The organism is Microbulbifer sp. ABM4_008, assembly GCF_056311705.1.
Genome location: NZ_CM149970.1, coordinates 4,342,672 through 4,395,000, shown reverse-complemented (window position 1 = coordinate 4,395,000; position 52,329 = coordinate 4,342,672). Strand labels below are relative to the sequence as shown.

At 52.2% G+C, this 52,329-nt stretch carries 58 protein-coding genes, 5 tRNA genes and 2 rRNA genes (2 of these 65 cut by a window edge); 57 read left to right on the top strand and 8 right to left on the bottom strand.

Annotated elements, in window-relative coordinates; all coding sequences use genetic code 11:
- Nucleotides 1-1,702 (top strand): 23S ribosomal RNA (locus tag ACYX4J_RS19155) (it extends 1,180 nt beyond the left edge of the window).
- A gap of 203 nt (nucleotides 1,703-1,905) precedes the next feature.
- Nucleotides 1,906-2,021 (top strand): 5S ribosomal RNA (gene rrf, locus ACYX4J_RS19150).
- 775 nt (nucleotides 2,022-2,796) lie between these two features.
- Here rrf and ACYX4J_RS19145 read toward each other — a convergent pair.
- Nucleotides 2,797-3,756: a hypothetical protein gene (locus ACYX4J_RS19145; RefSeq protein WP_476177319.1), complete on the bottom strand. Its 960-nt coding sequence runs from the start codon at nucleotides 3,754-3,756 to the stop codon at nucleotides 2,797-2,799.
- 154 nt (nucleotides 3,757-3,910) lie between these two features.
- On the opposite strand from ACYX4J_RS19145, the gene ACYX4J_RS19140 reads away from it, so the two are divergent.
- From ACYX4J_RS19140 to tuf (ACYX4J_RS19020), 25 genes are all read left to right on the top strand, one after another.
- Nucleotides 3,911-5,359, top strand: a complete 1,449-nt coding sequence (locus ACYX4J_RS19140) for an alpha/beta fold hydrolase (RefSeq protein WP_476177318.1) — start codon at nucleotides 3,911-3,913, stop codon at nucleotides 5,357-5,359.
- Nucleotides 5,356-6,093, top strand: coding sequence for an ABC transporter ATP-binding protein (locus tag ACYX4J_RS19135; protein WP_476177317.1), 738 nt, complete (start codon nucleotides 5,356-5,358; stop codon nucleotides 6,091-6,093). The genes ACYX4J_RS19140 and ACYX4J_RS19135 overlap by 4 nt, the downstream gene beginning before the upstream one ends.
- Nucleotides 6,090-7,280: an ABC transporter permease gene (locus ACYX4J_RS19130; RefSeq protein ID WP_282934410.1), complete on the top strand. Its 1,191-nt coding sequence runs from the start codon at nucleotides 6,090-6,092 to the stop codon at nucleotides 7,278-7,280. The genes ACYX4J_RS19135 and ACYX4J_RS19130 overlap by 4 nt, the downstream gene beginning before the upstream one ends.
- A 27-nt stretch (nucleotides 7,281-7,307) precedes the next feature.
- Nucleotides 7,308-8,420, top strand: coding sequence for an alanine racemase (gene alr, locus ACYX4J_RS19125; protein ID WP_444914835.1), 1,113 nt, complete (start codon nucleotides 7,308-7,310; stop codon nucleotides 8,418-8,420).
- A 5-nt stretch (nucleotides 8,421-8,425) separates the two neighbouring features.
- Complete coding sequence (gene birA, locus ACYX4J_RS19120) at nucleotides 8,426-9,427, top strand: bifunctional biotin--[acetyl-CoA-carboxylase] ligase/biotin operon repressor BirA (RefSeq protein WP_476177316.1); 1,002 nt, start codon at nucleotides 8,426-8,428, stop codon at nucleotides 9,425-9,427.
- Nucleotides 9,424-10,161 (top strand): type III pantothenate kinase, encoded by a 738-nt coding sequence (locus ACYX4J_RS19115; RefSeq protein WP_476177315.1) that lies wholly within the window; start codon nucleotides 9,424-9,426, stop codon nucleotides 10,159-10,161. Before birA ends, ACYX4J_RS19115 begins: the two co-directional genes overlap by 4 nt.
- Nucleotides 10,162-10,175: 14 nt before the next feature.
- Complete coding sequence (locus ACYX4J_RS19110; RefSeq protein WP_444895284.1) at nucleotides 10,176-10,865, top strand: SPOR domain-containing protein; 690 nt, start codon at nucleotides 10,176-10,178, stop codon at nucleotides 10,863-10,865.
- A 192-nt stretch (nucleotides 10,866-11,057) separates the two neighbouring features.
- A tRNA-Thr gene (locus tag ACYX4J_RS19105) sits at nucleotides 11,058-11,133 on the top strand.
- Nucleotides 11,134-11,241: 108 nt separating this feature from the next.
- A tRNA-Tyr gene (locus ACYX4J_RS19100) sits at nucleotides 11,242-11,325 on the top strand.
- Between the two features lie 56 nt (nucleotides 11,326-11,381).
- Nucleotides 11,382-11,455 (top strand) — tRNA-Gly (locus tag ACYX4J_RS19095).
- Between the two features lie 69 nt (nucleotides 11,456-11,524).
- Nucleotides 11,525-11,599, top strand: a tRNA-Thr gene (locus tag ACYX4J_RS19090).
- A 129-nt stretch (nucleotides 11,600-11,728) separates the two neighbouring features.
- Nucleotides 11,729-12,922 (top strand): elongation factor Tu, encoded by a 1,194-nt coding sequence (tuf, locus tag ACYX4J_RS19085; protein ID WP_108731642.1) that lies wholly within the window; start codon nucleotides 11,729-11,731, stop codon nucleotides 12,920-12,922.
- A gap of 97 nt (nucleotides 12,923-13,019) precedes the next feature.
- A tRNA-Trp gene (locus ACYX4J_RS19080) sits at nucleotides 13,020-13,095 on the top strand.
- Nucleotides 13,096-13,211: 116 nt separating this feature from the next.
- Nucleotides 13,212-13,580 carry a preprotein translocase subunit SecE gene (gene secE / locus ACYX4J_RS19075; RefSeq protein ID WP_108731643.1) on the top strand — a complete coding sequence of 123 codons (369 nt, stop codon included), beginning with the start codon at nucleotides 13,212-13,214 and terminating at the stop codon, nucleotides 13,578-13,580.
- A 10-nt stretch (nucleotides 13,581-13,590) separates the two neighbouring features.
- Entirely contained in the window at nucleotides 13,591-14,124 is a 534-nt protein-coding gene (nusG, locus tag ACYX4J_RS19070; RefSeq protein ID WP_108731644.1) for a transcription termination/antitermination protein NusG, read from the top strand.
- A gap of 154 nt (nucleotides 14,125-14,278) precedes the next feature.
- Complete coding sequence (gene rplK / locus ACYX4J_RS19065) at nucleotides 14,279-14,710, top strand: 50S ribosomal protein L11 (protein ID WP_108731645.1); 432 nt, start codon at nucleotides 14,279-14,281, stop codon at nucleotides 14,708-14,710.
- Entirely contained in the window at nucleotides 14,711-15,406 is a 696-nt protein-coding gene (gene rplA / locus ACYX4J_RS19060) for a 50S ribosomal protein L1 (RefSeq protein WP_108731646.1), read from the top strand.
- Between the two features lie 277 nt (nucleotides 15,407-15,683).
- Entirely contained in the window at nucleotides 15,684-16,178 is a 495-nt protein-coding gene (gene rplJ / locus ACYX4J_RS19055) for a 50S ribosomal protein L10 (RefSeq protein ID WP_282934404.1), read from the top strand.
- A 77-nt stretch (nucleotides 16,179-16,255) separates the two neighbouring features.
- Entirely contained in the window at nucleotides 16,256-16,624 is a 369-nt protein-coding gene (rplL, locus tag ACYX4J_RS19050) for a 50S ribosomal protein L7/L12 (protein ID WP_282934403.1), read from the top strand.
- A 298-nt stretch (nucleotides 16,625-16,922) separates the two neighbouring features.
- Complete coding sequence (gene rpoB / locus ACYX4J_RS19045; RefSeq protein WP_444892716.1) at nucleotides 16,923-20,996, top strand: DNA-directed RNA polymerase subunit beta; 4,074 nt, start codon at nucleotides 16,923-16,925, stop codon at nucleotides 20,994-20,996.
- Between the two features lie 135 nt (nucleotides 20,997-21,131).
- Nucleotides 21,132-25,361 carry a DNA-directed RNA polymerase subunit beta' gene (gene rpoC / locus ACYX4J_RS19040; RefSeq protein ID WP_476177314.1) on the top strand — a complete coding sequence of 1,410 codons (4,230 nt, stop codon included), beginning with the start codon at nucleotides 21,132-21,134 and terminating at the stop codon, nucleotides 25,359-25,361.
- Nucleotides 25,362-25,611: 250 nt separating this feature from the next.
- Complete coding sequence (gene rpsL / locus ACYX4J_RS19035) at nucleotides 25,612-25,986, top strand: 30S ribosomal protein S12 (protein WP_108731651.1); 375 nt, start codon at nucleotides 25,612-25,614, stop codon at nucleotides 25,984-25,986.
- A 110-nt stretch (nucleotides 25,987-26,096) separates the two neighbouring features.
- Nucleotides 26,097-26,567, top strand: coding sequence for a 30S ribosomal protein S7 (gene rpsG, locus ACYX4J_RS19030; RefSeq protein WP_152451131.1), 471 nt, complete (start codon nucleotides 26,097-26,099; stop codon nucleotides 26,565-26,567).
- 90 nt (nucleotides 26,568-26,657) lie between these two features.
- Nucleotides 26,658-28,763 (top strand): elongation factor G, encoded by a 2,106-nt coding sequence (gene fusA / locus ACYX4J_RS19025; protein ID WP_444892717.1) that lies wholly within the window; start codon nucleotides 26,658-26,660, stop codon nucleotides 28,761-28,763.
- A 76-nt stretch (nucleotides 28,764-28,839) separates the two neighbouring features.
- Nucleotides 28,840-30,033: an elongation factor Tu gene (gene tuf / locus ACYX4J_RS19020; protein ID WP_108731642.1), complete on the top strand. Its 1,194-nt coding sequence runs from the start codon at nucleotides 28,840-28,842 to the stop codon at nucleotides 30,031-30,033.
- Nucleotides 30,034-30,223: 190 nt separating this feature from the next.
- Here the strand turns inward: tuf (ACYX4J_RS19020) and ACYX4J_RS19015 are convergent, their stop codons facing one another.
- On the bottom strand, nucleotides 30,224-30,700 hold the full coding sequence (locus ACYX4J_RS19015; protein ID WP_282934399.1) for an aminoacyl-tRNA deacylase: 477 nt from the start codon (nucleotides 30,698-30,700) through the stop codon (nucleotides 30,224-30,226).
- Nucleotides 30,701-30,874: 174 nt separating this feature from the next.
- On the opposite strand from ACYX4J_RS19015, the gene rpsJ reads away from it, so the two are divergent.
- From rpsJ to ACYX4J_RS18865, 30 genes are all read left to right on the top strand, one after another.
- A complete protein-coding gene (gene rpsJ / locus ACYX4J_RS19010; protein ID WP_010133849.1) occupies nucleotides 30,875-31,186 on the top strand; it encodes a 30S ribosomal protein S10 in 312 nt (103 codons plus the stop codon).
- A 110-nt stretch (nucleotides 31,187-31,296) separates the two neighbouring features.
- Entirely contained in the window at nucleotides 31,297-31,932 is a 636-nt protein-coding gene (gene rplC / locus ACYX4J_RS19005) for a 50S ribosomal protein L3 (protein WP_108731654.1), read from the top strand.
- Between the two features lie 18 nt (nucleotides 31,933-31,950).
- On the top strand, nucleotides 31,951-32,565 hold the full coding sequence (gene rplD / locus ACYX4J_RS19000; protein ID WP_020411385.1) for a 50S ribosomal protein L4: 615 nt from the start codon (nucleotides 31,951-31,953) through the stop codon (nucleotides 32,563-32,565).
- Nucleotides 32,562-32,858: a 50S ribosomal protein L23 gene (gene rplW / locus ACYX4J_RS18995; protein WP_282934398.1), complete on the top strand. Its 297-nt coding sequence runs from the start codon at nucleotides 32,562-32,564 to the stop codon at nucleotides 32,856-32,858. Before rplD ends, rplW begins: the two co-directional genes overlap by 4 nt.
- Nucleotides 32,859-32,872: 14 nt before the next feature.
- Nucleotides 32,873-33,697 carry a 50S ribosomal protein L2 gene (gene rplB / locus ACYX4J_RS18990; RefSeq protein ID WP_108731657.1) on the top strand — a complete coding sequence of 275 codons (825 nt, stop codon included), beginning with the start codon at nucleotides 32,873-32,875 and terminating at the stop codon, nucleotides 33,695-33,697.
- Between the two features lie 37 nt (nucleotides 33,698-33,734).
- Nucleotides 33,735-34,013, top strand: a complete 279-nt coding sequence (rpsS, locus tag ACYX4J_RS18985) for a 30S ribosomal protein S19 (RefSeq protein ID WP_069946924.1) — start codon at nucleotides 33,735-33,737, stop codon at nucleotides 34,011-34,013.
- Nucleotides 34,014-34,028: 15 nt separating this feature from the next.
- Nucleotides 34,029-34,361, top strand: a complete 333-nt coding sequence (rplV, locus tag ACYX4J_RS18980) for a 50S ribosomal protein L22 (protein ID WP_282934397.1) — start codon at nucleotides 34,029-34,031, stop codon at nucleotides 34,359-34,361.
- Nucleotides 34,362-34,380: 19 nt separating this feature from the next.
- Nucleotides 34,381-35,061 carry a 30S ribosomal protein S3 gene (rpsC, locus tag ACYX4J_RS18975; protein WP_282934396.1) on the top strand — a complete coding sequence of 227 codons (681 nt, stop codon included), beginning with the start codon at nucleotides 34,381-34,383 and terminating at the stop codon, nucleotides 35,059-35,061.
- An 11-nt stretch (nucleotides 35,062-35,072) separates the two neighbouring features.
- Nucleotides 35,073-35,486 carry a 50S ribosomal protein L16 gene (rplP, locus tag ACYX4J_RS18970; RefSeq protein WP_282934395.1) on the top strand — a complete coding sequence of 138 codons (414 nt, stop codon included), beginning with the start codon at nucleotides 35,073-35,075 and terminating at the stop codon, nucleotides 35,484-35,486.
- Nucleotides 35,486-35,677: a 50S ribosomal protein L29 gene (gene rpmC / locus ACYX4J_RS18965; RefSeq protein WP_020411392.1), complete on the top strand. Its 192-nt coding sequence runs from the start codon at nucleotides 35,486-35,488 to the stop codon at nucleotides 35,675-35,677. Before rplP ends, rpmC begins: the two co-directional genes overlap by 1 nt.
- Before the next feature lie 2 nt (nucleotides 35,678-35,679).
- Complete coding sequence (gene rpsQ, locus ACYX4J_RS18960; protein WP_108731660.1) at nucleotides 35,680-35,943, top strand: 30S ribosomal protein S17; 264 nt, start codon at nucleotides 35,680-35,682, stop codon at nucleotides 35,941-35,943.
- A 46-nt stretch (nucleotides 35,944-35,989) separates the two neighbouring features.
- Nucleotides 35,990-36,358, top strand: a complete 369-nt coding sequence (gene rplN, locus ACYX4J_RS18955) for a 50S ribosomal protein L14 (protein ID WP_067151032.1) — start codon at nucleotides 35,990-35,992, stop codon at nucleotides 36,356-36,358.
- Nucleotides 36,359-36,378: 20 nt separating this feature from the next.
- A complete protein-coding gene (rplX, locus tag ACYX4J_RS18950) occupies nucleotides 36,379-36,690 on the top strand; it encodes a 50S ribosomal protein L24 (RefSeq protein ID WP_108731661.1) in 312 nt (103 codons plus the stop codon).
- A gap of 31 nt (nucleotides 36,691-36,721) precedes the next feature.
- Nucleotides 36,722-37,261: a 50S ribosomal protein L5 gene (rplE, locus tag ACYX4J_RS18945; RefSeq protein WP_020411396.1), complete on the top strand. Its 540-nt coding sequence runs from the start codon at nucleotides 36,722-36,724 to the stop codon at nucleotides 37,259-37,261.
- 9 nt (nucleotides 37,262-37,270) lie between these two features.
- Nucleotides 37,271-37,576, top strand: coding sequence for a 30S ribosomal protein S14 (gene rpsN, locus ACYX4J_RS18940; protein WP_020411397.1), 306 nt, complete (start codon nucleotides 37,271-37,273; stop codon nucleotides 37,574-37,576).
- Between the two features lie 40 nt (nucleotides 37,577-37,616).
- A complete protein-coding gene (gene rpsH / locus ACYX4J_RS18935; RefSeq protein ID WP_282934394.1) occupies nucleotides 37,617-38,009 on the top strand; it encodes a 30S ribosomal protein S8 in 393 nt (130 codons plus the stop codon).
- 12 nt (nucleotides 38,010-38,021) lie between these two features.
- Nucleotides 38,022-38,555, top strand: coding sequence for a 50S ribosomal protein L6 (gene rplF / locus ACYX4J_RS18930; protein ID WP_282934393.1), 534 nt, complete (start codon nucleotides 38,022-38,024; stop codon nucleotides 38,553-38,555).
- A 13-nt stretch (nucleotides 38,556-38,568) separates the two neighbouring features.
- Nucleotides 38,569-38,919, top strand: coding sequence for a 50S ribosomal protein L18 (rplR, locus tag ACYX4J_RS18925; protein ID WP_282934392.1), 351 nt, complete (start codon nucleotides 38,569-38,571; stop codon nucleotides 38,917-38,919).
- A gap of 10 nt (nucleotides 38,920-38,929) precedes the next feature.
- Nucleotides 38,930-39,436 carry a 30S ribosomal protein S5 gene (gene rpsE, locus ACYX4J_RS18920; RefSeq protein WP_282934391.1) on the top strand — a complete coding sequence of 169 codons (507 nt, stop codon included), beginning with the start codon at nucleotides 38,930-38,932 and terminating at the stop codon, nucleotides 39,434-39,436.
- Between the two features lie 38 nt (nucleotides 39,437-39,474).
- On the top strand, nucleotides 39,475-39,660 hold the full coding sequence (gene rpmD / locus ACYX4J_RS18915; RefSeq protein WP_020411402.1) for a 50S ribosomal protein L30: 186 nt from the start codon (nucleotides 39,475-39,477) through the stop codon (nucleotides 39,658-39,660).
- Between the two features lies 1 nt (nucleotide 39,661).
- On the top strand, nucleotides 39,662-40,096 hold the full coding sequence (gene rplO, locus ACYX4J_RS18910; protein ID WP_282934390.1) for a 50S ribosomal protein L15: 435 nt from the start codon (nucleotides 39,662-39,664) through the stop codon (nucleotides 40,094-40,096).
- Nucleotides 40,097-40,107: 11 nt separating this feature from the next.
- Nucleotides 40,108-41,454 carry a preprotein translocase subunit SecY gene (gene secY / locus ACYX4J_RS18905; protein WP_282934389.1) on the top strand — a complete coding sequence of 449 codons (1,347 nt, stop codon included), beginning with the start codon at nucleotides 40,108-40,110 and terminating at the stop codon, nucleotides 41,452-41,454.
- A gap of 41 nt (nucleotides 41,455-41,495) precedes the next feature.
- Nucleotides 41,496-41,612: a 50S ribosomal protein L36 gene (gene rpmJ, locus ACYX4J_RS18900; protein WP_010133825.1), complete on the top strand. Its 117-nt coding sequence runs from the start codon at nucleotides 41,496-41,498 to the stop codon at nucleotides 41,610-41,612.
- 344 nt (nucleotides 41,613-41,956) lie between these two features.
- The gene (gene rpsM, locus ACYX4J_RS18895) at nucleotides 41,957-42,313 is read left to right on the top strand and encodes a 30S ribosomal protein S13 (protein ID WP_282934388.1); all 357 of its coding nucleotides are present in this window, start codon (nucleotides 41,957-41,959) and stop codon (nucleotides 42,311-42,313) included.
- Nucleotides 42,314-42,400: 87 nt separating this feature from the next.
- A complete protein-coding gene (gene rpsK, locus ACYX4J_RS18890) occupies nucleotides 42,401-42,790 on the top strand; it encodes a 30S ribosomal protein S11 (RefSeq protein WP_020411406.1) in 390 nt (129 codons plus the stop codon).
- Nucleotides 42,791-42,805: 15 nt separating this feature from the next.
- Complete coding sequence (gene rpsD / locus ACYX4J_RS18885; RefSeq protein ID WP_108731669.1) at nucleotides 42,806-43,426, top strand: 30S ribosomal protein S4; 621 nt, start codon at nucleotides 42,806-42,808, stop codon at nucleotides 43,424-43,426.
- 44 nt (nucleotides 43,427-43,470) lie between these two features.
- Entirely contained in the window at nucleotides 43,471-44,475 is a 1,005-nt protein-coding gene (locus tag ACYX4J_RS18880; protein WP_282934387.1) for a DNA-directed RNA polymerase subunit alpha, read from the top strand.
- Nucleotides 44,476-44,598: 123 nt separating this feature from the next.
- Entirely contained in the window at nucleotides 44,599-44,985 is a 387-nt protein-coding gene (rplQ, locus tag ACYX4J_RS18875; RefSeq protein ID WP_108731671.1) for a 50S ribosomal protein L17, read from the top strand.
- Between the two features lie 72 nt (nucleotides 44,986-45,057).
- Nucleotides 45,058-45,315 (top strand): YeaC family protein, encoded by a 258-nt coding sequence (locus tag ACYX4J_RS18870; protein ID WP_476177313.1) that lies wholly within the window; start codon nucleotides 45,058-45,060, stop codon nucleotides 45,313-45,315.
- 133 nt (nucleotides 45,316-45,448) lie between these two features.
- Nucleotides 45,449-46,084: a hypothetical protein gene (locus ACYX4J_RS18865; protein ID WP_444892718.1), complete on the top strand. Its 636-nt coding sequence runs from the start codon at nucleotides 45,449-45,451 to the stop codon at nucleotides 46,082-46,084.
- A 57-nt stretch (nucleotides 46,085-46,141) separates the two neighbouring features.
- Here the strand turns inward: ACYX4J_RS18865 and ACYX4J_RS18860 are convergent, their stop codons facing one another.
- The 6 genes from ACYX4J_RS18860 to uvrA form a co-directional block, all read right to left on the bottom strand.
- On the bottom strand, nucleotides 46,142-47,596 hold the full coding sequence (locus ACYX4J_RS18860; RefSeq protein WP_476177312.1) for a pectin acetylesterase-family hydrolase: 1,455 nt from the start codon (nucleotides 47,594-47,596) through the stop codon (nucleotides 46,142-46,144).
- A gap of 360 nt (nucleotides 47,597-47,956) precedes the next feature.
- A complete protein-coding gene (locus tag ACYX4J_RS18855) occupies nucleotides 47,957-48,934 on the bottom strand; it encodes a 5-oxoprolinase subunit C family protein (RefSeq protein WP_476177311.1) in 978 nt (325 codons plus the stop codon).
- A 12-nt stretch (nucleotides 48,935-48,946) separates the two neighbouring features.
- Nucleotides 48,947-49,675 carry a 5-oxoprolinase subunit PxpB gene (gene pxpB / locus ACYX4J_RS18850; protein ID WP_476177310.1) on the bottom strand — a complete coding sequence of 243 codons (729 nt, stop codon included), beginning with the start codon at nucleotides 49,673-49,675 and terminating at the stop codon, nucleotides 48,947-48,949.
- On the bottom strand, nucleotides 49,672-50,421 hold the full coding sequence (gene pxpA, locus ACYX4J_RS18845; protein WP_476177309.1) for a 5-oxoprolinase subunit PxpA: 750 nt from the start codon (nucleotides 50,419-50,421) through the stop codon (nucleotides 49,672-49,674). The genes pxpB and pxpA overlap by 4 nt, the downstream gene beginning before the upstream one ends.
- A gap of 66 nt (nucleotides 50,422-50,487) precedes the next feature.
- The gene (locus tag ACYX4J_RS18840; protein ID WP_476177308.1) at nucleotides 50,488-51,087 is read right to left on the bottom strand and encodes a hypothetical protein; all 600 of its coding nucleotides are present in this window, start codon (nucleotides 51,085-51,087) and stop codon (nucleotides 50,488-50,490) included.
- An 88-nt stretch (nucleotides 51,088-51,175) separates the two neighbouring features.
- Nucleotides 51,176-52,329: the 3' portion of an excinuclease ABC subunit UvrA gene (gene uvrA, locus ACYX4J_RS18835; protein WP_476177307.1), read on the bottom strand. Its footprint extends 1,672 nt past the window's final position; 1,154 of the gene's 2,826 nt are visible here — the last part of the coding sequence; its start codon lies beyond the right edge, outside the window — the gene reads right to left on this strand; it ends in the stop codon at nucleotides 51,176-51,178.

The following is a 52,329-nucleotide window of genomic DNA, read 5'->3' as shown; positions in this document are numbered from 1 at the left end:
AAGCCGTTGAAGGTGGATCGGGAGGTCTGCTGGAGGTATCACAAGTGCGAATGCTGACATGAGTAACGATAAGGGAGGTGAAAAACCTCCCCGCCGGAAGACCAAGGGTTCCTGTCCAACGCTAATCGGGACAGGGTTAGTCGACCCCTAAGGCGAGGGCGAAAGCCGTAGTCGATGGGAAACAGGTTAATATTCCTGTACTCGCTATTACTGCGACGGAGTGACGGAGAAGGCTAGGCCAGCATGGCGATTGGTTGTCCATGTTTAAGGTTGTAGGCTGGGGACTTAGGCAAATCCGGGTCCCTAAGGCTGAGAACTGATGACGAAGCCCACTTAGTGGGTGAAGTGGTTGATGCCCTGCTTCCAGGAAAAACTTCTAAGCTTCAGGTAATAGTGAATCGTACTCTAAACCGACACAGGTGGTCAGGTAGAGAATACCAAGGCGCTTGAGAGAACTCTGGTGAAGGAACTAGGCAAAATGGTACCGTAACTTCGGGAGAAGGTACGCCGGTTTTGGTGATGGGACTTGCTCCCTAAGCTGAGGCCGGTCGAAGTGACCAGGTGGCTGCGACTGTTTATTAAAAACATAGCACTCTGCAAACTCGTAAGAGGACGTATAGGGTGTGACGCCTGCCCGGTGCCGGAAGGTTAATTGATGGGGTTAGCTTCGGCGAAGCTCTTGATCGAAGCCCCGGTAAACGGCGGCCGTAACTATAACGGTCCTAAGGTAGCGAAATTCCTTGTCGGGTAAGTTCCGACCTGCACGAATGGCGTAACGATGGCCACGCTGTCTCCACCAGAGACTCAGTGAAATTGAAATCGCTGTTAAGATGCAGTGTACCCGCGGCTAGACGGAAAGACCCCGTGAACCTTTACTACAGCTTTGCACTGAACTTTGAGCCTATTTGTGTAGGATAGGTGGGAGGCTTTGAAGCAGCGACGCTAGTTGTTGTGGAGCCGTCCTTGAAATACCACCCTGGTATGTTTGAGGTTCTAACTCTGGTCCGTTATCCGGATCGAGGACAGTGTATGGTGGGTAGTTTGACTGGGGCGGTCTCCTCCCAAAGAGTAACGGAGGAGTACGAAGGTGCACTCAGCATGGTCGGAAATCATGCAATGAGCATAATGGTATAAGTGCGCTTGACTGCGAGACAGACATGTCGAGCAGGTACGAAAGTAGGTCATAGTGATCCGGTGGTTCTGTATGGAAGGGCCATCGCTCAACGGATAAAAGGTACTCCGGGGATAACAGGCTGATACCGCCCAAGAGTTCACATCGACGGCGGTGTTTGGCACCTCGATGTCGGCTCATCACATCCTGGGGCTGAAGCCGGTCCCAAGGGTATGGCTGTTCGCCATTTAAAGTGGTACGCGAGCTGGGTTTAGAACGTCGTGAGACAGTTCGGTCCCTATCTGCCGTGGGCGTTGGAGATTTGAGAAGAGTTGCTCCTAGTACGAGAGGACCGGAGTGAACGAACCTCTGGTGTTCCGGTTGTCACGCCAGTGGCATTGCCGGGTAGCTATGTTCGGACGGGATAACCGCTGAAAGCATCTAAGCGGGAAGCCTCCTTCAAGATAAGATCTCCCTGAGGCCTTGAGCCTCCTGAAGGGCCGTGGAAGACTACCACGTTGATAGGCTGGGTGTGGAAGCGTTGTGAGGCGTTGAGCTAACCAGTACTAATTGCCCGTGCGGCTTGACCATACAACAGAGATGGTTACTAACGACTAGCTAAGCTAGCGGATTGTGAGTTAGAGACATACGATCGCTTGCGGTGTATTACTACAGATTGTTTTACCGACTTATTTGGGGTTATCGCCGGTCAATAACATGACCGAGGCAAACAGCGATAACACGGCAGGCCAAGCACTTTGCTTATAAGACCAACGCCAACCCAAGCCAGTTTGCCTGACGACAATAGAGTTGTGGAACCACCTGATCCCTTGCCGAACTCAGAAGTGAAACGCAACATCGCCGATGGTAGTGTGGGGCTTCCCCATGTGAGAGTAGGTCATCGTCAGGCTTCTAATCCGAAAAGGGCCACCCAATAGGGTGGCCCTTTTTTTATGGCTGAAAAAATATTTTAAAAAACAAAAAAAACAAAAGACAAAAATAAGAAAGAGAAAGCAGAAAATATTTAGCAAAAATTAAATAGAAAAAATAAAAGTAACTCTGAAAAAATTTAATGCTTAACTTTCTATTTAAAAAATCAGTCAGTAAACAAAAAATAAAAACCTAAAACTACTTGAGCACCTTAAACAGACACTCTCCTAAAAAGCCTATAAAAATAGGTCTTTACCGATCTTCTCTCCAAACGCCTTTGCACTCACTCAAAAAATCATCCAACAAAAATAACCCGCGTAAAAACCAGAAAAGTACCCATACCACTCCCGCCAAAAATTAAAATTAGCCCATAAAAATATCGGTGATTTTTTAGTCTCTGCAGTAATCCCCTGTAACCACGGGGCCTGTAGCCCGTTTATTAAAGTTATGCACAACTCTATCCAGACTTTCTGTTAGTAACACCTGGCTGTGGAAATCCGCGCAAAAAGTGCTGCTTTTTTACCCGCCTTCAATAGAGCCAAGGAAACACGGGGCTGGCAGGGGATATCCCGGAGTTATACACAGCTCTATCCATGGTTTCTGTTGGTAACAAAGACGCCATAAAACGGACATCAGTTATTAACAGTGTTATGAGCGATAAATCTGTGGATTACTGCGGCTGATTGGTACGCCAGTATGCGAGAGAAGAAAAGTTTGGGGATAAAAAAAGCCCCACCAGGTGGGGCTTGGGTGGGCTAGTAAGGAAAGGCGTTATCTGGAACGAGGTCAAAGTTCATATCATTCAAACTGAGGTCTTCCAGTGGAACCAGCTCGGCAGGGAGAGCAAAGCGTCGTGCGGCATTGTTCTGGTGCCAATCCAATACTTCAATGTCTGCTGACTCTTCTTGCTGTAGGTCTTGTAAAAAGGTCTTCAGCTCAGTGGTGCTCGCAGTAATTAGCGACTGGTAGTCGTAGGTTCCCAGTAGTTTAACGAAGCGGTATTCATCTGTGGCATCTTCAATACGCAGCCAGGCCTGCCCATTGGAATTACCATCCTCGCCGAGAATAACCGGGCCGTGATCATCGTCGAACACTGGAACGAGCTGATAATCGGGAACAGGTAGTATTGTCCCAACCCAAACCCAACCAGAGAGGCTGGTGCGGCTTAATTGCCATTCACAGAGCCATACCGTCTGATCATCGTCTATGCGAAATTCCCGGTACTCCCTTTGGCTTAAATAGTTGTCAAAGCTCACTTCGGCATTGGGGTTATCTTTACGAAAACTATGAAGCTGTTGTGTCATTTCATAGTTTACTTCCCAATGCTTTTTCAAGCGCCACTGCATTGGGTATTGGCCCCACTCAACGATATATTCTTCGTGCTCGCGAACAGTTTCGACTACGCGCCAAAAGGCGCCGTCAATAAGAATGCAGGTATCCCCGAGCTTACAGCCCGGTGCAATGATGCTGCATTCAGGTGAGGCTTCGGATGCACTCACTAAGTGTTCGCTACGCCCTTCAATAACGTCATACCAGGGAAATCCGTGACGCAATGGTGGCGGGAATGCCAATGGCGGCCGACCGCCAAGTAATCGTCGGAAGAGAACCGATTTTTCAATTTCAAGATCAGAAAGTGTATAGCCTTCCTGTTGTGTGATTTGGCCCCAGGCAAAGGCGGCTCGGATTAGGTGTTTTTCTCGGTCTGAAAAGCTCATGGGTGCAATCATGGGCAAGTAAATAAGAAACCATACCACTGTGCAGGGGTGGGCGCTAATGCAAATGCAATTATCTGCCTTTTGTTGGATGACGACACCTTAGGAGCAGTTCGATACACTGGTTGGGATAAATTCGTTGGATAGGGGGTTGGCAGTGGTTTGGATACAGAGGTTTACGATCTTCGCGATCAGCTTGTTTATAGGGCTATCTCCAGCAGTTGCAGAAGAGAGAGAAGAGAATAACTTCGAGTCCTGCTACCTGGACGGCTGGAGCCATGCTCTGCACTGTACAACGATACCGGTTGGTGGAGGAGAAGCTGCAGTAGATCTAGCGGTAATGATAGCCCCAGCAGTTAATGACATTGGACTGGAGCCACTTTATTTACTGGCCGGTGGCCCCGGTCAGGCAGCCAGTTATCTGACCCCGATTCTAAATGCCTTATATAAAGTCAATCAGAGTAGGGCGATCGTTCTTGTCGATAGGCGCGGCTCGGGTTACTCGGCTGCATTTGACTGTGGGATCGACGGAGAAGTCCATATGGATCTGGAGGCGGTCACCGATCAATTCTCAACTTGCTACCTTGAAAACTCCTCCTTTGCGAAAGCGCTGCATAGCCGTCAAGCGGTTGATGATCTGGAGGAAGTGCGCCTCCAGTTGAGACATAAAAAAATTGCTTTGTGGGGAGGTTCTTGGGGAACTCGTACCGCGCTTCTTTACCAGCAATGGTATCCCGAAAGTTTAAGTGTCCTGATCCTGGATGCCGTAGCCCCGATTGATTCAAAAGTTTTTCTTACTGCGCAAGCTGCTGAAAAGGCGCTGCTAAAATTGGAGAAAGACTGCAGTCAGGATCCGGTGTGCTCCGAATTTGGCGATTGGAGATCTGACCTGGATAGCTTGCTTAGGGACTGGGATGGAAGAGCATCGAACTTCCCGGACCCCCACTCTGGTCGCACAATGGAAACAAGTGTTCCCCGTAGCTTCATACAAAACCTGATAAGGACCGCGCTCTACGCACCTGAAACGGCAGCGCAGTTACCATACGCTATTAGCCAGGCTGAGGAGGGTAATTATTTACCGCTATCGGGGTTGGTTGGACTTTTATCTGATGATGGAAGTATGTCTATGGGGCTCACCTTATCAGTTGCTTGCGCTGAAGAATTAAATCGCACTACAGAGGAAGAGCTGGCTGCAGATATTCGCGATAGCTTTTTAGGTGATGCTTTTTTTGAGATTTTTGCTGAGGGTTGCAAGGTGTGGCCCGTATCTCCTATCACTTACGAAGTCCCGGAAGAAAGAAATCATCCTGTGTTAATTATTTCCGGAGAGGCTGACCCTATTACCCCACATTATTATGCGGAACAAAGCTTGGGGTATCTTTCAGAATTAAAACAGGTAGTGGTTCCAGGTGGTGGACATATCAATAGTATGCGCGGTTGTATACCAAAGCTAATAGATGATTTTCTAAAATCTCCACTTGCTTCTTTAGATAGTGATTGTATTGCGGATATTCAAAGACCACCTTTTATGGCGGGTGCTTTTGGACCTGAAATTGATAAAGCGGTATCCAGTGAGTTGCTATCGAGCCAAGGGGATAACAAATGATTGCTGTTAAATCTATTCACAAGCAATTCTCTGGAAAGAAAGTACTCAAAGACCTGAATTTCAATATACCTGATGGCCAAATAACCGCTTTGCTGGGGGCCAATGGAGCCGGTAAAACTACTTGCCTGAGAATTATAACGGGGTTGGTAAAACCGGATGAAGGTACAGTATTTGTTAGTGGGTTTAATGTGGCCGAAAATCCATTAGAAATAAAGCGGCAATTGGGCGTTGTCGGCGATCGTGAAGGCTTGTATGAACGACTTACTGTAGCGGAGTACTTATCATTTTTTGCCAGTGCGCAGGGATTATTTGGGGCAGAGCTTAAGCGCGCATTGAATTCTGTTCGAGAAGAGCTGGAATTAGAAGATTTGTGGCAACGTCGGACAAAAGGCTTTTCCCAGGGGGAGAGAATGAAAGTGTCGCTGGCGCGGGCACTAGTCCACCGGCCTACGCATTTGATACTCGATGAACCGACGCGCGGGCTTGATGTTCTTGCAGCGAGACTGCTGCGGAAAACACTTCTGCGGTTGCGCTCTGAGGGCGTAGCCATTTTATTTTCCAGCCATATTATGGCTGAAGTTACTGAGTTGTCAGATAGAGTATTGGTGATGGCTAACGGTGCTATTGTCGATAGTGGTACCCCCGATGAGCTTGTAGAACGCACAGGCTGTAAAAACCTGGAAGATAGTTTCGTCACTCTGGCTTACGGGGTTAAAGGGGAGGTGATGGCATGAAATTTTTAAACCTATTATTTACTCCCGCCATGTCTGCTCTTCTGAAGAAGGAGTCTTTAGAGGTTTGGCGTGACCGGCGAGCACTGTATTTATCTTTGCTGTTTGCCATTTCATTTCCCGGAATGATCGCATCGATGACTCTGTTTATGTTTAAGTCCCAAGGGGAGAGGACATTTCAGCTAGCGTTGTTAGGCGGGCAGGATTTACCAGTATTAGAGCAGCAGCTGAGTAAAGGGCGGGTGGAACTGGATAGCCTGTCAGAAGGGGACCCGATAGCTTTACTTGATGAAGGTTACGATGCAGTTGTGAAAATTGATGAAGGTTTTTCTACCGATTATCGCAATTTCCGCAGCCCCAAGGTTTATTTGTATGTTGATAGCTCCGATCGTTTCAGCGGGCAAGGCGCGAGTCATGTTCAACAAAAGCTGGGTGAGCTACAACAGCTCATTGTTCAACAAAGAATGGTCGCTAGGGGAGTCCCACTAAAAACAATAGCACCCTGGCAAGTCCAGGTCAGGGATGTCAGTACCCCGTCTACCCGCAGTGCCTGGATTGTTGGTTCAATACCGACACTCTTGATAATGACGCTGTTTATAGGTTGCCTGTCCTCGTCCATTGATGCCTCTGCCGGTGAGCGGGAGAGAATGAGTTTTGAGGTATTACTGCAACAACCTCTGGCCGCCTGGCAGGTGGTCCTGGCCAAGGTGCTCGCTGTAGCCAGTATCAGTTGGTTATCTTCAATTCTTGCGTTAGTTTCGCTAATGGCTGTTTTTCCATTTTTGCCCTTGGCTGAAATGGGGATACAACATGCAACTACGCTGAGTGGCATGGTTGCTATGGCGCTAGCCCTGCTCCCACTGGCTCTATTGGTTGCCGTACTGCAAATATTGTTAGCGTTGCGTTCCCAGTCATTTAAAGATGCCCAAACTCAATTGAGTATTTTGCAGATTTTACCTGTCACTATGTTGTTAATATTGGATATGTCATCCATAGAGCTAGAGGAGCCTGCCTGGCAGTTGGTCCCGCTGGTCGCGCAACAGCAGTGGTTTAAGGCTCTACTGGTTGGGGATACGGTCTCGATATCACTGATGATCGCTGGCTCACTGGTCAGCCTTTTATTGGTTGTTGGGTGTATATTAGGCGGTGCCCGAGCGCTGCAGCGAGAGAGTCTGCTCGGAGCTACCTAGCTTACTGATTTAGAGAGTTGTACTGGTATGAGTGACTTTCGTGAAGGGTTATTAAGTATCAACCTGAGGTCAATAGCAGATAACTATCAGGATCTGGCTAATCGCTTGAAAGCCGGCGCCCGGTGCGGTGCTGTGGTTAAAGCGGATGCTTACGGCTTGGGAATGGCTCATGTTGCACCAGCGCTATACGCTCAGGGATGCCGCGATTTCTTTGTGGCCACCCAAGTCGAGGGGGAGCGCTTGCGCAGTGACCTCGGCAACGATGTGAATATAGTCATTTTTACCGGTGTCAGGCCTGGTGCTGAACTAGAGTGCGCTCGCGCGGGTTTGATCCCCACATTGTTTACTCTGGATCAATTGAAGAACTGGGTCGAAATCTGCGAGAAAGCTCAGTTAGAGGCCCCTTGCGCCGTAAAAATTGATACCGGCATGACTCGGCTGGGCTTGACCCCGGATGAGTTCGAATTACTGCTCAAGGACCGCCCTCTCTTGGAGTCCGCCGATGTTCGGATGTTCTTCAGTCATCTTGCCTGTGCAGATCAGCCCCAGCATCCGCATAATAAGCTTCAGTTGAACGAGTTTAAGACCGCTGGCGATCGCTTGCGGGAACTGTGCCCGGATATTCAGCTCAGCCTTGCGAACTCATCCGGCATCTTTTTGGGTGAGGACTATCACTTTGATATTGCCCGACCGGGCTCCGCACTATACGGCCTTAACCCTGTCCCTGAGGCTGAAAACCCGATGCGTCCAACGGTGACTTTGGGCTTGCCAATTGTCCAAAAGCGCTATGTCAGTCAGTCCCGGTCTGTGGGGTATGGTGCGACCCAGGAAGTTCCCGGAGATAGTTGGCTTGCGGTAGCTCGGGGTGGATATGCCGATGGCATTATACGAGCCCAAGGGGGGCGGGGGCGCGGATGGGGGCACGGCCGCCCTCTGCCAATTGTCGGGCGTATATCAATGGACTCTACCACTTTCGATATTTCGGGTCTCAGCGAAGAGGAGCGGGACTCCCTTCAGTCGATCGAGATTCTCAATGACCAGCTTACGGTGGATGAGGTCGCTGGGTATGCCGGGACTATCGGTTATGAAGTCCTGACGAGCCTCGGGCATCGCTATGGCCGCCATTATGTAAAAGGTTGAACAAATTGCAGGACGTCGCCGCAAAAACACCATTAGAACAGCTTCGCCCGGTGCTGGAGCTTCTGGCGGATGGGGAAATACACTCGGGAGAATCCCTCGGGAATGCGCTTGGTGTCAGCCGAGCCGCTGTTTGGAAACAACTACAAAAGCTCGAGAGCTACGGCCTGACGCTTGAGTCTGCTAAGGGGCGAGGTTATCGCTTGCCGGGAGGTCTCGACCTGCTATCTGAGCAGACTGTTACCGCTCAGCTGGATGGTTCAGCCCGAGCGCTACTGCGCGAGTTGCAGGTTTTTGATGAGTTGAGTTCAACGAACTCCCTGTTACTGGAATGTTTTGAAGAAGGTAAGGGACACGCTGTAGCGATTCTCGCCGAGCGGCAAAGTGCCGGTCGGGGCCGCCGTGGTCGCAACTGGGTCAGCCCCTATGCCACAAGTATCAGCCTCTCAGTGGGCTGGGAGTTTAATGGCGGTGTACAAAGCCTGGAGGGGTTGAGTCTTGCCGTCGGTGTTGCTGTGGCAAAAGCGCTCGAGCGTTTTTCTGTACCGGGCGTGCGCCTGAAGTGGCCAAATGATGTGTGGTGCCAGGGCCGTAAATTGGCCGGTGTATTACTTGAGCTAAAAGGGGATTTAACCGACCGCTGTTCAGTGGTTATCGGCATTGGGTTGAATAATGGTCTCAACGCAAAGACAGCAGAGGAGATTGATCAACCATGGGCAGATCTCCAGCAAGTCCGTCCTGGTATTGGCCGCAGTGAATTAACTGCGGCGATACTCAGCGAGCTGTTACCGATGCTGGAAACTTACCCGGAAGGGGGCTTCGCCGCTTACCGGGAATCGTGGTCAACCCTAGACCAGTTTGCCGGGCAGCCAGTTCAGTTGCGGTCAGGTAATTTGAGCTGGGAAGGTGTTGCGGCCGGTGTCGATGAAAAAGGAGCCTTGTTACTCGACACTGATAAAGGGCAAAAGTCATTTCATGGGGGGGAAATCTCGTTGCGGGGGCAGGTGTGATTCTAGAGCTGGATGTCGGCAATACACGGGGTAAGTGGCGCTACCTGGTCGAAGGCGAGGTGATAGCCCGTGGTGATATCAAAACTGGGCAGTTGCGCCAGCAGGTTTTGCCTGAGGGTTGGGCAGACCTAACCCCCTACCGTTTTCGGGTAGTGAATGTTGCCGGTCCCGTTGTTGCTGAATTCTTGAGTCGGGTGGCCCGAGACCTGTTCACACTGGAGGCTGAATTCTCGGCAGTAGCGCCCCAATGTGCCGGCGTTATCTGCGGGTATGAAGACCACTCCGCCCTGGGGGTGGATCGGTGGCTGGCAATGTTGGCGGCCTACCAGCAATCTCCCCGAGCATCATTAATTGTGGATTGCGGCAGTGCGGTCACCTTAGATTTGCTGGACAATAGCGGGCGCCACATTGGGGGATATATCGTTCCCGGTTTCGGATTGATGAATCGCGTTCTCAGTGTCGATACTCATGCAGCAAAGAGTCGTGAGGCACTGGCCCTGACAAAAACATTGGGCGCGGGACGCAATACCAATGAGGCGATAAACCGTGGCCTCTTGCTGATGGTGTTGGGTGCGGTTGATCGAGCAATGGAAGAATTGCAGGTCCACTCCGGTTCCCCCCCTTTATTGTGGTTAACCGGTGGAGATGCGCAGTTGCTCTCCGCAGTTTACCAGCACGAACATCGCCTGGTTCCCGATTTGGTGATGGATGGGTTGGCCCTTAGTAATCCATAAAAATTTACTCTGTTATGCGCTGGATAGCCCTTTCTTTAGTCGCCCTGAACGCTGTGCTTTTTGCCTGGTATATGTTGGTAGCGCCGTCTCCGCAGTTAAGTAGCGGCAAGAGCCCGATCCCTCACGAGTCGGAGGGAAAGAAAATTACCCTCGTTAGCGAAATATCCCCTGAAGAGCTGCCTGCTCCAGAGAAGGCCGGGGCACTGAGTAAGGAGTCCTTTGAGGTTGAGCAGCTTTGTACGCTGTTGGGGCCTTTCGCGGAGGAGTACCAGGGCGAGGATCTCTTGCAGCGAATCCGGTCCCTTCAGGTTAAAGCCGAGCTGCGTGATATAGAAATGCAGGGGCAGATGCGCTACTGGGTATATCTGCCGCCACTGAGTTCGAGGCGGGAGGCCTACAACCGCTTGCGTGAACTACAGTCTCAGGGGATCGACAGCTATGTCATTCCCAAAGGCGCATTGGAAAATGGCATTTCATTTGGGATTTTCAGTGAGCGAGCCCGAGCTGAGTCCCATACCAGCGTTTTGAAGGAGAGGGGGGTTACCGCGCAGTTCAAGGAGGAGCCGCAAACCTATATGGAGCGGTGGATAGTTATGCCCCCCGGCAGCACAGAAAGTCTTGCAGAAGAATTTTGGCGACAATTGCAAAGTGAATACCCGGACCTGGATCGGCGCCCAAATCTTTGTTCTGAAGTGCTTGGCTAACAAAAAAGCAGATTTATCAGAAAATCATCAGGTGGCGTCTCGAATCGCTGTTTTTTTCAACAAGTTGGAATAGGCGACATAAAAAATATGATTTATCTGCAAAAAGGGTGTTGCGTGTCGAGATAAGTTCCCATAGAATCCCGCCTCCATTGACGAGGGTGACTTAACAACTTCGGCAATGAACGGGATAGGGCTGGCGTAGCTCAGTTGGTAGAGCAGCTGACTTGTAATCAGCCGGTCGGGGGTTCGACTCCTCTCGCCAGCTCCATTTTCATCCCGTTGCTGTCAAAATTAGGTTTCGCTGCTAAGTATGTGAAATTTAAAGAAAAATTGTTGACAGCGCAGCGAGATGTGTAGACAATGCACACCGCTTTGAGCAGGGGTTCCCGAGTGGCCAAAGGGATCAGACTGTAAATCTGACGCGAAAGCTTCGGTGGTTCGAATCCACCCCCCTGCACCATATTACACCTTAGGGTGTTGCGCGAAATCGAAGGGTTTCGCATGGAGGTCCCGAAAGCGGGCATAGTTCAATGGTAGAACCTCAGCCTTCCAAGCTGATGATGCGGGTTCGATCCCCGCTGCCCGCTCCAAGTTTTGGGGTTGGTTGGAATGCTCTCCAGGGTGCAACATTTTAAGATGCCGTTATCGGCAAGATTTTAGCTCATGTAGCTCAGGGGTAGAGCACACCCTTGGTAAGGGTGAGGTCGGCGGTTCAAATCCGCCCATGAGCTCCATTTTATATGACCGCAAGAGTGAAAGCTCTTGCGGTTGTTTGTGTCCGGGGTCGGATTTTCCGGGTCGGATGTGCATGTTCTGGACGTGGGTGGTGCCGTTATCGGCTCGCCTATATATAGGAGGCTGCAATGGCAAAAGAAAAGTTTGAACGTTCCAAGCCCCACGTGAACGTGGGCACCATCGGTCACGTTGACCACGGTAAAACCACCCTGACCGCTGCTCTGACCCGCGTATGTGCGGAAGTTTGGGGCGGTGACGCTGTTGCTTTCGACGGTATCGACAATGCACCGGAAGAGCGTGAGCGCGGTATCACCATCGCTACTTCTCACGTTGAGTACGAGTCCCCGACTCGCCACTACGCGCACGTAGATTGCCCGGGACACGCCGACTACGTTAAGAACATGATCACCGGTGCTGCTCAGATGGACGGCGCTATCCTGGTATGTTCCGCAGCTGACGGCCCCATGCCGCAGACTCGTGAGCACATCCTGCTTTCCCGTCAGGTAGGTGTACCTTACATCGTTGTATTCCTGAACAAAGCGGACATGGTAGACGACGAAGAGCTGCTCGAGCTGGTAGAAATGGAAGTTCGCGAACTTCTGGACCAGTACGAGTTCCCAGGTGACGACACTCCGATCATCGTTGGTTCCGCTCTGATGGCCCTGAACGGCGAAGACGACAACGAAATGGGTACTACCGCTGTTAAGAAGCTGGTAGAGACTCTGGACGAGTACATCCCTGAGCCAGAGCGCGCTGTAGATCAGCCGTTCCTGATGCCGATCGAAGACGTATTCTCTATCTCTGGCCGTGGTACTGTTGTAACTGGTCGTGTAGAGCGCGGTGTGATCAACACTGGCGACGAGATCGAAATCGTTGGTATCAAAGAAACCACCACTACTACCTGTACTGGTGTTGAAATGTTCCGCAAGCTGCTCGACGAAGGTCGTGCTGGTGAGAACATCGGCGCACTGCTGCGCGGCACCAAGCGTGACGAAGTAGAGCGTGGTCAGGTACTGGCTAAGCCGGGCTCCATCACTCCGCACACCAAGTTCGAAGCGGAAGTGTATGTACTGTCCAAGGACGAAGGTGGTCGTCACACCCCGTTCTTCAAAGGCTACCGTCCTCAGTTCTACTTCCGTACTACCGACGTAACTGGTGCGGTAGAGCTGCCGGAAGGTACTGAAATGGTAATGCCGGGCGACAACATTCAAATGGTTGTTACCCTGATCGCTCCGATCGCCATGGAAGACGGCCTGCGCTTCGCTATCCGCGAAGGTGGTCGTACCGTAGGTGCGGGCGTTGTTGCTAAGATCATTGAGTAATCTTTGATTTCTGCATCACAATATTCTATGTGGTGCACCAGGTGGGAGAGTTCCTGTAGCTCTCTCATCTTTGAGCGCGAAAGTGCTCACACTGTACAGGCCAGTAGTTCAATTGGTAGAGCACCGGTCTCCAAAACCGGGTGTTGGGGGTTCGAGTCCCTCCTGGCCTGCCATTTTTAATCACTCCGCTTAGATAAGCTTAGGGGTGTCGCAAAACCCTACTTGTCAGTGGGGCTTTTGTGTTTATGAGCGCTAAAAGATTATCTATAGTGCGCTAAGGGCTTCTTATATGAATGCTAAAACAGAAGCGAAAACCTTTCGTCTTGACGGTCTGAAGTGGTTGTTAATAGTGCTGCTGGTGGGCGGTGCTGTTGCAGGCAATTCATATTACGCCGAATTCCCTTTGTTTTACCGAGTGTTGGCAGTAACTGCCATCTGTCTGGTAGCTCTGGTTGTGGCTGTAAATACCGCCAAAGGCAATGCGTTGTGGCAACTGTTGCGCGAAGCGCAAACTGAAGTCAGGCGTGTGGTTTGGCCGACCCGCCAAGAAGCAACCCAGACCACAGCGATTGTGGTTGTTTTCGTGTTGATTATGGCGCTTATCTTGTGGGCGCTTGATTCGGCTCTGGGTTGGGCGGCTTCCAAATTTATCGGCTAAAGGTTGATACATGTCAAAGAATTGGTATGTGGTCCAGGCTTACTCGGGCTATGAGAAGCGTGTCGCCAGCTCCCTGAAAGAGCGCATTGAGCTGAACGAAATGGACCACCTGTTTGGTGAGGTCCTGGTTCCCACGGAAGAAGTGGTTGAGATGCGCGCAGGGCAAAAGCGTAAGAGTGAGCGCAAATTTTTCCCGGGCTATGTCCTGGTAGAAATGGAATTGAATGACGATACCTGGCACTTGGTGAAAGAAACTCCCCGAGTACTGGGTTTTATCGGCGGTAAGGCGGATAAGCCAGCCCCGATTACTGACCGCGAAGCGCAGGCTATCCTGAATCGCATAGACGATTCCGCCGATAAGCCCAAGCCCAAGACTCTGTTTGAGCCCGGTGAAATGGTTCGAGTTATCGACGGTCCGTTTAATGATTTCAACGGTGTGGTTGAAGAGGTTAACTACGAGAAGAGTCGCTTGCGAGTGGCTGTGTTGATCTTCGGACGTTCCACCCCGGTTGAACTGGAGTTCAGTCAGGTAGAGAAGACCTGATTCCAGTATAAATTTTTTGCCCCCTTTCGCCGCGAGGTGGAAGGGGGTTTTCGCGTCCCCGAAAAATGAGTTTTCATTTCGGGGTTCGGGGAGCTTGCCCTTAAACCTTATGGCTGAGTGGTGGGCGTTAATACCCAACTAGAGGAGAGCTGTAATGGCTAAGAAAGTAGAAGCTTATATCAAGCTGCAAGTTAAGGCCGGTCAGGCCAACCCGAGTCCGCCCGTTGGTCCCGCACTGGGTCAGCACGGTGTGAACATCATGGAATTCTGTAAGGCGTTCAACGCCCAGACCCAGAGCCTCGAGCCAGGTCTGCCAGTTCCAGTTGTAATCTCTGTATACAACGACCGCTCCTTCACCTTCATCATGAAGTCGCCGCCCGCCGCTGTACTGCTGCGCAAGGCTGCCAAGATCAAGAGCGGTTCCGGTCGTCCGAACACTGAGAAAGTGGGTAAAGTAACCCGCGCTCAGCTGGAAGAGATCGTAGAAATGAAGAAAGCAGACCTGACTGCATCCGACTTGGACGCGGCCGTGCGCACTATCGCCGGTTCCGCTCGCAGCGCCGGTATCGAAGTGGAGGGTCTCTAAGTGGCTAAATTGAGCAAGCGTCAGCGCGTAATCGCTGAGAAAGTTGAAGCTGGTAAGGCTTACGGTATCGAAGAAGCCGTAGCCCTGCTGAAAGAGCTGTCCAACGTTAAGTTTGCAGAAACTGTAGACGCTTCCGTAAACCTGGGCATCGACCCACGTAAATCCGATCAGGCTGTTCGCGGTGCAACTACTCTGCCGCACGGTACTGGTAAAGAAGTTCGCGTAGCTGTTTTCACCCAGGGTGCTAACGCTGACGCCGCTAAAGAAGCGGGCGCTGACTTGATCGGTATGGACGAGCTGGCTGCCGACGTTAAAGCAGGCAAGATGGACTTCGACGTAGTAATCGCTTCCCCCGATGCGATGCGCGTTGTAGGTCAACTGGGTCAAATCCTCGGCCCGCGCGGCCTGATGCCGAACCCGAAGACTGGCACCGTAACTCCAGACGTTGCTACTGCGGTTAAAAATGCCAAAGCTGGTCAGGTGCGTTTCCGCGCTGACAAAGGCGGCATTATCCACGGTGGTATCGGTAAAGTTGCTTTCGATGCGAACTCTCTGAAAGAGAACCTGGAAGCTCTGGTTGCCGACCTGAAGAAAGCCAAGCCGGCTTCTGCAAAAGGTGTATATCTGAAGAAGATCACCCTGAGCACCACTATGGGCCCGGGTCTGGTTATCGATCAGTCTTCCCTGAACATCTAAATATCACTGCGGGGTGTGATCACCTCTCAGTAAATCGAACTTTGGGGTCCACCTGAATGCTTCGGCAGAAGGTGGGCCGTCAAAGACCGTAGGTGTCAGGTGCGTTGAGGTTTAACGTGCCTGGCTTAATCCGAACTTCGGCCAGGTTGGCCATTGCGAGGTTCGAGCCTACGCAGACGGTGTCGCCCAAACCAGTATTTTTACTGGATTTGAGCTTTATGCACCGGAACGGATCGGACGTTTAAGTCCGGTTTTTTTCAAATCCAGGAGTGACACTATGGCTATTGGACTCGAAGACAAGAAAGCGATTGTCGCAGATGTCCAGCAAGCTGCTGAAGGTGCTCTGTCTGCGGTTGTTGCGGATTCCCGCGGCGTAACCGTGAATGACATGACCACTCTGCGCAAAGAGGCTCGCGAGAACGGCGTTTGGTTGAAAGTCGTCCGTAATACTCTGGCGCGTCGCGCTCTGGCAGGTACCGAATACGAATGTCTGACTGACAAATTCGTAGGTCCTAGCATCATTGCATTCTCTAACGAACACCCAGGTGCCGGCGCGCGCATCCTGAGCCAGTTCGCTAAAGGCAATGACAAGCTGGAACTGAAAGGTGCTGCCTTCGAAGGCGCGATCACCGACGTCGCATTGTTGGCAAGCCTGCCGACTTACGACGAGGCGATCGCCAAGCTGATGAGCGTGTTGAAAGAAGCATCTGCTGGCAAGCTGGTTCGCACTATTGCGGCCGTTCGCGACCAAAAAGAGCAGGAAGCTGCGTAATTTTTTCGCTAGAGCGAATCGCAGTTTCAAAACGAAATACGAGCAGCTACTGCTCAAACCAATTCAGGTACTGAATCATGTCTCTGACTAAAGAAGATATCATCAATGCTGTTGCCGAAATGTCCGTTAAGGATGTTGTTGAGCTGATCGAAGCAATGGAAGAGAAATTCGGCGTAACTGCTGCTGCAGCAGTTGTAGCTGGCCCAGCTGGTGGCGAAGCTGCCGCTGAAGAGAAAGACTCTTTCGACGTAATCCTGACCTCCCCAGGCGACAAGAAAGTGAACGTGATCAAAGTTGTTCGCGGCATCACTGGCCTGGGCTTGAAAGAAGCTAAAGGTCTGGTAGACGGCGCTCCGAGCCCGCTGAAAGAAGGCGTAAGCAAAGACGAAGCTGAAGCAGCTAAGAAAGAGCTGGAAGAAGCTGGCGCAGTTGTAGAACTGAAGTAATTCGGTTCTTGCGTCTCCCGCTAGCTGTCGCGTAAAGCGGCGGGTAGCGGTAAGGCTGGTGGACTTTTGTCCGCCGGCCTTTTTGCCGTTTGCGGTACTGAGGTTTTTACCGGTGCCGGCGGGATTTAAAAACCGTGGCAAACCTCATTTAACCATAGCGCAGTAGCGCTACCCAAAAGCAAGCGGAGAGGTTTCTGGCCAGTGCAGGCAAGTTGCATTGACCAGAGGCTTCTCGCCCGGAGGGGCTCTGGACTGGAGTCCCACGAAGTCTTGTCACTGATCAAGCTGGGGAATTTGAATGGCTTACTCATATACTGAGAAAAAACGTATCCGCAAGGATTTTGGCAAACTGCCTAAGGTCATGGATGTGCCCTTTCTGCTTGCGATACAGCTCGATTCTTATCGCAACTTTACACAGGCCGACAAGCGCCCCGACGACCGTATGGACGTTGGCCTGCAAGCGGCGTTTAAATCTGTATTTCCGATTGTCAGCTATTCCGGCAATGCCGCCCTGGAGTACGTAAGTTATACGCTGGGTAAGCCCGCTTTTGACGTTAAGGAATGTACCCTGCGCGGCGTTACCTATGCATGTCCGCTGCGCGTGCGCGTGCGTCTGATTATTTACGATAAAGAATCTGCGAATAAGTCCATTAAGGACATTAAAGAGCAGGAAGTTTACATGGGCGAGATTCCGCTCATGACCGACAACGGTACCTTCGTAATCAATGGTACCGAGCGCGTTATCGTATCCCAGCTGCACCGTTCCCCGGGTGTATTCTTCGATCACGACAAAGGCAAGACTCACTCTTCCGGTAAGCTGTTGTACGCCGCGCGTGTCATCCCCTACCGTGGCTCATGGCTGGACTTCGAGTTCGATCCGAAAGACCTGGTATTTGTTCGTATCGATCGTCGCCGTAAATTGCCAGCGACTATTCTGCTGCGCGCCCTGGGTTACACCTCCCAGGAAATGCTGGAAATGTTCTTCGAGACCAGCACCTTTGAGTTGTTGGAAGACCGTGTCAGCCTGGAGCTGATTCCATCCCGCCTGCGCGGTGATGTTGCTTCCTTTGACATCAAAGACGGCCAGGGCAAGGTGATTGTCGAAGAGGGTCGCCGTATTACCCCGCGTCATATCCGCCAGTTGGAAAAGGCCGGCGTAGAAAAGCTGGAAGCACCGCTTGAGTACCTGTTTGGCCGTGTACTGGCGAACGACATCATCGATGAGTCCACCGGTGAGATTGCGATCGACTGTAATACCGAGATTACTGATGAAGTAATCGCCAAGCTGCGTGTACTGAACGTTAAGAGTTTCCAAACCCTGTACACCAACGACCTGGATCGCGGTCCGTTTATCTCCGACACCCTGCGTGCAGAGCCGTCTCGCACTGTGTTGGAAGCGCTGGTAGAGATTTACCGTATGATGCGCCCGGGCGAACCGCCCACCAAGGAGTCCGCAGAAGCGCTGTTCGAGAACTTGTTCTTTACCGACGAGCGTTACGACCTGTCCGCTGTTGGCCGCATGAAGTTCAACCGCCGCCTGGGTCGCGAAGATGAGACTGGCCCCGGCACTTTGAGCAAAGAAGATATCGTCGAAGTTCTGAAGACTCTGATCGATATCCGCAACGGTCAGGGCATGGTCGACGATATCGATCACCTGGGTAACCGCCGTGTGCGTTCCGTAGGCGAAATGGCTGAAAACCAGTTCCGCGTTGGCCTGGTACGTGTAGAGCGCGCTGTTAAAGAGCGTCTGTCCATGGCGGAGTCCGAAGGCCTGATGCCTCAGGACCTGATCAATGCCAAGCCGGTTGCCGCTGCCGTGAAGGAATTCTTCGGTTCCTCGCAGCTGTCCCAGTTTATGGACCAGAACAACCCGCTGTCGGAAGTGACTCACAAGCGTCGTGTTTCCGCCCTCGGCCCGGGTGGTTTGACCCGTGAGCGCGCTGGCTTTGAGGTGCGCGACGTGCACCCGACTCACTACGGCCGCGTATGTCCGATTGAGACGCCGGAAGGACCGAACATCGGTCTGATTAACTCCCTGGCTACTTACGCCCGCGCCAACCATTACGGTTTCCTCGAGAGCGCCTACCGCAAAGTGGTCGATGGCAAGGTAACTGATGAAATTGCGTACCTGTCCGCGATCAATGAAGCCAACTTCATTATTGCCCAGGCGTCTGCGGAAGTAGATGACAACGGTAACTTTGTTGATGACCTGATCAGCGTACGTCACCAGGGCGAATTTACCCTGAAAGCACCGGGCGAAATCCAGTATATGGATGTTTCCGCCAAGCAGGTGGTTTCCGTAGCTGCGGCGATGATTCCATTCCTCGAGCACGATGACGCCAACCGTGCATTGATGGGATCGAACATGCAACGTCAGGCGGTACCGACCCTGCGCGCTGAAAAGCCGCTGGTGGGTACCGGTATGGAGCGCACTGTAGCGCGCGACTCCGGCGTGTGTGTGGTTGCTAAGCGCGGCGGCATTATTGAGCGCGTTGACTCCAGCCGTGTGGTTGTTCGCGTGGCCGACGCTGAGGTGGAAGCCGGTGATGCAGGTGTGGATATCTACAACCTGACCAAATACATCCGCTCCAACCAGAATACCTGTATCAACCAGCGCCCGATCGTTAATACCGGTGATCGTGTAGTCCGTGGCGATATCCTCGCCGATGGTCCCTCTGTAGACCTGGGTGAGCTGGCTCTGGGCCAGAATATGCGCATCGCATTTATGCCCTGGAATGGTTACAACTTTGAGGACTCCATCCTCATCAGTGAGCGCGTTGTACAGGAAGACCGCTTCACCACCATCCACATTCAGGAGCTGACCTGTATTGCCCGCGATACCAAGCTGGGCAGTGAGGAAATTACTGCGGATATCCCCAATGTGGGCGAATCTGCCCTGAATAAGCTGGACGAGTCCGGCATCGTATACATCGGTGCAGAAGTAGGCGCTGGCGATATCCTGGTAGGTAAGGTCACTCCGAAGGGCGAAGCCCAGCTGACTCCAGAAGAAAAACTGCTGCGCGCAATCTTCGGGGAGAAAGCTTCCGACGTTAAGGACACTTCCCTGCGTGCGCCCAGTGGCACTCGCGGTACCGTGATCGACGTTCAGGTATTTACCCGCGACGGCCTGCAGAAAGACCAGCGCTCCCTCGATATCGAGAAGTCACAGCTGGACGAGGTCCGCAAGGATCTGAACGAGGAATATCGCATTGTAGAAGGTGCGACCTTCGAGCGTCTGCAACAGGCTCTGCTGGGCCAAAAGGCCGCCGGTGGTAAGGGCGTTAAGAAGGGCGATGAGATGACCGCTGAAGTCCTCGCCGCTCTGCCGCGCGAAGACTGGTTCAAGCTGCGTATGGAAGACGACAGCCTGAACGATCAGCTGGAAAAAGCGGAAGCTCAGCTGAAAGAGCGTCGCAAGCTGCTCGACGAAGCCTTCGAAGACAAGAAGAAGAAACTGGAGTCCGGCGATGATCTGGCTCCGGGCGTGCTGAAAATCGTTAAGGTTTACCTGGCGATCAAACGCCGCATCCAGCCGGGCGACAAGATGGCCGGTCGTCACGGTAACAAAGGTGTTATCTCCGTAATCAAGCCCGTTGAGGACATGCCTTATGACCAAAACGGTGAGCCGGTAGATATCGTCCTGAACCCGCTGGGCGTTCCCTCGCGGATGAACGTTGGTCAGGTTCTGGAAATGCACTTGGGCATGGCCGCTAAAGGCCTCGGCGTTAAAGTCGACAAGATGATCAAGGAGCAGCAGGAAATCGCCAAGGTGCGCGGATTCCTGGAAGAGGTCTACAACTCCACTGGCGGACGCAAGGAAGAACTCGACGAGTTCTCCGATGAGGAAGTCATGACCATGGCGCAAAACCTGCGTCGCGGTGTACCTATGGCGACCCCGGTATTTGACGGTGCCGATGAAAGTGAGATCAAGCAGCTGCTGCGTCTTGCCGATATCCCGGACTCCGGTCAGATCACCCTGCACGACGGCCGCACCGGCGATGCTTTCGAGCGTCCGGTAACTGTGGGCTACATGTACATGCTGAAGCTGAACCACTTGGTAGACGACAAAATGCACGCGCGTTCTACCGGTTCCTACAGCCTGGTAACCCAGCAGCCACTGGGCGGTAAAGCCCAGTTCGGTGGTCAGCGTTTCGGGGAGATGGAAGTGTGGGCGCTGGAAGCTTACGGCGCAGCATATACCCTGCAGGAAATGCTTACGGTTAAATCCGATGACGTGGAAGGCCGTACCAAGATGTACAAGAACATCGTGGACTCCGACCACCGCATGGAGCCGGGCATGCCGGAATCCTTCAACGTACTGGTTAAGGAAATCCGCTCTCTCGGTATGAACTTCGAGCTTGAGCACGAGTAAATCCGAACCCGTACCGAAGCCTGTTGGCAGGTGAAATGAGACAAGTGCCAGCGCCCCTCGAAGCAGTGGGGCAGCTGGCTAGCCCGGCGGCTAGTGCGAGTGCCGGGTTGACTACCCCCTAGTGGAGGAAAGGCCTTGAAAGATTTATTAAATCTGGTGAAGTCCCAGGAGCAGCTGGAAGAGTTTGATGCGATTCGTATCGGTCTGGCATCACCGGACATGATTCGCTCCTGGTCCTACGGCGAAGTGAAAAAGCCGGAGACCATCAACTACCGTACCTTCAAGCCTGAGCGTGAAGGCTTGTTCTGTGCCAAGATCTTTGGCCCGGTAAAAGACTACGAGTGCCTGTGCGGTAAGTACAAGCGCATGAAGCACCGCGGCATTATCTGTGAGAAGTGTGGCGTTGAAGTGACCAAGGCCAAGGTTCGCCGTGAGCGCATGGGTCACATCGAGCTGGCCAGCCCGGTTGCACACATCTGGTTCCTGAAGTCCCTGCCGTCCCGTATCGGCCTGCTGCTGGACATGACCCTGCGCGATATCGAGCGCGTGCTGTACTTCGAATCTTACGTGGTTACCGAGCCGGGTATGACCACCCTGGAGCGCGGCCAGCTGCTGAATGACGAGCAGTACTTTGAGGCGATGGAAGAGTTCGCCGACGAGTTTGAAGCGAAGATGGGTGCAGAGGCGATCCAGGAGCTGATGGCGGACATCGAGCTGCCAGCGGAAATCCAGCGCCTGCGTGAAGAGATCCCTGCGACCAACTCCGAAACCAAGATCAAGAAACTGTCCAAGCGCCTGAAGCTGCTGGAAGCCTTCTACAAGTCCGGCAACAACCCGGAGTGGATGGTGATGAAGGCTCTGCCGGTTCTGCCGCCGGATCTGCGTCCGCTGGTACCGCTGGATGGCGGTCGTTTCGCGACCTCGGATCTGAACGACCTCTACCGTCGTGTGATCAACCGTAACAACCGTCTGAAGCGTCTGCTTGAGCTGAACGCGCCAGACATTATCGTGCGCAACGAAAAGCGCATGCTGCAGGAATCTGTTGATGCACTGCTGGATAACGGCCGTCGCGGTCGCGCCATCACCGGCTCCAACAAGCGCCCGCTGAAGTCCCTGGCTGACATGATTAAAGGTAAGCAGGGTCGTTTCCGTCAGAACCTGCTGGGTAAGCGTGTTGACTACTCCGGTCGTTCCGTGATCGTGGTAGGTCCGACCCTGCGTCTGCACCAGTGTGGTCTGCCCAAGAAGATGGCACTGGAACTGTTTAAGCCGTTTATCTTTGGCAAGCTGGAATCCCGTGGCCTGGCCACTACGATCAAAGCTGCCAAGAAGATGGTTGAGCGCGAGGAAGCTGTCGTTTGGGATATCCTCGACGAAGTGATCCGCGAGCACCCGGTACTGCTTAACCGTGCACCGACCCTTCACCGTCTGGGTATCCAGGCGTTTGAACCGGTACTGATTGAAGGTAAGGCAATCCAGCTGCACCCGCTGGTTTGTGCGGCCTATAACGCCGACTTCGACGGTGACCAGATGGCGGTACACGTACCGCTGACGATCGAAGCGCAGCTGGAATCCCGCGCGCTGATGATGTCCACCAACAACATCCTGTCGCCTGCCAACGGTGAGCCGATTATCGTACCGTCCCAGGACGTGGTACTGGGTCTGTACTGGATGACCCGTGAGCGCGTTAACGATAAAGGCGAAGGCATGTTCTTCTCCGATATCAAAGAAGTGAGCCGCGCTTTCTACGCCAAGCAGGTTGGTCTGCAAGCGAAGATCAAGGTGCGTATCCGCGAAAATATCGTCGGCGAAGACGGTGAGAAGCACGAGACTACCTCCATTCAGGACACCACTGTAGGCCGCGCGCTGCTGTGGAATATCGTGCCGGAAGGCCTGCCGTTTGCGCATGTCAACCAGCCGATGAAGAAAAAGGCGATCTCCCGCGCCCTGAACGAGTGTTACCGCAAGGTAGGCCTGAAGGCGACGGTTATTTTTGCCGACCAGCTGATGTACACCGGTTTCGATTTCTCTACCAAGTCCGGTTCCTCCATTGGTGTGAACGACTTTGAGATTCCGGCTGAAAAGGCTGAACTGATCGATGCCGCTGAAGCGGAAGTGAAAGAGATTGAAAGCCAGTTTGCTTCCGGCCTGGTAACCCAGGGTGAGAAGTACAACAAGGTTATCGACGTTTGGTCCCGTACCAACGACAAGGTAACCCAGGCGATGATGGCCGGTATCAAGAAAGAGAAGGTGATCGACCGCGAGGGCAACGAGACCAAGCAGGACTCCTTCAACTCTGTATATATGTACGCAGATTCCGGTGCTCGTGGTTCTGAAGCTCAGATCCGTCAGCTCGCGGGTATGCGTGGTCTGATGGCCCGTCCGGATGGCTCCATTATCGAGAACGCCATTACGGCAAACTTCCGTGAAGGTCTGACTGTACAGCAGTACTTCATCTCGACCCACGGTGCTCGTAAAGGTCTGGCGGATACCGCACTGAAAACCGCTAACTCCGGTTACCTGACCCGTCGTCTGGTTGACGTGGCCCAGGACGTGGTAATTACCGAGCTGGATTGTGGCACCGACGATGGTCTGACCATGGCGCCGGTAATCGAGGGCGGTGATGTTATCGAATCTCTCGGTGACCGTATTCTCGGTCGTGTAGTGGCCCGCGATGTACTGAAGCCAGGCAGTGACGAAATCGCCGTTTCTGCCGGCACTATGATCGACGAGAAGTGGGTAGAGCGCATCGAAGCCATGGGCATCGATGAGGTTCTGGTTCGCTCCCCGATCACCTGTGAGACTGCACACGGTATCTGTGCCCAGTGTTACGGCCGCGACCTGGCCCGTGGCCACCGCGCCAACCCGGGTGAGTCTGTGGGCGTTGTTGCCGCACAGTCCATCGGTGAGCCGGGCACCCAGCTGACCATGCGTACCTTCCACATCGGTGGTGCTGCAAGCCGTGCCTCCGCTGCGGACAGCATCCAGGTGAAGCAGGGCGGTACCGTACGTCTGCATAATGTTAAGACGGTTAAGACCGAAGTTGGCACTCTGGTAGCCGTGTCCCGTTCCGGTGAGCTGGCGATTGCCGACAGCGCCGGTCGCGAGCGCGAGCGCTACAAGCTGCCTTACGGTGCTGTGATCAGCGTCTACGAAGGTGCCGAGGTAGACGGTGGCCAGATCGTGGCCAAGTGGGACCCGCACACCCACCCGATCATCACCGAGGTTGCCGGTTGGGTGAAACTGTCCGGTATGGAAGAAGGGCTCTCCATCCGCAAGCAGACCGACGATATCACCGGCCTGTCCTCTATCGAGATTATCGATCCGGCCGAGCGCCCGGCAGCGGGTAAAGATCTGCGCCCAGCGGTAACCCTGCTGGATGAGAACGGCGAAGAGCTGACTCTGGCTAACAGTAATGCGCCTGCGCACTACGCCTTGCCGCCGCGTGCAATCCTCAGCCTGGCTGAAGGTAAGCAGGTGAACGTGGGTGACGTAATTGCACGTATTCCGCAGGAATCCGGCGGTACCAAGGATATCACCGGTGGTCTGCCCCGCGTTGCCGACCTGTTTGAAGCGCGTAAGCCGAAAGAGCCGTCCATTCTGGCGGAAATCTCCGGTACCGTTTCCTTCGGTAAGGAGACCAAAGGCAAGGTTCGTCTGCAGATTACTCCGCGCGACGGCAAGCCGCTGGCCAATGGTAAAGACCACTACGAGGTTCTGATTCCAAAGCACCGCCAGCTGACCGTGTTCGAAGGTGAAACCGTAGAGAAGGGTGAGGTTATCTCCGATGGCCCGTCCAACCCGCACGATATTCTGCGCCTGAAAGGTGTTGAAGAGCTGGCTCGCTACATCACCAACGAGATCCAGGAGGTTTACCGCCTCCAGGGTGTAGGTATTAACGATAAGCACATCGAAACCATCGTGCGTCAGATGCTGCGTAAAGTTGAAGTCACCGAGATGGGTGATTCCAGCTTGATTAAGGGCGACCAGGTTGAATACCAGCGCGTGATCGAAGAGAACGAACAGCTGCGTGCAGAGAACAAGCAGCCCGCTCAGTTCGAGCGCCTGCTGCTGGGTATTACCAAAGCGTCCCTGGCAACTGAGTCCTTCCTGTCAGCGGCTTCGTTCCAGGAAACCACTCGCGTTCTGACCGAAGCGGCGGTAACTGGTAAGGAAGACAACCTGCGCGGCTTGAAAGAGAACGTGGTTGTGGGTCGACTGATCCCGGCTGGTACCGGTCTGGCTTACCACAGCGAGCGCAAGCGCAAACGCAGCCTGCAGTTGGAAGAGGCCTTCGGTGAAGGACCTTCCGCAGCTGAGGTTGAAGCAGCTCTGACTGAGGCTCTGAAGTCCTCAGGCGAATAAGGCGTATCCCACTCTATCTGTTGGTGGAGTGGGGTAGGTTGGGGCACTTAGGTGCCCGATCTGATATTGGCGACTGTCTGTGATGTAAGCACTTACTTCCGTCGCCGATTGACTAGGCGGGTTGTCGCTTATAGAATGCGGCCCCCGCTTATGTGGGGTGTTCCGTTTGATCCCAGGATCGGACGATACACACAGACGATAGGCCCTCACTGTTAGAGGTGGGGGCATTTTATTTTTGGAGTGATTTTTAATGGCAACGATCAACCAGTTGGTTCGTAAGCCGAGAAAACGCAAAGTTGAAAAAAGCGACGTTCCTGCTCTGCAGGCTAGCCCGCAGCGTCGCGGAGTTTGCACTCGTGTGTACACCACTACACCGAAGAAGCCGAACTCTGCACTGCGTAAGGTTTGCCGTGTGCGTCTGACCAGCGGTTACGAAGTAACTTCGTACATCGGTGGTGAAGGCCACAACCTGCAAGAGCACAGCGTGGTACTGATTCGCGGCGGTCGTGTAAAAGACCTGCCGGGTGTGCGCTACCACACTGTACGCGGTGCACTTGACTGTGCCGGCGTAAACGATCGCAAGCAGGGCCGTTCTAAGTACGGCGCCAAGCGTCCTAAAGGTTAATCACCTTTAACGATTTGCGTTTCGGTTTCCAACCGGAGTAAGGCTGAGCTCGCCGGATTGTAATGTTTTACGGCGGCGTCTCAGAATAACCCTGAAGAGAGGCAATACCCATGCCGAGAAGACGAGTAGTCGCCAAGCGCGAAGTGCTACCGGACCCCAAGTTCGGGAACGTCACCCTGGCCAAGTTCATGAACCACGTCATGATCAGCGGCAAGAAGTCAGTTGCAGAGCGTATCGTATACGGTGCACTTGAAACTATTTCTGAAAAATTGAACAAAGATCCGATCGAAGTATTCGAGGAGTCTTTGGAAAATATCGCGCCTATGGTGGAAGTAAAGTCCCGCCGTGTTGGTGGTGCGACGTATCAGGTGCCTGTAGAAGTGCGCCCCTCGCGTCGTACGGCTCTGGCAATGCGTTGGTTGGTGGAGTTCTCCCGTAAGCGCGGTGAGAAATCTATGGCTCAGCGTCTGGCCAACGAAATGATCGATGCAGCCCAAAACAAGGGTGGCGCGGTCAAGAAGCGTGAAGATGTACACCGCATGGCAGAAGCCAACAAGGCATTCTCTCACTACCGCTTCTAAGTCTGATGAATACCAACATCGGAAATTAATACCGAAAGGCAGCACGGAAAATTCCAGGCTGCCTTTTGCCGTTATATCGAGGATACAACTGTGGCACGTAAAACGCCCATCGCACGTTACCGTAACATCGGTATCTGTGCCCACGTAGACGCCGGTAAAACCACTACTACCGAGCGCGTACTTTTCTACACTGGTCTATCCCACAAAATTGGTGAAGTACACGAAGGTGCTGCCACCATGGACTGGATGGAGCAGGAGCAGGAGCGTGGTATCACCATTACTTCTGCTGCGACTACCTGTTTCTGGTCTGGCATGCAGCAGCAGTTCGACCAGCACCGCGTAAACATCATCGATACCCCAGGACACGTTGACTTCACTATTGAAGTTGAGCGCTCCCTGCGCGTACTCGACGGTGCTGTTGTTGTACTGTGTGGCTCCTCTGGTGTTCAGCCTCAGACTGAAACCGTATGGCGCCAGGCGAACAAATACGAAGTACCGCGCATGGTATTCGTAAACAAAATGGACCGCGCCGGTGCGAACTACCGCAACGTTGTGAGCCAGCTGAAAGACCGCTTGAACGCGAATGCTGTACCTCTGCAGATGACCATCGGCTCTGAGGACGAGTTCAAGGGTGTTGTTGACCTGGTGAAGATGAAGGCCATTCTGTGGAATGAAGCCGACCAGGGCATGACTTTCGACTACGCTGACATCCCCGCTGAGCTGCAGGACGAGTGCGACGAAATGCGCGAGTACCTGGTAGAAGCGGCCGCTGAAGCCAGCGAAGAGTTGATGGAAAAATACCTGGAAGAAGGTGAGCTGTCCGAAGAAGAAATCAAGGCAGCTATCCGTCAGCGTACCCTGGCCAACGAAATCGTACCGGTTCTGGGCGGTTCTGCGTTCAAGAACAAGGGTGTACAGGCTGTACTGGACGCAGTTATCGAATATCTGCCGGCGCCGACTGAAGTTAAGGCGATCGAAGGTACTCTGGAAGATGGCGAAACTGTTGAGAGCCGCGAAGCTGACGACAATGCGCCGTTCGCTGCACTGGCGTTCAAAATTGCTACCGACCCCTTCGTTGGTACCCTGACTTTCTTCCGTGTTTACTCCGGTAAGCTGGAGAGCGGTACTGCGGTATACAACTCCGTAAAAATGAAGAAAGAGCGTGTCGGTCGTATGGTGCAGATGCACTCCAACGATCGTCAGGAAATTAAAGAAGTACTGGCTGGTGACATCGCTGCTGCGATTGGTCTGAAAGACGTAACCACTGGTGACACCCTGTGTGCCGAAGACAACAAGATTGTTCTGGAGCGTATGGAGTTCCCCGAGCCGGTAATTTCTGTTGCGGTTGAGCCCAAGTCCAAGCCGGACCAGGAAAAAATGGGTATTGCCCTCGGCAAGCTGGCCCAGGAAGATCCGTCCTTCCGCGTGAAGACTGACGAGGAAACCGGTCAGACCATTATCTCCGGTATGGGTGAATTGCACCTGGATATCATCGTTGACCGCATGAAGCGTGAGTTCAACGTTGAAGCGAACATCGGTAAGCCTCAGGTTGCCTACCGTGAAACTATCCGCAACACCTCTGAGATCGAAGGTAAGTTCGTTCGTCAGTCCGGTGGTCGCGGTCAGTACGGTCACGTATGGGTGAAGTTTGAGCCTGCCGAAGACGAGTCTCAGGAAGGTCTGGAATTCGTTAACGAAATCGTGGGCGGTGCGGTACCGAAGGAATACATTCCTGCGGTACAGAAAGGTATCGAAGAGCAGATGAAGAACGGTGTTCTGGCTGGCTACCCGCTGCTGGGCCTGAAGGCGACTCTGTACGACGGTTCCTTCCACGATGTGGACTCCAATGAAATGGCGTTTAAGATCGCCGGTTCTATGGCGACCAAGAAGCTGTCCAGTCAGGGCGGTGCGGTATTGCTCGAGCCGATGATGAAGGTGGAAGTGGTAACTCCGGAAGAGAACATGGGTGATGTGGTTGGTGACCTCAACCGTCGCCGTGGCCTCATCCAGGGTATGGAAGACAACCCCTCCGGTAAGGTTGTCAATGCGGAAGTACCTCTGGCAGAAATGTTCGGTTACGCAACCGACCTGCGTTCTGCTACTCAGGGCCGTGCTACCTACACCATGGAATTCCTGAAGTACGCCGAAGCGCCGAAAAATGTTGCCGATGAGATCATCGCCAAGACTAAGGCCTAATTAACTTCTGCTTAAAGGGGGCCGGGCCAACAGCTGGGGCCCCTTTGGCAAACTTTTAGCTAGAGGACATCTAAAGATGGCAAAAGAAAAGTTTGAACGTTCCAAGCCCCACGTGAACGTGGGCACCATCGGTCACGTTGACCACGGTAAAACCACCCTGACCGCTGCTCTGACCCGCGTATGTGCGGAAGTTTGGGGCGGTGACGCTGTTGCTTTCGACGGTATCGACAATGCACCGGAAGAGCGTGAGCGCGGTATCACCATCGCTACTTCTCACGTTGAGTACGAGTCCCCGACTCGCCACTACGCTCACGTAGATTGCCCGGGACACGCCGACTACGTTAAGAACATGATCACCGGTGCTGCTCAGATGGACGGCGCTATCCTGGTATGTTCCGCAGCTGACGGCCCCATGCCGCAGACTCGTGAGCACATCCTGCTTTCCCGTCAGGTAGGTGTACCTTACATCGTTGTATTCCTGAACAAAGCGGACATGGTAGACGACGAAGAGCTGCTCGAGCTGGTAGAAATGGAAGTTCGCGAACTTCTGGATCAGTACGAGTTCCCAGGTGACGACACTCCGATCATCGTTGGTTCCGCTCTGATGGCCCTGAACGGCGAAGACGACAACGAAATGGGTACTACCGCTGTTAAGAAGCTGGTAGAGACTCTGGACGAGTACATCCCTGAGCCAGAGCGCGCTGTAGATCAGCCGTTCCTGATGCCGATCGAAGACGTATTCTCTATCTCTGGCCGTGGTACTGTTGTAACTGGTCGTGTAGAGCGCGGTGTGATCAACACTGGCGACGAGATCGAAATCGTTGGTATCAAAGAAACCACCACTACTACCTGTACTGGTGTTGAAATGTTCCGCAAGCTGCTCGACGAAGGTCGTGCTGGTGAGAACATCGGCGCACTGCTGCGCGGCACCAAGCGTGACGAAGTAGAGCGTGGTCAGGTACTGGCTAAGCCGGGCTCCATCACTCCGCACACCAAGTTCGAAGCGGAAGTGTATGTACTGTCCAAGGACGAAGGTGGTCGTCACACCCCGTTCTTCAAAGGCTACCGTCCTCAGTTCTACTTCCGTACTACCGACGTAACTGGTGCGGTAGAGCTGCCGGAAGGTACTGAAATGGTAATGCCGGGCGACAACATTCAAATGGTTGTTACCCTGATCGCTCCGATCGCCATGGAAGACGGCCTGCGCTTCGCTATCCGCGAAGGTGGTCGTACCGTAGGTGCGGGCGTTGTTGCCAAGATCATCGAGTAATAGTTACTCCTGATCTAACTAAAAAGCCGCAGCGGACGCGCTGCGGCTTTTTTTGTGCCCGATAATTGCCTACTTGCACCAGCTGGTGTTGTTTGGTGCTGCGAGCATCACCCCTCTCTGTTAGGGGCTCAATATTGAATCCTTTCCGGCATATCTGCGGCCGCTAATATTTGCTTTTAATCTAGCGAGCTTATGGCCAATCCCGGCTTAAATCGCAGCTTCTGCTGCCCGCAAACAGCTTGGTGAATTGAGGGCCGCTCATCTCAACCAGTTCTTCGTGGTCACCGGCCTCAAAGTAAATGGTTTCACGGTGTCCAAGACTGGTGTCTAGCAGGGTGGTAATGCCGTAAGCCTGGCCTAGGGCGGGCAGGGCGCCCAGTTCACAGTCTGGGAATATGGCGCCGAGTTCGGTTTCCGAGACCATTTGCAGTGAGTTTCGCCCGGTCTCATTGTGAAGCGAGCGCATATCGAGGCTGCTGCTGGCTGGGATCACAGCCATTACATAACCCTCTATATCCTGAAGCAAAATCGCTTTTGCCACCTGATCCTCACGCACATGGGCGGCGCGGGCGCTTTCCCGGCTGGTGCGGGTGTGTGGATGCTGAATCAGATGATAATCGACCGATTGGTCATTTAAATATTGACTCAGTGTTGCGGCGATAGTCATTGTGGATACCTCGTTCCGCTTGGGGTACTCAATTGTAGTTTCAGCAGATTGAAATTTGATCAGCCTGTACAGTTGACAGCCTGCTGCGCTCCCCGTAGAATTCGCGCTCCTTTTCGCCCGCCCTCGGGGCTGCGTAAGAGGACGTTCTTTAGTTAATAATTGGAGTTTGATTCCATGCAGGGTCAACGTATCCGTATTCGCCTGAAGGCCTTCGATCACAAGCTGATCGACGCGTCCACTCAGGAGATCGTAGAGACGGCTAAGCGCACTGGCGCACAAGTTCGCGGTCCTATCCCGCTGCCGACTCGCAAAGAGAAGTACACCGTACTGATTTCCCCGCACGTTAATAAAGACGCTCGCGATCAGTATGAGATCCGTACTCACAAGCGTTTGCTGGACATCGTTGAGCCTACCGAGAAAACCGTCGACGCGCTGATGAAGCTCGATCTGGCGGCCGGTGTTGAGGTCCAAATTAGTCTCGGCTAACACTTTTACTAACTACCGAATCCCGGGCGAAAACGGTCCGGGTAGTGTAACGCTCTGAAATTGGGCGGCCGCAGTGGGTTAAAGCCCCGTGCACTGAGAGGTTAAAAAAGATGACTATAGGTATTGTCGGCCGCAAGAGCGGCATGACTCGCATCTTCACTGAAGATGGCGTATCCATTCCGGTAACCGTTGTTGAGGTTGCTCCGAATCGCGTCACCCAAGTGAAAACTCAGGAAACTGACGGTTACAGCGCTGTTCAAGTAGCAGTAGGCAGCCGCAAAGCTTCCCGTGTCTCCAAGCCCGCAGCGGGCCACTTCGCCAAAGCCAATGTAGAGGCTGGCACAAATCTTTTCGAACTGCGCACTGACGGTTCCGAAGAGACTTTCGAAATCGGTTCTGAAATTACTGTTTCCAGCTTCGAAGCTGGCCAGATGATCGACGTAACCGGCACTTCCAAAGGTAAAGGCTTCCAGGGCGGCGTTAAGCGTTGGAATTTCCGCACCCAGGACGCAACCCACGGTAACTCCCTGTCTCACCGCGCACCCGGTTCTATCGGTCAATGTCAGACTCCTGGCCGCGTATGGAAAGGCAAGAAGATGGCCGGACATATGGGTGCTGAGCGCGTAACCGTGCAAAACCTGGAAGTGGTTCGTGTCGATGCCGAACGCAACCTGCTGTTGGTTAAAGGCGCTGTACCCGGTGCACCCGGTGGCAACGTTATCGTTCGTCCGGCAGTTAAAGCCTAAGTCTGAGGGGAAATAGATATGGAACTGAATATCGCTACTCCCGAAGGCGCTAAAGGCACAGTAGCTGTCTCTGAAGTGACTTTCGGACGTGAGTTCAACCAAGATCTGGTACACCAGGCAGTTGTGGCCTACATGGCCGGCGCTCGCCAGGGTACCAAGGCGCAGAAAAATCGTTCCGATGTTTCTGGTGGTGGTAAGAAGCCATGGCGCCAAAAAGGTACTGGCCGCGCACGTGCCGGTACTATCCGCAGCCCGCTGTGGCGTTCCGGTGGCGTAACTTTCGCCGCTGATCCGCGCGATCACAGCGTTAAGCTGAACAAAAAAATGTACCGCGCTGCACTGCGTTGCATTCTGTCTGAGCTGGCTCGTCAGGAGCGCCTGGTAGTGGTTGAGTCCTTTGATGTGGACGCACCCAAGACCAAGCAGCTGGTAAGCAAACTGGCTCAGTTTGACCTGTCCGATGCGCTGATCGTGACTGAAGAGGTTAGTGAAAACCTCTACCTGGCCGCACGCAACTTGCACAAGATCGACGTCCGCGATGTACAGGCGATCGATCCAGTAAGCCTGATTCGCTTTGATAAGGTCGTGGTTACCGTTTCTGCGCTCAAGAAAATTGAAGAGGTGCTGGGATGAACCAAGAGCGACTCTACAAAGTACTGCTGGGCCCGGTAATTTCCGAAAAAGCTGCTGGACTGGCGGATAGCGCCAATCAGGTAGTTTTCAAGGTTACCACCGACGCCGAAAAAGCTGAGATCAAGGCTGCGGTTGAGAAGCTGTTTAACGTTTCCGTTGAGCAGGTTCGCACCGTGAACGTAAAGGGCAAAACCAAGCGCACTCGCAATGGCATGGGCCAGCGCAGCGACTGGAAAAAAGCCTACGTTCGCCTGGCTGAGGGCAGCGACATTAATTTTGAAGCTGCTGAGTAAAGGGGACCGTTACAATGGCAATTGTAAAAACAAAACCGACCTCCGCCGGCCGTCGTCACCTGGTTAAGGTTGTTAACACCGACCTGCACAAGGGTGCTCCTTACGCTCCTCTGTTGGAGAGCAAGAGCAAAAGTGGTGGCCGTAACAACAATGGTCGTATCACTACCCGTCACATCGGTGGTGGCCACAAGCAGCACTACCGTGTAATCGACTTCAAGCGCAACAAAGACGGTATTCCGGCTAAAGTTGAGCGTCTGGAGTACGATCCCAACCGCAGCGCACACATCGCTCTGGTGTGTTACGCCGACGGTGAGCGTCGTTACATTATCGCACCGAAAGGCCTGAAAGCAGGTGCCACCATTCAGTCCGGCGATGCCGCACCGATTGTTGTGGGTAACACTCTGCCTCTGCGCAACGTTCCGGTAGGTTCTGTAATCCACGCGATCGAGCTGAAGCCAGGCAAAGGCGCTCAGCTGGCCCGTTCTGCTGGTGCCTCTGTGCAGCTGGTAGCTCGTGAAGGTCAGTATGCGACCATTCGTCTGCGTTCCGGCGAAATGCGCAAGGTTCTCGCTGAGTGCCGCGCAACCCTGGGTGAAGTGAGCAATTCCGAGCACAGCCTGCGCAAGCTGGGTAAAGCTGGTGCTGCACGCTGGCGTGGTGTTCGTCCTACCGTTCGCGGTGTGGCGATGAACCCGGTAGATCACCCGCACGGTGGTGGTGAAGGCCGTACCTCTGGTGGTCGTCATCCGGTTACTCCGTGGGGCGTTCCGACCAAGGGTAAGAAAACGCGCAAGAACAAGCGCACCGATAAGATGATAGTACGTCGTCGCGGCAAGTAAGCCGCGCGATGTCTGAGCAGCTAGAGAGGAATCGACAGTGCCACGCTCATTAAAGAAAGGTCCCTTTATTGATCTGCATTTGATCAAGAAGGTGGAGGCAGCGATTGCAGCAAACGATCGCCGGCCGATTAAAACCTGGTCCCGCCGTTCCATGATTATGCCGGAAATGGTTGGACTGACGATTGCCGTGCACAACGGTCGTCAACACGTGCCCGTTTTGGTTAACGAAGAAATGGTTGGCCATAAACTGGGCGAGTTCGCTGCTACCCGCACTTACCGCGGTCATGCTGCGGACAAGAAAGCGAAGAAGCGCTAAGCCGAGGTTATAAAGATGGAAGTAGCAGCAAAATTACGCGGCGCACGTCTATCGGCGCAAAAGGCGCGACTGGTAGCTGATCAGGTTCGCGGCAAAGGCGTTGAAGAGGCCCTGGATATACTGGCTTTCAGTACTAAAAAGGGTGCGGCGATCATTAAGAAAGTACTGGAGTCGGCCATTGCCAACGCTGAGCACAACGAAGGTGCTGACGTTGACGAGCTGAAGGTTTCCACAATTTTTGTGGACGAAGGTATGACCATGAAGCGCATTAAGCCGCGTGCTAAAGGTCGTGCTGATCGCATTCTTAAGCGTACTTGTCACATCACTGTGAAAGTGGCCGAGAAATAAGAGAGCAGGCGAGAAAACCATGGGACAAAAAGTACATCCTACCGGCATTCGTCTGGGTATCGTTAAAAAGCATACCTCTGTTTGGTATGCCGGCAGCGACGAGTACGCAGACAAGCTGTACACGGATCTGAAAGTTCGCGAATACATTCGCAAAAAACTGGCCCACGCTTCTGTGAGCCGTATCGAGATCGAACGTCCGGCAAACACTGCACGTGTGAAGATTCACACTGCACGTCCGGGCATCGTGATCGGTAAAAAAGGTGAAGACGTAGAACGTCTGCGCAAAGAAGTAAGCGCGCAGATGGGCGTACCTGTGCACATCGACATCGAAGAAGTGCGCAAGCCTGATATGGACGCGGCTCTGGTTGGCCAGAACGTTGCCCAGCAGCTGGAACGCCGTGTTATGTTCCGTCGCGCTATGAAGCGTGCCGTACAGAACGCTATGCGTCAGGGTGCCGAAGGTATCAAGATTCAAGTAAGTGGCCGTCTTGGCGGTGCAGAAATCGCGCGTACCGAATGGTATCGCGAAGGCCGTGTGCCCCTGCACACCCTGCGCGCCAACATTGACTACGCCAATGTTGAAGCGAAGACTACTTACGGCATCATCGGTATCAAGGTGTGGATCTTTAAAGGCGAGGTAATCGGTGACGAAGTGCCCGATGAGAAGCCGGTAAAGAGCCGCAAAAAAGCTGCTAAATAAGGGGTACGCAAATGCTGCAACCAAAGCGTACAAAATTCCGCAAGGTACAGAAGGGTCGCAACCGCGGTCTTGCTCAGCGCGGCTCTAAAGTGAGCTTTGGCGAGTTTGGCCTTAAGGCTACCGGTCGTGGTCGCATTACTGCGCGCCAGATCGAAGCGGCTCGTCGCGCAATGACTCGTCACATTAAACGTGGCGGTAAAATCTGGATTCGTGTGTTTCCAGACAAGCCAATTACCAATAAGCCCCTCGAAGTTCGAATGGGTAAAGGTAAAGGTGGCGTTGAATACTGGGTAGCTCAGATCCAGCCGGGCAAGGTCCTCTATGAGATGGAGGGTGTGTCCGAGGAGCTGGCTCGTGAGGCTTTCGCACTAGCTGCGGCCAAGCTGCCTGTAAAAACAACTTTCGTTAAGCGTTCGGTGATGTAATGAAGACTGCAGATCTACGCGAAAAGTCAGTTGAAGAGCTGAACCAGGAACTGCTGAACCAGCTCGAAGCTCAATTTAAGCTTCGTATGCAAAAATCCACCGGTCAACTGGCTCAGACTCATCTGCTGAAGCAGACTCGTCGCGACATTGCTCGCATAAAGACTGTGTTGACCGAGAAGGCAGGTAATTAATCATGGCTGAAGCAAAACTGAAGCGTACTCTGACCGGCAAGGTTGTGAGTGACAAGATGGATAAAACCATCACCGTTTTGATCGAGCGCCGTGTTAAGCACCCGATCTACGGCAAAATTGTAAACAAGTCCACAAAGCTCAAGGCACATGATGAGAACAATGATTGCAGCATCGGTGATGTTGTAACCATCGAAGAATCTCGTCCTCTGTCCAAGAGCAAATCTTGGGCTTTGCAGAAAATTGTAGAGCGTGCGGCGAAGGTATAACCCCTAGCGCATTGACTGCCGAATTGAAAGGTTTCGGAGAGAGACAATGATTCAAGCGGAATCCTACTTAGAAGTAGCTGACAACAGTGGGGCTCGCCGCGTCATGTGCATCAAGGTGCTGGGCGGCTCCCATCGTCGTTATGCCGGCGTGGGCGACATTATCAAGGTAACCGTTAAGGAAGCCATCCCCCGCGGTAAAGTGAAGAAAGGTCAGGTAATGAACGCCGTTGTGGTTCGCACCAAAAAAGGTGTGCGTCGCGCGGACGGTTCCCTGATTAAATTTGACGATAACGCAGCGGTGCTGCTGAACCAGCAACTGGCGCCGGTTGGCACCCGTATTTTTGGTCCGGTAACTCGCGAATTGCGCGGTGAGAAGTTCATGAAGATCATCTCCCTCGCTCCCGAAGTTATCTAGGCCTCGAGCGGAGAAGAGTTATGCGCAAGATCAAGCGTGACGACGAAGTGATCGTTATCGCCGGTCGTGACAAGGGCAAGCGTGGTTCAGTACGTAAAGTACTGAACGACGGTCGCCTGATTGTCTCCGGCATACAGATGATCAAAAAGCACCAAAAGCCAAACCCACAGATGGGTATTGCAGGTGGCATCGTTGAGAAAGAAGCTGCTATCCAAGCTTCCAACGTAGCCATCTTCAACCCTAACACCCAGAAGGCTGACCGGGTGGGCTTTAAAGTACTGGAAGACGGCACTAAGATTCGCGTCTTCAAATCCAGCGGCGAAGCCATCTAAGGCTCTTGACGCAAAAGCAGGTTGGTAGATCATGGCAAAGCTTAAAGAGCTCTACACTAAGGACCTCGTGGCCAAGCTAAAAGAAGAGCTTGGTCTCGAGAATGTGATGGCAGTGCCGCGCATCACCAAGATCACCATCAACATGGGTGTTGGTGAAGCGATTGGTGATAAGAAGGTGCTGGAGCACGCTGTCAACGATATGACAGCAATTACTGGTCAAAAGCCCATCGTTACTAAAGCGCGCAAGTCTATTGCGGGCTTTAAGATTCGTGACGGTTGGCCGATCGGCTGCAAGGTAACTCTGCGCGGTGAGCGCATGTATGAGTTCCTGGAGCGTTTGGTTGACATCGCGATTCCGCGTATCCGCGACTTCCGTGGCATTAGCCCGAAGCAGTTCGACGGCCGCGGTAACTTCTCTATGGGCGTGACTGAGCAAATCATCTTCCCGGAAATTGACTACGACAAAGTAGACAAGCTCCGCGGTCTGGATATTTGTATTACCACTACAGCTGCAAACGACGATCAAGGTCGTGCGCTGCTGAAAGCGTTCAACTTCCCTTTCAAGGGTTAAGAGGATTCCATGGCGAAGAAATCCATGATTGCGCGCGAAAACAAGCGCGCTCGAACCGCAGCTAAGTACGCCGAGAAGCGTCAAGAGCTGAAGGCGATCATCGCCAGTTCCACTGCTTCCGAAGAGGAGCAGTGGGAGGCTCAACTCAAGCTGCAGAAAATGCCGCGCGATGCAAGCCCGGTACGTCAGCAACGCCGCTGTCGTATTACTGGTCGCCCCCACGCTGTATACCGCAAGTTCGGCCTGTGCCGTAACAAGCTTCGTGAAGCTGCGATGCGTGGTGATGTTCCTGGCCTCGTGAAGTCCAGCTGGTAATTACCAGCTGGTTTAAGGCAGATTTGAGGAGTCTCATAAGATGAGTATGCAAGATCCGTTGGCAGATATGCTGACTCGCATCCGCAACGCCCTGGCGCGCGGAAAGGCGGAAGTCACCCTGCCATCATCCAAACTGAAAGTAGCAGTGGCCAAAGTCCTGAAAGACGAAGGTTACGTTACTGATTTAAACGTAAGCGAAGGCGCTAAGCCGGAACTGACCATTGCTCTGAAATACTTCCAGGGCAAGCCGGTTATTGCCGAGCTCAATCGCGTTTCCCGTCCGGGCCTGCGCGCTTACACTGGTAAAAAAGCTCTGCCTACCGTACGTGGTGGCCTGGGTGTCGCGATCGTTTCCACCTCTAATGGTGTGATGACTGACCGCGCTGCACGTCAGGCTGGTATCGGTGGCGAAGTGCTTTGCACCGTATTCTAAGCGGGGGTTGCAATGTCTCGAGTAGCAAATAGTCCGGTAGTTATCCCCGCAGGTGTAACCGTAGACCTGAAAGGTCAAAATATCGCTGTTAAAGGCGGTAGCGGTAACCTGGATATGGTTATTCACGGTGATGTAGAAGTGAGCGAGGCTGAAAGCCAGCTGACTTTTGCCGCGCGCAATAACTCCAAGCAGGCCAGAGCCTTGGCGGGTACCACCCGTGCTTTGGTCAATAACATGGTGATAGGCGTAAGCAAGGGCTTCGAGAAGAAGCTGCAGTTGCTGGGTGTTGGTTATCGTGCGAAAGCAGCCGGTAAAGCGGTTAACCTGACCCTGGGCTTCTCCCATCCGATCGATTATCAGTTGCCGGAAGGTGTGACTGCGGAAACTCCATCCCAGACTGAAATCGTACTGAAGAGCAGCAATAAACAGCTGCTGGGCCAAGTGGCCGCTGAGATCCGCTCGTTCCGTCCGCCGGAGCCCTACAAAGGTAAGGGTGTCCGTTATGCCGACGAGCGCGTGTATCGCAAAGAGGCCAAGAAGAAGTAAGTAGGGCATAGATATGAACGTTAAGAAAGCATCTCGCTTGCGTCGTGCACGTCGTGCCCGCGCCAAGATCCGTGAGCTGGGCGCCGTTCGCCTCACCGTGAACCGCACCCCGCGCCACATTTACGCACAGATCCTGTCTGCCGAAGGCAGCGCGGTATTGGCTTCCGCCTCTACCCTGGACAAGGACCTGCGCTCTGGTAAAACTGGCAACGCTGACGCTGCTGCCGCAGTTGGCAAACTGATCGCTGAGCGCGCGAAAGCCGCTGGCGTTGAACAAGTTGCCTTCGATCGTAGCGGCTTCAGATACCATGGCCGTGTTAAGGCTCTGGCTGACGCTGCCCGCGAAGCCGGTCTGAAATTCTAAGGGTTGAGTTATGGCTAGAGAGAAAGACAAAAGCAACGACGAAGGCCTGCAGGAGAAGCTGGTCCAGGTCAACCGCGTTGCCAAGACTGTTAAAGGTGGTCGTATCTTCGCCTTTACCGCACTGACCGTAGTTGGTGATGGCAATGGCCGTGTTGGCTTTGGTCGTGGCAAGGCACGTGAAGTGCCTGTAGCGATTCAAAAGGCGATGGAATCTGCACGCCGCAACATGATCCAGGTAGACCTGAATGGTGACACCATCCAGTACGCTACCAATGGTCGCCACGGCGGTTCCAAGATTTACATGCAGCCCGCTTCCCAGGGTACCGGTGTAATTGCCGGCGGTGCTATGCGCTCCGTTCTGGAAATGGCTGGTGTACACAACGTATTGGCTAAGTGTTACGGCTCCACCAACCCGGTGAACGTAGTACGTGCAACTTTCAAAGCTCTGGAGCAAATGCAGAGCCCGGAAGATGTAGCTGCCAAGCGCGGTAAATCTGTCGAAGAGATTCTGGGCTAATTACAGCTCGGATTTAAGGTTATTGGTGGGTTAAGACCATGGCTAAGAAGACCATAAAAGTGACCCAGACCAAAAGCATCAACGGACGCCTGAAAAGTCATCAGGCGTGCGTTGCGGGTCTGGGCCTGCGCCGCATCGGCCACACAGTGGAAGTGGAGGATACTCCCTCCGTGCGCGGTATGATCAACAAAGTAAACTACCTGGTTAAGGTTGAGGGGGAATAACATGCGTTTGAACGACTTGTCTCCAGCACCCGGCCACAAGCACAGCGCCAAGCGCGTTGGTCGCGGTATTGGTAGCGGAATTGGTAAGACCGGTGGCCGCGGCCACAAAGGTCAGAAAGCGCGTTCCGGCGGCAGTGTTCGTCCGGGCTTCGAAGGCGGTCAGATGCCTTTGCAGAAGCGTCTTCCTAAGTACGGTTTCACCGCTCGTGTTTCTCGCTTTACCGCAGAAGTACGTCTGGCTGAGCTGGCGAAGGTAGAAAATGACGTAATCGATTTGGCAGCGCTTAAGAATGCCGATATTATCGGCAGCCATATTAAACGCGCCAAAGTGTTCCTCTCAGGTGAGCTGACCAAAGCTGTTACCGTTAAGGGTCTGGGAGTTACCAAAGGTGCAAAGGCAGCGATTGAAGCTGCTGGCGGTAAAATAGAAGACTAATCGAGGCGCCAATGGCACGACCAGGATCCGGTGGAAATCCCCTGGGCAACAGCAAGGGATTGGGCGAGCTTTGGGCTCGCCTTCGTTTTCTGTTTCTAGCGATTCTTGTTTATCGACTGGGGACACATATTCCGGTGCCCGGCATTGATCCGGAAAAGCTGTCAAACCTGTTTAACCAGAACCAGGGAACCATCCTTGGCCTGTTTAACATGTTTTCAGGCGGCGCCCTGGAAAGGATGAGTATTCTGGCGCTGGGCATCATGCCCTACATCTCCGCGTCCATCATCATGCAGTTGATGAGCGCGGTGACTCCCTCTCTGGAAGCGTTGAAGAAGGAAGGGGAGGCCGGAAGACGTAAGATCAACCAGTACACCCGCTATCTGACGGTAATACTGGCCCTGATTCAGGGGATCGGTATGACTTTCGGCCTGGCAGGGCAGAACCTGGCTTACTCATCTGAGCCCGCGTTTGGTTTTTACTTTGTGGCGGTAACGTCACTGGTGACTGGTGCTGTATTTATGATGTGGCTCGGTGAGCAGATCACTGAGCGCGGTGTTGGCAACGGCATTTCCATGCTGATTTTTGCTGGTATCGTCGCCGGTTTACCCGGTGCCATCGGCCAGGCATTTGAACAGGCGAGACAGGGTGAGCTGCACATACTCATGCTGTTGATGATTGGCGTCATCGCTCTTGCTGTAGTGTTCTTTGTGGTTGTTATGGAACGCGGCCAGCGCCGCATTACGATCAACCACGCCAGGCGCCAAGCGGGACGTTACTCTGCAGCTCCAGCTGCACAGGCGAGCCACTTGCCGCTGAAGGTAAACATGGCCGGTGTAATTCCGGTAATCTTTGCCAGCAGTATCCTGTTGTTCCCGGCCACACTGGCACAGTGGTTTGGTCAGGGCGGGGAAGGTCTCGGTGCAGAGATCCTGCAGTGGATGGCGTTGCAGCTTGGACCAGGGCAACCGCTGAACATTATTCTGTTCGCACTGTTGATTGGTTTCTTCTGTTTCTTCTACACGGCGTTGATGTTCAACCCGAATGAAGTTGCGGATAACCTGAAAAAGTCCGGTGCTTATGTGCCAGGTATTCGCCCTGGAGAGCAGACGGCCCGCTATATCGATAGCGTGCTGACTCGCCTCACTCTGGTGGGTGCTGTATACATCGCACTGGTATCCCTGCTGCCGCAGTTCCTGGTGGTTGGGTTTAACGTTCCCTTCTATCTGGGGGGTACCTCACTGCTGATCGTTGTAGTCGTAGTGATGGACTTTATGGCACAGGTACAGTCGCATCTGCTGTCGCACCAGTACGAGGGTTTGATGAAAAAATCTAACCTGCAAAGCTACGGTCGTCGCTAGGGCGTCGCCTGCTCGCAGTTTGATTGAATTGAGGTAAGGTCATGAAAGTACGCGCTTCTGTAAAAAAGATCTGCCGTAACTGCAAAATCGTGCGTCGCAAGGGTGTTCTGCGGGTAATCTGCAGCGCTGAGCCACGTCACAAGCAGCGTCAAGGCTAAGAAGGGGCCAGCCCCTTGCGGAGAGCGCCCTCAGGGCGCCTCTGTAAAAGCTGGAAAAATTCGCTACTCGATACAGCCCCGTATCGAATGGCAACACCCCGGGAAGTTTTTTGGGGTGGGAAGTTAGCAACAGCAAACTTTCAACTGGGGGCGTTGACTGTCGTCTTCATCCGCTTCGGGGGACCGATGCGGACGTTGGCTATTGCAAATTAGTGTCTGAAAAGCTATTCTTGCGCGCCTTTTTGGTGGCGCCGCCGGTTTTTTAGTCGCTGTCAGCGCCGAAATCAAAGTAGAGTCACATACTTAATATAAAGCAGTGACTCCAATACGTGGAGTACGCCTCTATGGCACGTATTGCTGGTGTCAATGTACCAGACCACAAGCACGCCGTAATCTCCCTGACCCACATTTATGGGGTTGGTCGCACTACGGCTAAGTCTATTTTGGCAGCGGTTGGTATCGCTGAATCCACCAAAATCCGCGAACTGTCTGAAGAGCAGATCGAAACCATCCGTGGTGAAGTTGCAAAACTGACCGTGGAAGGCGACCTGCGCCGTGAAATATCCATGAACATCAAGCGTTTGATGGACCTGGGTTGTTATCGCGGTCTGCGTCACCGTCGCAGCTTGCCGCTGCGTGGTCAGCGCACCAAGACCAATGCTCGCACCCGTAAGGGTCCGCGCAAGCCGATTCGCAAGTAAGCCTTAACTAAGGCGCGAAATCGCGGTTCAAGATGCCCCGTCCGGCTAATCGCCTAGGGGATTTGATACAGGATTTAGGATACTGGTATGGCTAAGCCAAAAACTACTGTTCGCAAAAAGGTCAAAAAGACCGTTGTCGACGGTATTGCCCACATCCACGCATCGTTCAACAACACGATCGTGACGATCACTGATCGCCAGGGTAATACCCTCAGCTGGGCCACCGCAGGTGGATCTGGCTTCCGTGGCTCGCGTAAGAGCACCCCGTTTGCAGCCCAGGTTGCCGCTGAGCGCGCAGGTACTGCAGCTCAGGAATACGGCCTGAAAAACCTCGACGTAGAAGTTAAGGGCCCTGGCCCCGGTCGCGAATCTGCCGTTCGTGCACTGAACAACTGCGGCTACAAGATCACCAACATCACCGACGTGACGCCTATCCCGCATAACGGATGTCGTCCACCTAAAAAGCGTCGCGTGTAAGAGGGGGCTGACAAAATGGCACGTTATATTGGACCAAAATGTAAACTGTCCCGTCGTGAAGGGACTGACCTGCAGCTGAAGAGTGGTGTTCGTCCGCACGACTCCAAGTGTCGCGCAGAATCCAAACCCGGTCAGCACGGCGCTGGTCGCGGTCGTCTGTCCGACTACGGTATTCAGCTGCGTGAAAAGCAAAAAGTTCGTCGTATCTACGGCGTACTGGAAAAGCAGTTCCGTAACTACTATAAGGAAGCAGCACGTCTGAAGGGCGCTACAGGTGAAAACCTGCTGCAACTTCTCGAGCAGCGTCTGGACAACGTGGTTTACCGCATGGGCTTCGGCTCAACTCGCTCTGAAGCGCGTCAGCTGGTTTCCCACAAAGCGATTCTTGTAAACGGCACTACCGTTAACATCCCTTCTTTCCAGGTTAAAGAAGGCGACGTTATCGCTGTACGTGAGAAAGCCAAGAAGCAGCTGCGTATCCAGAATTCCGTTTCCCTCGCTGCCCAGCGTGGCGATGTCGAGTGGGTAGACGTAAACGCGAGCAAACTGGAAGGCACTTTCAAGCGCACTCCGGATCGTGTCGATCTGCCGGCAGAGATCAACGAAAACCTTATCGTGGAACTGTACTCCAAGTAACAATAAGTCCACTTTAAGGAATGCAACTGTAAACAGGTATGGCTATGCAGACTGCTGTCAACGAGTTTTTGACACCGCGTCGTATTGACGTCACCGAGTACAATCCGAATCACGCCAAAGTGATTTTGGAGCCCCTGGAGCGTGGCTTTGGCCACACTCTTGGCAATGCGCTGCGTCGCATCCTGCTGTCCTCCATGCCGGGCTGCGCCGTCACCGAGGTGGAAATCGAAGGTGTCGAGCACGAGTACAGCGCGATCGAAGGTGTGCAGGAAGATGTAATTGAAATCCTGCTCAACCTGAAAGAAATCGCCGTTGTTATGCACGGTAAGGATCAGGCGGTATTGAGCCTGAGCAAAAAGGGCCCAGGTGCGGTGACTGCCGGAGATATCCAGGTAGATCACGACATCGAGATCGTTAATCCTGAGCACGTGATCGCCAATATTACTGGTGATGTCGAGCTCAACCTGCGTCTCACTGTAGCGCGCGGCCGTGGCTACCAGCCCGCCGATGCTCGTCGTGGCGAGGAAGAGGAAAGCCGTGCAATTGGCCGTCTGCAGCTGGATGCTTCATACAGCCCAGTGCGTCGCGTTTCCTACAGCGTGGAAAGCGCGCGTGTAGAGCAGCGCACTGACCTGGATAAGCTGGTTCTGGATCTGGAGACCAACGGTACCCTGGACCCGGAAGAGGCTATTCGTCGCGCCGCCACTATTCTGCAGCAACAGCTCGCAGTATTTGTGGACCTGGAAGGCGAGAAGGATGCACAGCCGAAGGCTGAAGAGCCTGAAGTTGATCCGGTACTACTGCGCCCGGTAGACGACCTGGAGTTGACTGTACGTTCGGCGAACTGTCTGAAGGCAGAGAACATTTACTACATCGGTGATCTGATTCAGCGCACTGAAGTAGAACTGCTGAAGACGCCGAATCTTGGTAAGAAGTCTCTGACTGAAATCAAGGACGTACTGGCTTCCCGTGGTTTGTCCCTGGGTATGCGCCTGGAAAACTGGCCGCCGGCCAGCCTGAAAGGCGACAGCAAGTTAAGCCCCCTGTAAGCATTTGGTAGTCGCGACGGTGTCGTGATTAGTAGAAAGAACCCGAGCGGTGCTACAGCTTAGCGCGACACCGCTCCAGAACGACCTGCTGTGAAAGCAACTTAGGTCGTAAGGAATTGAGTCATGCGTCATCGCTATAGTGGCCGTAAATTCAGCCGCACGAGCGCTCACCGCAAGGCCATGTTCAAGAACATGAGCGCCTCTCTGGTGGAGCACGAACTGATCAAAACCACACTGGCCAAAGCCAAAGAACTGCGCCGCGTTGCCGAGCCGCTGATCACTCTGGCTAAGAAAGACAGTGTTGCTAACCGCCGTCTGGCTTTCGCTCGTATCCGTGATAAGGATGCTGTGCGCAAGCTGTTCGACGAGCTGGGTCCTCGTTACGAAGCCCGTCCTGGTGGTTACATCCGTATCATGAAGTGTGGTTTCCGCGCTGGTGATAAGGCGCCGATGGCATACGTTGAGCTGGTAGACCGTCCTCAAGTAGAAGACGAAGCTGCTGAAGCTTAAGCGTTATTAGCCATAGCGCTACGGAAGGCCGGTCTTTGACCGGCCTTTTTTTTGCCATAAGGAGATTTTTGTATGTCTTTTGAGCAACTGTTAAAGAGTTTGAATCCCGAGATTGTGGGCAGTTTAAAGCGAGCCATTGAACTTGGAAAATGGCCCAATGGCGTTGCGCTAACCCCTGAGCAACGCAGCCTCTGCGCAGAAGCGGTTTCCAATTGGGAGAACGCAAACCTTCCGCGTGAGCAACAGGTAGGTTATGTGGCGCCGAAGACCAAGGATGAGCCCTGTGTAGGAAAAAAAGACGATGAGCAAGCGGTTAACTGGGTTGGCTAGTTAATCAGTCTGTAAGATATTGGCACTCTATTCATTGGTGAGGGCGTTATTTTCTTTCATGCTCTCCCAATTCTCTGCTTAGATAGTTACCGACAGACAAATACATAATTTCTAATTTGCTCGGTAACTAATTATGAAAAAGCTGATTTTGCTTGCCGGAGCAGTAACGCTCGCCGTTGTAGGGGTTGATCACTACGATATTGATGTGCGCTCAAGTGTGGCCAAGGTGCGCCAGATGATAGAGCCGCTAAAAGATGATAGTGAATTAGTAAAGAATATTTCTGACAGCATACCCTGGTCCCAGCTGGAACATGGGGAAGTCGAAGAGTTATTAAATCATCCTCGGGTTCAGGCTTATCTGGATCGTGAGAATGTTAAGCAGGCGCTCAAAGACTACTTTGCAGACCTGGGCAATCTCTCTGGTGAAGAGGCCTGGGATGCAATTGAAAAAATAGAGCGGGAATCGCGTATTACAGGCTATGAAGCGCTTTCAATGAAGTTGGCCTGGCTGGAAAAAAATAGTCTTAACCAGGCAGAGTTCACCCAAAGAGCTGAAGAGCTATTTAATATTTATCGGGATAAAGCGCAAACGGTGATCAGGGATTACGACCCTCATGTCGAGGTTCCGGGCTTTTCCACCTATAAGGATCTTGAGCGCTCGATCGTTGAGGAAGTTCAGCAGATGACGTCCTTTCCCGATGGCATGAGTAGACATGAATACTTACGTAAACGTCTTCAGGACGCCCGTGAGGCGGTATATGGCAGTTAGGTTTTCTATCACTTCAGCGCTGCCAGCGAGTTACCGGCAGCGCTGGGGGTATTTTAATTACATAAACAAGCCGATCAGATCATAGAACCAGTTACTGTTGTCCTCATAATCTGAAACCTCATCGGTTTCGTATGCCCGAATCATGCCTCCACCGTTATGATTGACGATGTTGTCGAGGAAATCTTTTAATTCAAGCCCGTGCTCGGCAATCTCACCATAGTTTAAATCGATAATGGTTGTGCAGTGGCTCTCGTTTAAATTGCGGAACATCGGGAAGTAATAGCCCCAGTTACTAGTTTGATCCAGCAGCGGAATCAAATTTTCATGGGTATCTTTCTGCCAGCGCTGTCGCAATTTATTTAAACGGGAGTCTGCATCGGGATCATTATAAATATCCTCATAAAATCTCTCGTAGGAGTAGGATGAAAAATTCCCGTCAGCAAGAAAGTGCGTAATACCCAGTCGATCTGAGGGGAATTTATTGGAAAGCGCTGCATAAAGTGAGGCTAGCTGATTGGCTTCGAATCCCGGTGTTATGGCTTTTAACATAGTGATGGGATTTTCTGAGCTTTCATCGCTATTGGCGGTATAGGTAGTCCAAGAACGCAGCACTTCTTTATGTAGCGGTAAAGAGGGATATTGGGTGCTGTCACTCCCGTCTAAAGGTGCCTGATAGAGAGGGCCTGAATCATCGAGGAGATAGCCATAATCGACATTCATATCCTCGCGCAACTTCGAATAATTAAACAGAGCACCAATACTACCTGCACTACAACCCGCAGCGAGCATCTGCTTCGGTTTTTGCAAATTATTTTTCACCCAGGAAGTAACTGCCTGAACGTTGCGTAATCCATTGTGGTGCCAGATAAGGTCGGGGTTCTCGCCAGTAGTATCCTCGTATATTTCAGTTTTATCGCCTACGTAGATATCCCCTGTGCAATACGGTACATAAACCATATTCCACTCGCCAGTTTTATACTGGTCGTAGGGGTGATGTGTATAAATCAAAGGGGATACGCCAGCGGTAGTAAGATTTTCGAAATTTGTAAAATCTAACAAGTGCACATTGCTTAGGTAATCATCGGGAATGCCATTGGGGTTGCGAGCCCCGCGAATACCAGCTTGTCCTGAGCAGCTTTCATAGTCCCAGCATGCCCCACCACCCTCAAAATAGAAAATGGTGTTACTGGTATCTGGAACACGGTGAACAAAGAACTTATAGGGTGATCCATTCCCACACATGGCACCTGTACTGGTAGGTACATCAATTTTTTGCCAGGTGTTGTAGTCGCCAGGATCAAAATCATCATTAAAACTGGGATCATCCATAGTTAGTGGATACATCCCTTCAGCTTGCTGTGAGGTGACTGGCGCATCGGCATTGGGTGGATCAAACAAATGCTTTAGAGTAGTCCAGAAGTTGTAATCACCCGGTTCTGCATTTGCATGCGCTGTGATAAGTAGAGAACTCGCTAAGAGTATTGAAATAAAACCACGGAGAATTTTTATCATTATTAATCCCCTTAAGGTATTGTGTGTTTTCTCTTTGGAGTGTGCTTTGTTGATCCTGCAATAATTGTTTGGAGGTTATTTGCTCCCTATAGATAATCAACTTGCACGCTAGTCCAAATCGCTGTTTGGGTAAAACCCAATGAGGTTAGTTAATAATGATGTTTTGGTCTAGAAAGATATGAGGGGAAACTTGTCGGTCACAGAGTTTCTGTTATATTTCTTCTGTTTTTGCCCAAAAATATTCCATTTAAACTTTTATTAAAATTATTTTGTATATTTTGGCGTAATTTTTATTCCATACTTTATGGTGTTATTTTTGAGCACTAAATAGTTCTGTATCTGATAGTGTTTATGCTTGTATTAAAGGGATAGTGTCTCCCTGTGATTAAGATTCAGGCTCTGTTGGAGTTTTTTAATTAGGTCTTGTTTCTTTTTGAAAATTTCGCGTGATTCTTCAATGCTTATTTCTTGAAATGTGATTTTGTTTTTTGGGGCTAGCTGGCCCAGGCGATGAAGTTCCGATTTTATAATATGGCCTATTCGGGGGTACCCGCCAATAGTCTGTCCCTCAATAAAGGAAATAATAGGATTGGCATCGGGTGGTACTTGAATGCTGCCGGGATAGAGTCCTGCTGATGATAGTTGTGTCTTTCCGTTTGTAATTTTATGAATTGTAGAATTGTTTTTAGTGGATAGACGAATGCCCATACGATTGCTTTGGGTAGAAACCAGATAGGTTGAGCCGTAAAAGTGTTCAATAAATTTCTTGGAAAATAAATTGCTCTCTGGTCCAGCCACTAGTCGTAGCTTTGAATTAGGTGAGTAGTGAAGGTGAAACCTTTTATTTAGCACAGCTTCTTTTGTAGTGTGGACTTCTTTAAAGTGGATGACTTCGTTAGATGTGATCGGCTTGCCACTATTTGCGCCAAATTTACTAATAATGTGAGTTGCAGAGCTACCTAAGATATTGAGTGTGTCTATCTTGGCGGAAATCGCAAGATAGGTTCTTGCACCGGAAATAGCTTGAGCTATATCCAAAATATCACCAGGTTTAACCCTATAGGTTCGGAAATTATCAATTGATTCGTTGTTTAAGGAGCCTCTGAATTGGCTTCCGGCTATAGCGATAGTGAGATTGCAGAGGAATTCGATTCTAGGTCCGAGCAGGGTGATCTCAAAGGTTGGGTGCCCTAAGGGGTTTCCTAATAACAGGTTGGCTATTTTCATCGATAGTGGGTCGGCAGCACCTCCCCATGGAATTCCACAGTGCATCATGCCTGGACGACCCAGGTCCTGAATACTTGTCTGTAGCCCTGCTCGAAGAAAGTGAATACCCATAGACCCTCCTTTTTAGGGTGAACCACTTTTAGTACTCTGCGAGAGCATATGAAACTGCTGAGAATCTATTGCATAAAACTCAATTTCATCTAAAGGTGCAGCGATAAATGGGGAGGGTTCCGCAGGTTGAAAAAGACTAAGGGGTGTCTGGCCAATAATTTGCCATCCCCCCGGTGTAGCTTGTGGGTAGATGCCTGTTTGTTCTCCACCTATCCCGACAGCGCCTGCGGGAATTCTGGTTCGGGGAGTTTCTTTTCTGGGGCAATATAGCTTTGGGTCAAGTCCGCCAAGGTATAAGAAGCCTGGAGTAAAGCCCAACATATGCACTAAGTAACGTTGTGCGGTATGTCGTTTGATGATTTCCTGTGACGATAATTTGGTATGTTCTGATAATGCCTCAAGGTCTGGAGAAAAGCCTTCTTCGTAGCATACGGGAATACGCACTATGCGTGGTCTACTGGTGAAGGGGGCAGGATTGTTTAGAAAGTCCTCGGTAGTTTTAGTGAGTAATTGGTATAAGGTTTTGTGATCCCATAAGGAAGGATTGAAAATAACAGTTAAGCACTGGTATGCAGGAATGATATCAATGATACCTGGATGAACTTCATTTAATAGAGCCGCTCTCAAACCGATAATTGTCCGGCTAAGAGCTTTGCATGGTTTGCCGGAAAAGCGGATATCTACTGCACAATCTCCGTTAATGGTAATAGCTAGTGGTATATGGGGGGCAGGGTGTGTCACCGAGCTATACTCACGCCGTTTGCATTGAGATGTTGATTAAGCTGTCTGGCGATAGTGGGCGCTTGGGGATTATCGCCGTGGAGGCAGATGGTATCCACAGAGAATTGCAATTTGCCGCCATGATAATCGTTAAATTTTAAGCCCTTTGCCAAGCAGATAGCCCGCTCTAAGCACTGTCCTGTCTCAGCAATAACAGCACCCGCCATTGAGCGTGGAGCTAGTTGGTTTTTGCTGAGGTATTGCCTGTCCATAAATCCTTCGCGAATAAATGTTTTATTTTGTTTGGCAGCAGCGAGCTGCATGGCAGCGTTGGCTAACCCAATAATTTTCAGTGAAGGATATTCTTTGTCGAGTAGAGTAATAATACTTTTAGCGAGTTCTCTGTTTGACTCCGTATCATTGTAGAGAGCGCCGTGTAGTTTAATATGGTCTAGCCTTGCTCCTAGGCTGCGCGCGATATTTTCTAGTTGGTTTACCTGTGTGCAAAGAGAGTCGAGTAATTTATTTTGAGGAATAACTAGAGATTTGCGGCCAAAATTTCCCCAATCGGGGTAGCTGGGGTGCGCGCCAATTTTCAAGCTGTTTTTAAGGGCATTTTCGATTGATCTATCCATGATCTCGGGGGTGCCAGCGTGGCCGCCGCAAGCTATATTGCAGCGGGAAATAAACGGCATGATTTGGGCGTCCCTGTCACAGCTGCGCAAATCAGCACCTTCACCCAGATCGCAGTTGATATCAATATTCACTGTGGCATCCTGCCTGTAATATATTTCGAATGCGTTTTAACGCTAAGAACCCGCCTATTAAAGTGGTTAATTGTTAGGGCACTGGCTGACTTCCATTGAAATTTTCTTTGAATTTGACTCATAGCAATTTCCCAGCGGTGAGCAGAAGCAGGCGGAAACCGAAAGTTCCCATCTTTCTTGATTAATTTTTTCCCATAGTTCAGAAGTTGCAGTGCCACGACTTAACGAATAGAAAGGATACTCAGATTGTGCGGGAATGATAACTTCATTTATTTCTGAAGAGCTTTGAAAGCCTTCATCAAGGGGTGGGTGGTGATTTCTATGGTTTCTATTAAATTTATTTTTCATCATTTTATGCTCCTCCTGACAGCAGGCTTGCAAAAAATCATGGGTGCTTGAGTATTCTACATTTCTATATTTAAAACTAACGGATTTTAGGATGGCTGGGCCAGCTCCAGCATTGTGAAAATTAAAAGTGATCCTATTCTGATTTCTCTTCTCATCATAGTTTCCATGGCTGAACTGGATAACCGGCATTGTCATTATTTTGACTTGTTGGTTGGCAGCTCTGGCTTGTAAATAGGTGGCATAAAAGGATGCCAGAGAAATCATAATTGCACTTACCGCGATCACTAAATTTAAGCGATCGCGATTGAATAACTTCATATCTTGTCGCACCTATCTACTGGTTATTTTTAAGTGAGCTGAGCAAGAAAGGATGCCGATCTATAGGTTGGCATCCTTTCTTGTTCAATCAGTTCAGCATGGTTTTAAGAAAACGCCCGGTATGGGAAATGTCCATTTCTGCAACATCCTCAGGTGTCCCCGTGGCAATAATTTGTCCGCCACCAGAGCCACCCTCCGGGCCCAGGTCTACAATCCAGTCTGCAGTTTTGATCACGTCCAGATTGTGTTCGATCACTACGATGGTATTACCGTGATCGCGCAGGCGATGCAGAACATCCAGCAGTAATTGGATATCGGCAAAGTGTAGGCCGGTAGTCGGTTCGTCGAGGATGTACAGGGTTTGCCCAGTATCCCGTTTGGATAGTTCGCGGGAGAGTTTTACCCGCTGGGCTTCACCGCCTGAGAGAGTGGTGGCAGCCTGGCCCAGCTTGATATAGGAGAGGCCTACATCCATCAGGGTTTGCAACTTCTTCGCGATTGCAGGCACAGGGTCAAAGAATTCCCGTGCATCTTCCACGGTCATTTCCAATACTTCGTGGATATTCTTGCCCTTGTAGTGCACTTCCAGGGTCTCGCGGTTGTAGCGCTTACCGTGACAGGTATCGCAGGGTACATAGACATCCGGCAAGAAGTGCATTTCCACCTTAATCACCCCGTCGCCCTGGCAGGCTTCACAGCGCCCACCCTTGACGTTAAAGCTGAAGCGTCCAGGTTTATAGCCCCGTGAGCGGGCTTCCTGGGTGCCGGCAAACAAGTCGCGAATTGGGGTAAAAATACCGGTATAAGTTGCTGGGTTTGAGCGAGGAGTGCGCCCGATAGGACTCTGATCAATATCCACGCATTTGTCGAAGTGCTGCAGGCCGTGCACTTCTTTATAGGGAGAGGCCTTAAGGGTTGTTGCTTTGTTAAGTGCAGTGGCGGCAAGTGGATAGAGGGTTGTATTAATCAGGGTGGACTTACCAGAGCCAGATACACCGGTTACACAGGTAAATAATCCTACTGGGATCTCCAGATCGACGTCCTGTAAATTATTTCCACTGGCCCCTTCGAGACGCAACAAGTAGTCCGGGGCGGGTACGTAGCGCTCTTCCGGTACGGCAATTTTCTTTTTGCCGGAGAGGTACTGACCGGTTAGGGACTTCTTGCATTTGGTAATTTTATCGGCGGTGCCCGCTGCCACGACCTCTCCGCCATGGACACCGGCACCGGGGCCAATATCGA

Bases quoted from the DNA above. Each gene is read 5' to 3' on its own strand.
- ACYX4J_RS19145 (WP_476177319.1), bottom strand. From the start codon at position 3,756: ATGAGCTTTTCAGACCGAGAAAAACACCTAATCCGAGCCGCCTTTGCC.
- ACYX4J_RS19135 (WP_476177317.1), top strand. From the start codon at position 5,356: ATGATTGCTGTTAAATCTATTCACAAGCAATTCTCTGGAAAGAAAGTA.
- ACYX4J_RS19130 (WP_282934410.1), top strand. From the start codon at position 6,090: ATGAAATTTTTAAACCTATTATTTACTCCCGCCATGTCTGCTCTTCTG.
- alr (WP_444914835.1), top strand. From the start codon at position 7,308: ATGAGTGACTTTCGTGAAGGGTTATTAAGTATCAACCTGAGGTCAATA.
- ACYX4J_RS19110 (WP_444895284.1), top strand. From the start codon at position 10,176: ATGCGCTGGATAGCCCTTTCTTTAGTCGCCCTGAACGCTGTGCTTTTT.
- tuf (WP_108731642.1), top strand. From the start codon at position 11,729: ATGGCAAAAGAAAAGTTTGAACGTTCCAAGCCCCACGTGAACGTGGGC.
- secE (WP_108731643.1), top strand. From the start codon at position 13,212: ATGAATGCTAAAACAGAAGCGAAAACCTTTCGTCTTGACGGTCTGAAG.
- nusG (WP_108731644.1), top strand. From the start codon at position 13,591: ATGTCAAAGAATTGGTATGTGGTCCAGGCTTACTCGGGCTATGAGAAG.
- rplK (WP_108731645.1), top strand. From the start codon at position 14,279: ATGGCTAAGAAAGTAGAAGCTTATATCAAGCTGCAAGTTAAGGCCGGT.
- rplJ (WP_282934404.1), top strand. From the start codon at position 15,684: ATGGCTATTGGACTCGAAGACAAGAAAGCGATTGTCGCAGATGTCCAG.
- rplL (WP_282934403.1), top strand. From the start codon at position 16,256: ATGTCTCTGACTAAAGAAGATATCATCAATGCTGTTGCCGAAATGTCC.
- rpoB (WP_444892716.1), top strand. From the start codon at position 16,923: ATGGCTTACTCATATACTGAGAAAAAACGTATCCGCAAGGATTTTGGC.
- rpsL (WP_108731651.1), top strand. From the start codon at position 25,612: ATGGCAACGATCAACCAGTTGGTTCGTAAGCCGAGAAAACGCAAAGTT.
- rpsG (WP_152451131.1), top strand. From the start codon at position 26,097: ATGCCGAGAAGACGAGTAGTCGCCAAGCGCGAAGTGCTACCGGACCCC.
- tuf (WP_108731642.1), top strand. From the start codon at position 28,840: ATGGCAAAAGAAAAGTTTGAACGTTCCAAGCCCCACGTGAACGTGGGC.
- ACYX4J_RS19015 (WP_282934399.1), bottom strand. From the start codon at position 30,700: ATGACTATCGCCGCAACACTGAGTCAATATTTAAATGACCAATCGGTC.
- rpsJ (WP_010133849.1), top strand. From the start codon at position 30,875: ATGCAGGGTCAACGTATCCGTATTCGCCTGAAGGCCTTCGATCACAAG.
- rplC (WP_108731654.1), top strand. From the start codon at position 31,297: ATGACTATAGGTATTGTCGGCCGCAAGAGCGGCATGACTCGCATCTTC.
- rplD (WP_020411385.1), top strand. From the start codon at position 31,951: ATGGAACTGAATATCGCTACTCCCGAAGGCGCTAAAGGCACAGTAGCT.
- rplW (WP_282934398.1), top strand. From the start codon at position 32,562: ATGAACCAAGAGCGACTCTACAAAGTACTGCTGGGCCCGGTAATTTCC.
- rplB (WP_108731657.1), top strand. From the start codon at position 32,873: ATGGCAATTGTAAAAACAAAACCGACCTCCGCCGGCCGTCGTCACCTG.
- rplV (WP_282934397.1), top strand. From the start codon at position 34,029: ATGGAAGTAGCAGCAAAATTACGCGGCGCACGTCTATCGGCGCAAAAG.
- rpsC (WP_282934396.1), top strand. From the start codon at position 34,381: ATGGGACAAAAAGTACATCCTACCGGCATTCGTCTGGGTATCGTTAAA.
- rplP (WP_282934395.1), top strand. From the start codon at position 35,073: ATGCTGCAACCAAAGCGTACAAAATTCCGCAAGGTACAGAAGGGTCGC.
- rpmC (WP_020411392.1), top strand. From the start codon at position 35,486: ATGAAGACTGCAGATCTACGCGAAAAGTCAGTTGAAGAGCTGAACCAG.
- rpsQ (WP_108731660.1), top strand. From the start codon at position 35,680: ATGGCTGAAGCAAAACTGAAGCGTACTCTGACCGGCAAGGTTGTGAGT.
- rplN (WP_067151032.1), top strand. From the start codon at position 35,990: ATGATTCAAGCGGAATCCTACTTAGAAGTAGCTGACAACAGTGGGGCT.
- rplX (WP_108731661.1), top strand. From the start codon at position 36,379: ATGCGCAAGATCAAGCGTGACGACGAAGTGATCGTTATCGCCGGTCGT.
- rplE (WP_020411396.1), top strand. From the start codon at position 36,722: ATGGCAAAGCTTAAAGAGCTCTACACTAAGGACCTCGTGGCCAAGCTA.
- rpsN (WP_020411397.1), top strand. From the start codon at position 37,271: ATGGCGAAGAAATCCATGATTGCGCGCGAAAACAAGCGCGCTCGAACC.
- rpsH (WP_282934394.1), top strand. From the start codon at position 37,617: ATGAGTATGCAAGATCCGTTGGCAGATATGCTGACTCGCATCCGCAAC.
- rplF (WP_282934393.1), top strand. From the start codon at position 38,022: ATGTCTCGAGTAGCAAATAGTCCGGTAGTTATCCCCGCAGGTGTAACC.
- rplR (WP_282934392.1), top strand. From the start codon at position 38,569: ATGAACGTTAAGAAAGCATCTCGCTTGCGTCGTGCACGTCGTGCCCGC.
- rpsE (WP_282934391.1), top strand. From the start codon at position 38,930: ATGGCTAGAGAGAAAGACAAAAGCAACGACGAAGGCCTGCAGGAGAAG.
- rpmD (WP_020411402.1), top strand. From the start codon at position 39,475: ATGGCTAAGAAGACCATAAAAGTGACCCAGACCAAAAGCATCAACGGA.
- rplO (WP_282934390.1), top strand. From the start codon at position 39,662: ATGCGTTTGAACGACTTGTCTCCAGCACCCGGCCACAAGCACAGCGCC.
- secY (WP_282934389.1), top strand. From the start codon at position 40,108: ATGGCACGACCAGGATCCGGTGGAAATCCCCTGGGCAACAGCAAGGGA.
- rpmJ (WP_010133825.1), top strand. From the start codon at position 41,496: ATGAAAGTACGCGCTTCTGTAAAAAAGATCTGCCGTAACTGCAAAATC.
- rpsM (WP_282934388.1), top strand. From the start codon at position 41,957: ATGGCACGTATTGCTGGTGTCAATGTACCAGACCACAAGCACGCCGTA.
- rpsK (WP_020411406.1), top strand. From the start codon at position 42,401: ATGGCTAAGCCAAAAACTACTGTTCGCAAAAAGGTCAAAAAGACCGTT.
- rpsD (WP_108731669.1), top strand. From the start codon at position 42,806: ATGGCACGTTATATTGGACCAAAATGTAAACTGTCCCGTCGTGAAGGG.
- ACYX4J_RS18880 (WP_282934387.1), top strand. From the start codon at position 43,471: ATGCAGACTGCTGTCAACGAGTTTTTGACACCGCGTCGTATTGACGTC.
- rplQ (WP_108731671.1), top strand. From the start codon at position 44,599: ATGCGTCATCGCTATAGTGGCCGTAAATTCAGCCGCACGAGCGCTCAC.
- ACYX4J_RS18870 (WP_476177313.1), top strand. From the start codon at position 45,058: ATGTCTTTTGAGCAACTGTTAAAGAGTTTGAATCCCGAGATTGTGGGC.
- ACYX4J_RS18865 (WP_444892718.1), top strand. From the start codon at position 45,449: ATGAAAAAGCTGATTTTGCTTGCCGGAGCAGTAACGCTCGCCGTTGTA.
- ACYX4J_RS18860 (WP_476177312.1), bottom strand. From the start codon at position 47,596: ATGATAAAAATTCTCCGTGGTTTTATTTCAATACTCTTAGCGAGTTCT.
- ACYX4J_RS18855 (WP_476177311.1), bottom strand. From the start codon at position 48,934: ATGGGTATTCACTTTCTTCGAGCAGGGCTACAGACAAGTATTCAGGAC.
- ACYX4J_RS18840 (WP_476177308.1), bottom strand. From the start codon at position 51,087: ATGAAGTTATTCAATCGCGATCGCTTAAATTTAGTGATCGCGGTAAGT.